55 protein-coding genes and 1 pseudogene (1 of these 56 running past the window's edge) are annotated in these 57,671 nt (G+C 59.7%); 16 read left to right on the top strand and 40 right to left on the bottom strand.

The genetic code is table 11. From position 1 onward, the window contains the following. The 12 genes from IE038_RS13115 to IE038_RS13060 all read right to left on the bottom strand — a co-directional run. A protein-coding gene (locus tag IE038_RS13115) for a hypothetical protein (protein WP_189395748.1) crosses the window boundary here: on the bottom strand, positions 1–80 show its 5' end (the start). 466 nt of this gene lie to the left of the window's left edge; 80 of the gene's 546 nt are visible here — the first part of the coding sequence; the start codon lies at positions 78–80; the stop codon falls past the left edge of the window. Positions 81–107: 27 nt separating this feature from the next. Further along, positions 108–812, bottom strand: coding sequence for a TetR/AcrR family transcriptional regulator (locus IE038_RS13110; protein ID WP_189395747.1), 705 nt, complete (start codon positions 810–812; stop codon positions 108–110). Positions 813–913: 101 nt separating this feature from the next. Further along, on the bottom strand, positions 914–2,416 hold the full coding sequence (gene lysS / locus IE038_RS13105; RefSeq protein ID WP_163934293.1) for a lysine--tRNA ligase: 1,503 nt from the start codon (positions 2,414–2,416) through the stop codon (positions 914–916). Between the two features lie 74 nt (positions 2,417–2,490). Then, a protein-coding gene (prfB, locus tag IE038_RS13100) for a peptide chain release factor 2 (protein WP_099773686.1) occupies positions 2,491–3,586 on the bottom strand; the annotation gives its coding sequence in 2 pieces (ribosomal slippage) (positions 2,491–3,513 and positions 3,515–3,586; 1,095 coding nt in all). Between the two features lie 102 nt (positions 3,587–3,688). Further along, positions 3,689–4,693, bottom strand: a complete 1,005-nt coding sequence (locus tag IE038_RS13095; protein WP_189395746.1) for a response regulator — start codon at positions 4,691–4,693, stop codon at positions 3,689–3,691. A 51-nt stretch (positions 4,694–4,744) separates the two neighbouring features. After that, positions 4,745–5,755: a chemotaxis response regulator protein-glutamate methylesterase gene (locus IE038_RS13090; RefSeq protein ID WP_163934296.1), complete on the bottom strand. Its 1,011-nt coding sequence runs from the start codon at positions 5,753–5,755 to the stop codon at positions 4,745–4,747. Further along, on the bottom strand, positions 5,752–8,067 hold the full coding sequence (locus IE038_RS13085) for a hybrid sensor histidine kinase/response regulator (RefSeq protein WP_163934300.1): 2,316 nt from the start codon (positions 8,065–8,067) through the stop codon (positions 5,752–5,754). The genes IE038_RS13090 and IE038_RS13085 overlap by 4 nt, the downstream gene beginning before the upstream one ends. Further along, complete coding sequence (locus IE038_RS13080; protein WP_189395745.1) at positions 8,064–8,732, bottom strand: chemotaxis protein CheW; 669 nt, start codon at positions 8,730–8,732, stop codon at positions 8,064–8,066. Before IE038_RS13080 ends, IE038_RS13085 begins: the two co-directional genes overlap by 4 nt. Next, positions 8,729–9,979, bottom strand: coding sequence for a CheR family methyltransferase (locus IE038_RS13075; RefSeq protein WP_163934302.1), 1,251 nt, complete (start codon positions 9,977–9,979; stop codon positions 8,729–8,731). Before IE038_RS13075 ends, IE038_RS13080 begins: the two co-directional genes overlap by 4 nt. Next, positions 9,976–10,503: a chemotaxis protein CheW gene (locus tag IE038_RS13070; RefSeq protein ID WP_163934305.1), complete on the bottom strand. Its 528-nt coding sequence runs from the start codon at positions 10,501–10,503 to the stop codon at positions 9,976–9,978. Before IE038_RS13070 ends, IE038_RS13075 begins: the two co-directional genes overlap by 4 nt. Positions 10,504–10,510: 7 nt before the next feature. Continuing rightward, entirely contained in the window at positions 10,511–12,133 is a 1,623-nt protein-coding gene (locus IE038_RS13065) for a methyl-accepting chemotaxis protein (RefSeq protein ID WP_163934308.1), read from the bottom strand. A gap of 135 nt (positions 12,134–12,268) precedes the next feature. Next, complete coding sequence (locus IE038_RS13060; RefSeq protein WP_163934312.1) at positions 12,269–12,952, bottom strand: tellurite resistance TerB family protein; 684 nt, start codon at positions 12,950–12,952, stop codon at positions 12,269–12,271. 166 nt (positions 12,953–13,118) lie between these two features. Here IE038_RS13060 and IE038_RS13055 point away from each other — a divergent pair, with 166 nt between their 5' ends. The 7 genes from IE038_RS13055 (at position 13,119) to IE038_RS13025 (ending at position 21,241) form a co-directional block, all read left to right on the top strand. Continuing rightward, positions 13,119–14,030 carry a LysR family transcriptional regulator gene (locus IE038_RS13055; protein WP_163934315.1) on the top strand — a complete coding sequence of 304 codons (912 nt, stop codon included), beginning with the start codon at positions 13,119–13,121 and terminating at the stop codon, positions 14,028–14,030. Positions 14,031–14,161: 131 nt separating this feature from the next. After that, positions 14,162–15,625, top strand: a complete 1,464-nt coding sequence (locus tag IE038_RS13050) for a gamma-aminobutyraldehyde dehydrogenase (RefSeq protein WP_163934318.1) — start codon at positions 14,162–14,164, stop codon at positions 15,623–15,625. A gap of 89 nt (positions 15,626–15,714) precedes the next feature. Continuing rightward, positions 15,715–16,866 carry a putative ABC transporter substrate-binding protein YdcS gene (gene ydcS / locus IE038_RS13045; RefSeq protein WP_163934321.1) on the top strand — a complete coding sequence of 384 codons (1,152 nt, stop codon included), beginning with the start codon at positions 15,715–15,717 and terminating at the stop codon, positions 16,864–16,866. A 143-nt stretch (positions 16,867–17,009) separates the two neighbouring features. Beyond that, on the top strand, positions 17,010–18,050 hold the full coding sequence (locus IE038_RS13040) for an ABC transporter ATP-binding protein (protein ID WP_163934324.1): 1,041 nt from the start codon (positions 17,010–17,012) through the stop codon (positions 18,048–18,050). A gap of 1 nt (position 18,051) precedes the next feature. Continuing rightward, positions 18,052–19,002, top strand: coding sequence for an ABC transporter permease (locus IE038_RS13035; RefSeq protein WP_189395744.1), 951 nt, complete (start codon positions 18,052–18,054; stop codon positions 19,000–19,002). Then, a complete protein-coding gene (locus tag IE038_RS13030; RefSeq protein ID WP_189395743.1) occupies positions 18,992–19,798 on the top strand; it encodes an ABC transporter permease in 807 nt (268 codons plus the stop codon). The genes IE038_RS13035 and IE038_RS13030 overlap by 11 nt, the downstream gene beginning before the upstream one ends. Before the next feature lie 18 nt (positions 19,799–19,816). Further along, complete coding sequence (locus IE038_RS13025; protein ID WP_189395742.1) at positions 19,817–21,241, top strand: gamma-aminobutyraldehyde dehydrogenase; 1,425 nt, start codon at positions 19,817–19,819, stop codon at positions 21,239–21,241. Positions 21,242–21,323: 82 nt separating this feature from the next. Here IE038_RS13025 and IE038_RS13020 read toward each other — a convergent pair whose 3' ends face one another. From IE038_RS13020 to IE038_RS13010, 3 genes are all read right to left on the bottom strand, one after another. Then, complete coding sequence (locus IE038_RS13020) at positions 21,324–22,430, bottom strand: NADH:flavin oxidoreductase/NADH oxidase (protein ID WP_163934330.1); 1,107 nt, start codon at positions 22,428–22,430, stop codon at positions 21,324–21,326. Positions 22,431–22,555: 125 nt separating this feature from the next. Further along, the gene (gene recJ / locus IE038_RS13015; protein ID WP_163934333.1) at positions 22,556–24,265 is read right to left on the bottom strand and encodes a single-stranded-DNA-specific exonuclease RecJ; all 1,710 of its coding nucleotides are present in this window, start codon (positions 24,263–24,265) and stop codon (positions 22,556–22,558) included. Positions 24,266–24,310: 45 nt separating this feature from the next. Continuing rightward, the gene (locus IE038_RS13010) at positions 24,311–24,853 is read right to left on the bottom strand and encodes a YaeQ family protein (protein ID WP_163934337.1); all 543 of its coding nucleotides are present in this window, start codon (positions 24,851–24,853) and stop codon (positions 24,311–24,313) included. Between the two features lie 143 nt (positions 24,854–24,996). On the opposite strand from IE038_RS13010, the gene IE038_RS13005 reads away from it, so the two are divergent. Beyond that, a complete protein-coding gene (locus IE038_RS13005; RefSeq protein WP_163934340.1) occupies positions 24,997–26,196 on the top strand; it encodes a CaiB/BaiF CoA transferase family protein in 1,200 nt (399 codons plus the stop codon). Between the two features lie 20 nt (positions 26,197–26,216). After that, positions 26,217–27,095 (top strand): TIGR02285 family protein, encoded by an 879-nt coding sequence (locus IE038_RS13000; RefSeq protein ID WP_163934343.1) that lies wholly within the window; start codon positions 26,217–26,219, stop codon positions 27,093–27,095. On the opposite strand, the gene IE038_RS12995 is transcribed toward IE038_RS13000, so the two are convergent. From IE038_RS12995 to ffh, 11 genes are all read right to left on the bottom strand, one after another. Then, positions 27,059–27,520: a response regulator gene (locus IE038_RS12995; RefSeq protein WP_163934346.1), complete on the bottom strand. Its 462-nt coding sequence runs from the start codon at positions 27,518–27,520 to the stop codon at positions 27,059–27,061. The genes IE038_RS13000 and IE038_RS12995 overlap by 37 nt on opposite strands. Before the next feature lie 180 nt (positions 27,521–27,700). Then, positions 27,701–29,110, bottom strand: coding sequence for a threonine synthase (gene thrC, locus IE038_RS12990; RefSeq protein WP_163934348.1), 1,410 nt, complete (start codon positions 29,108–29,110; stop codon positions 27,701–27,703). Positions 29,111–29,137: 27 nt separating this feature from the next. Continuing rightward, on the bottom strand, positions 29,138–30,442 hold the full coding sequence (locus tag IE038_RS12985) for a homoserine dehydrogenase (RefSeq protein WP_189395741.1): 1,305 nt from the start codon (positions 30,440–30,442) through the stop codon (positions 29,138–29,140). Between the two features lie 79 nt (positions 30,443–30,521). After that, a complete protein-coding gene (gene dsbC / locus IE038_RS12980; RefSeq protein ID WP_189395740.1) occupies positions 30,522–31,253 on the bottom strand; it encodes a bifunctional protein-disulfide isomerase/oxidoreductase DsbC in 732 nt (243 codons plus the stop codon). A gap of 137 nt (positions 31,254–31,390) precedes the next feature. Beyond that, complete coding sequence (xerD, locus tag IE038_RS12975; protein ID WP_189395739.1) at positions 31,391–32,287, bottom strand: site-specific tyrosine recombinase XerD; 897 nt, start codon at positions 32,285–32,287, stop codon at positions 31,391–31,393. Positions 32,288–32,414: 127 nt separating this feature from the next. Then, positions 32,415–32,822 carry an acyl-CoA thioesterase gene (locus tag IE038_RS12970; protein ID WP_163934354.1) on the bottom strand — a complete coding sequence of 136 codons (408 nt, stop codon included), beginning with the start codon at positions 32,820–32,822 and terminating at the stop codon, positions 32,415–32,417. 94 nt (positions 32,823–32,916) lie between these two features. Beyond that, a complete protein-coding gene (rplS, locus tag IE038_RS12965) occupies positions 32,917–33,267 on the bottom strand; it encodes a 50S ribosomal protein L19 (RefSeq protein ID WP_065759961.1) in 351 nt (116 codons plus the stop codon). Positions 33,268–33,309: 42 nt separating this feature from the next. Next, on the bottom strand, positions 33,310–34,062 hold the full coding sequence (gene trmD / locus IE038_RS12960) for a tRNA (guanosine(37)-N1)-methyltransferase TrmD (protein ID WP_163934356.1): 753 nt from the start codon (positions 34,060–34,062) through the stop codon (positions 33,310–33,312). A 3-nt stretch (positions 34,063–34,065) separates the two neighbouring features. Next, entirely contained in the window at positions 34,066–34,602 is a 537-nt protein-coding gene (rimM, locus tag IE038_RS12955) for a ribosome maturation factor RimM (protein WP_099773676.1), read from the bottom strand. Between the two features lie 5 nt (positions 34,603–34,607). Continuing rightward, positions 34,608–34,859, bottom strand: a complete 252-nt coding sequence (rpsP, locus tag IE038_RS12950; RefSeq protein WP_065759964.1) for a 30S ribosomal protein S16 — start codon at positions 34,857–34,859, stop codon at positions 34,608–34,610. A gap of 244 nt (positions 34,860–35,103) precedes the next feature. Continuing rightward, the gene (gene ffh, locus IE038_RS12945) at positions 35,104–36,480 is read right to left on the bottom strand and encodes a signal recognition particle protein (protein WP_065759965.1); all 1,377 of its coding nucleotides are present in this window, start codon (positions 36,478–36,480) and stop codon (positions 35,104–35,106) included. A 196-nt stretch (positions 36,481–36,676) separates the two neighbouring features. Between ffh and IE038_RS12940 the strand changes: the two genes are divergently transcribed. Together IE038_RS12940 and IE038_RS12935 are read left to right on the top strand one after the other, a co-directional pair. Continuing rightward, complete coding sequence (locus tag IE038_RS12940) at positions 36,677–37,489, top strand: cytochrome C assembly family protein (protein ID WP_163934373.1); 813 nt, start codon at positions 36,677–36,679, stop codon at positions 37,487–37,489. Between the two features lie 13 nt (positions 37,490–37,502). Then, positions 37,503–38,723: a transporter associated domain-containing protein gene (locus IE038_RS12935; RefSeq protein ID WP_189395738.1), complete on the top strand. Its 1,221-nt coding sequence runs from the start codon at positions 37,503–37,505 to the stop codon at positions 38,721–38,723. 170 nt (positions 38,724–38,893) lie between these two features. On the opposite strand, the gene purT is transcribed toward IE038_RS12935, so the two are convergent. The 5 genes from purT to IE038_RS12910 form a co-directional block, all read right to left on the bottom strand. Further along, the gene (purT, locus tag IE038_RS12930) at positions 38,894–40,075 is read right to left on the bottom strand and encodes a formate-dependent phosphoribosylglycinamide formyltransferase (RefSeq protein ID WP_163935693.1); all 1,182 of its coding nucleotides are present in this window, start codon (positions 40,073–40,075) and stop codon (positions 38,894–38,896) included. Between the two features lie 95 nt (positions 40,076–40,170). Then, positions 40,171–40,638: a VUT family protein gene (locus tag IE038_RS12925; protein ID WP_163935689.1), complete on the bottom strand. Its 468-nt coding sequence runs from the start codon at positions 40,636–40,638 to the stop codon at positions 40,171–40,173. 52 nt (positions 40,639–40,690) lie between these two features. Further along, positions 40,691–40,903 (bottom strand): DUF1289 domain-containing protein, encoded by a 213-nt coding sequence (locus IE038_RS12920; RefSeq protein WP_163935698.1) that lies wholly within the window; start codon positions 40,901–40,903, stop codon positions 40,691–40,693. After that, positions 40,903–41,427 (bottom strand): gamma carbonic anhydrase family protein, encoded by a 525-nt coding sequence (locus tag IE038_RS12915; protein WP_189395737.1) that lies wholly within the window; start codon positions 41,425–41,427, stop codon positions 40,903–40,905. The genes IE038_RS12920 and IE038_RS12915 overlap by 1 nt, the downstream gene beginning before the upstream one ends. A 40-nt stretch (positions 41,428–41,467) precedes the next feature. Further along, entirely contained in the window at positions 41,468–42,067 is a 600-nt protein-coding gene (locus IE038_RS12910) for a CoA pyrophosphatase (RefSeq protein WP_102052823.1), read from the bottom strand. Positions 42,068–42,202: 135 nt separating this feature from the next. Here IE038_RS12910 and IE038_RS12905 point away from each other — a divergent pair, with 135 nt between their 5' ends. Together IE038_RS12905 and IE038_RS12900 are read left to right on the top strand one after the other, a co-directional pair. Continuing rightward, entirely contained in the window at positions 42,203–42,757 is a 555-nt protein-coding gene (locus tag IE038_RS12905; RefSeq protein ID WP_163935686.1) for an NUDIX hydrolase, read from the top strand. Positions 42,758–42,786: 29 nt separating this feature from the next. Further along, positions 42,787–43,308 (top strand): L,D-transpeptidase family protein, encoded by a 522-nt coding sequence (locus IE038_RS12900; RefSeq protein WP_163935683.1) that lies wholly within the window; start codon positions 42,787–42,789, stop codon positions 43,306–43,308. 77 nt (positions 43,309–43,385) lie between these two features. Here the strand turns inward: IE038_RS12900 and IE038_RS12895 are convergent, their stop codons facing one another. Together IE038_RS12895 and purL are read right to left on the bottom strand one after the other, a co-directional pair. After that, positions 43,386–43,697, bottom strand: coding sequence for a YqfO family protein (locus IE038_RS12895; RefSeq protein WP_189395736.1), 312 nt, complete (start codon positions 43,695–43,697; stop codon positions 43,386–43,388). A 5-nt stretch (positions 43,698–43,702) separates the two neighbouring features. Beyond that, a complete protein-coding gene (gene purL / locus IE038_RS12890) occupies positions 43,703–47,602 on the bottom strand; it encodes a phosphoribosylformylglycinamidine synthase (RefSeq protein WP_189395735.1) in 3,900 nt (1,299 codons plus the stop codon). A gap of 259 nt (positions 47,603–47,861) precedes the next feature. Between purL and mltF the strand changes: the two genes are divergently transcribed. Then, a complete protein-coding gene (gene mltF / locus IE038_RS12885; RefSeq protein ID WP_189395777.1) occupies positions 47,862–49,322 on the top strand; it encodes a membrane-bound lytic murein transglycosylase MltF in 1,461 nt (486 codons plus the stop codon). A 39-nt stretch (positions 49,323–49,361) separates the two neighbouring features. Here mltF and tadA read toward each other — a convergent pair whose 3' ends face one another. Together tadA and IE038_RS12875 are read right to left on the bottom strand one after the other, a co-directional pair. Beyond that, on the bottom strand, positions 49,362–49,844 hold the full coding sequence (gene tadA / locus IE038_RS12880; RefSeq protein WP_189395776.1) for a tRNA adenosine(34) deaminase TadA: 483 nt from the start codon (positions 49,842–49,844) through the stop codon (positions 49,362–49,364). Beyond that, a complete protein-coding gene (locus tag IE038_RS12875; protein WP_189395734.1) occupies positions 49,844–51,217 on the bottom strand; it encodes a multicopper oxidase family protein in 1,374 nt (457 codons plus the stop codon). The genes tadA and IE038_RS12875 overlap by 1 nt, the downstream gene beginning before the upstream one ends. A gap of 213 nt (positions 51,218–51,430) precedes the next feature. On the opposite strand from IE038_RS12875, the gene IE038_RS12870 reads away from it, so the two are divergent. After that, complete coding sequence (locus IE038_RS12870) at positions 51,431–51,802, top strand: PH domain-containing protein (protein ID WP_189395733.1); 372 nt, start codon at positions 51,431–51,433, stop codon at positions 51,800–51,802. 173 nt (positions 51,803–51,975) lie between these two features. On the opposite strand, the gene guaA is transcribed toward IE038_RS12870, so the two are convergent. The 4 genes from guaA to IE038_RS12850 form a co-directional block, all read right to left on the bottom strand. Beyond that, on the bottom strand, positions 51,976–53,553 hold the full coding sequence (gene guaA / locus IE038_RS12865; protein WP_163939821.1) for a glutamine-hydrolyzing GMP synthase: 1,578 nt from the start codon (positions 53,551–53,553) through the stop codon (positions 51,976–51,978). A gap of 79 nt (positions 53,554–53,632) precedes the next feature. Further along, positions 53,633–55,102 carry an IMP dehydrogenase gene (guaB, locus tag IE038_RS12860; RefSeq protein WP_189395732.1) on the bottom strand — a complete coding sequence of 490 codons (1,470 nt, stop codon included), beginning with the start codon at positions 55,100–55,102 and terminating at the stop codon, positions 53,633–53,635. 85 nt (positions 55,103–55,187) lie between these two features. Continuing rightward, the gene (locus IE038_RS12855; protein ID WP_163939820.1) at positions 55,188–55,745 is read right to left on the bottom strand and encodes a sugar ABC transporter ATPase; all 558 of its coding nucleotides are present in this window, start codon (positions 55,743–55,745) and stop codon (positions 55,188–55,190) included. Positions 55,746–55,788: 43 nt separating this feature from the next. Beyond that, positions 55,789–56,559 (bottom strand): sulfite exporter TauE/SafE family protein, encoded by a 771-nt coding sequence (locus IE038_RS12850; RefSeq protein ID WP_163939819.1) that lies wholly within the window; start codon positions 56,557–56,559, stop codon positions 55,789–55,791. 102 nt (positions 56,560–56,661) lie between these two features. Between IE038_RS12850 and IE038_RS12845 the strand changes: the two genes are divergently transcribed. Next, the gene (locus IE038_RS12845; protein ID WP_163939818.1) at positions 56,662–57,549 is read left to right on the top strand and encodes a LysR family transcriptional regulator; all 888 of its coding nucleotides are present in this window, start codon (positions 56,662–56,664) and stop codon (positions 57,547–57,549) included. Between the two features lie 40 nt (positions 57,550–57,589). Here the strand turns inward: IE038_RS12845 and IE038_RS25295 are convergent. Further along, positions 57,590–57,671: pseudogene (locus IE038_RS25295) on the bottom strand (RHS repeat-associated core domain-containing protein); the annotation flags it as partial.

Genomic DNA, 57,671 nt, shown 5'->3' with positions numbered 1-57,671 from the left:
GGGATGGGTTCATTGAAGGTCACCAGACAACCGCCAAGCAGTAAAAACGACAAGGCCAACAGCACACGCCAGGCTTTCATCAGGTTCTCCTTGAAATGGATCGTGCCTCAGGCCGCAGCCAACACCAGATGCAGGTATCGCGTAAGAATAGCGAGCATCTGCGCTTCGGCGTGCGGTTGTTCAGCATCGAGCAGGCCCTGATATTCCATCTGCTCGATTATCGCCGTCAACACCAAGGCATCCTGCTGAGGTTCACGCGATCCCACAACCTGAAGCATCTGGCCGGCGCCACGCAGTAAAATCTGCTCGTGCGACTTGACCAGTTCAGCCAGCTTCGGACACAGCAGCGCTTCCTGGCGGAAGGCCTGCTCAGCCATCAGGAAATTGCGGCGGTTATGCAATTGGCGTTGCACATACTCGCTCATCATCTTCGCCACTTCGTCGGCCAATCGCGCCCGCGATTGCGGGCTGCCGTCGCCCTGAGACAACAATTGGCGCAACACCACTTCCGTGTGCTCCCAGAGCTTGGCCATGTAGGCCGCACTACGCTCCACGTACTGGGCGAAGCTGTCGATAAGCAGGTCTTCGATGTCCTTGAAGTAATAGGTAGTGGCCGACAAGGGCACCCCAGCCTCCGCGGCTACCGCCCGGTGCCGCACACCCCGCACGCCATCACGGACAACGATGCGCATCGCTGCGTCGAGAATCTCCTGACGCCGCTGTTCACTGCCACGACGGCTAGCCTTGCGCCCCTGATACTGCACACTTTCCGCCACCGCTGTGGCCACGCCAGCAGCACCTTGTTGAGCCATTGCAGGAGTCACTACAGGTCTACCTCTATGAATACTGTCGGTTCGATCAACTTATTGCGGGCAAGAAAAAGCCGCCCCGGAAGGCGGCTTTTTCAGAACACTCAGGCCTGTGGGCGCATGTGCGGGAACAGGATCACGTCGCGGATCGACGGTGAATCGGTCAGCAGCATGACCAGACGGTCGATGCCGATGCCCTCACCCGCCGTTGGCGGCATGCCGTACTCCAGGGCACGTACGAAGTCGGCATCGTAGTGCATGGCTTCGTCGTCACCGGCGTCCTTGTCGGCCACCTGCGCCATGAAGCGTTCGGCCTGGTCCTCGGCATCGTTGAGCTCGGAATAGGCGTTGGCGATTTCGCGGCCACCGATGAACAGCTCGAAACGGTCGGTGACGTTCGGGTTCTTGTTGTTGCGACGTGCCAGTGGCGACACTTCGAACGGGTATTCGGTAATGAAGGTTGGTTGCTCGAGTTTATGCTCGACCAGCTCTTCGAAAATCATGGTCTGCAGCTTGCCCAGGCCCTCGAAACCTTTGACGTCGGCACCCGACTTCTTGGCCAGGGCGCGCGCCTTGTCGATGTCCTGCAGGTCGGCAGCGGTGATTTCCGGGTTGTACTTGAGGATCGAATCGAACACCGAAATACGCTGGAACGGCTCGCCGAAATGGAACACCTTGCCTTGGTACGGCACGTCGGTGCTGCCCAGAACCAACTGAGCCAGTTCACGGAACAGCTCTTCGGTGAGGTCCATGTTGTCTTCGTAATCGGCGTACGCCTGGTAGAACTCCAGCATGGTGAACTCGGGGTTGTGACGAGTCGACACACCTTCGTTACGGAAGTTGCGGTTGATCTCGAACACACGCTCGAAACCACCAACCACCAGGCGCTTGAGGTACAGCTCCGGGGCAATACGCAGGAACATTGGCAGGTCCAGCGCGTTGTGGTGGGTTTCAAACGGCTTGGCCGCGGCACCGCCAGGGATGGTCTGCAGCATCGGCGTTTCGACTTCGAGGAAGTCACGCTTGGCCAGGAAGCTACGAATGTGGCTGATGACCTGCGAGCGAACGCGGAAGGTCTGACGGGTGTCTTCGTTGACGATCAGGTCAACGTAGCGCTGACGGTAGCGGGTTTCAGTGTCGGTCAGACCGTGGTGCTTGTCTGGCAGCGGGCGCAGCGACTTGGTCAGCAGGCGCACGTTGGTCATTTCCACGTACAGGTCGCCCTTGCCGGAGCGAGCCAGGGTGCCTTCAGCGGCAATGATGTCGCCCAAGTCCCAGGTCTTGACCGTAGCCAGGGTTTCTTCCGGCAATGTCTTGCGGTTGACATAGACCTGGATACGGCCGGTCATGTCCTGAATCACCATGAACGAACCACGGTTGAGCATGATGCGGCCGGCAACCTTGACCGGGATCGCTGCAGCTTCCAGCTCTTCCTTGGTCTTGTCGACATACTGTTTCTGCAGGTCGTTGCAGTAGCTGTCACGGCGGAAGTCGTTGGGGAAGGCCTGACCCTGTTCGCGCACAGCGGCAAGCTTTTCCTTGCGCAGGGCGATCAGGTTGTTTTCTTCCTGTTGCAGGTCTTGCGGATCGAGTTGTAGGTCGCTCATGTCTTCACATTTTCCATCACGGGTTCGTTGCCCTCGCCCGTCGGGCGAGGGACTTGTGGCAGGTCTCCGAGGGGTTATAGCCCCTGCTTGAGACTGGCCTCCAGGTATTCGTCGAGGTCGCCGTCGAGCACCTTGTCACAGTCACTGCGTTCAATGCCGGTACGCAGGTCCTTGATCCGCGACGCATCAAGCACGTAGGAACGGATCTGGTGGCCCCAGCCAATATCGGACTTGCTGTCCTCAAGTGCCTGGGAGGCGGCATTACGCTTCTGCATTTCCTGCTCGTACAACTTGGCCCGCAGCATTTTCATGGCGGTGTCCTTGTTGGCGTGCTGGGAGCGTTCGTTCTGGCAGCTGACCACGGTGTTGGTCGGTACGTGGGTAATCCGCACTGCCGAATCGGTGGTGTTTACGTGCTGACCACCGGCACCGGACGAACGATAGGTATCGATACGCAGGTCGGACGGGTTGATATCGATTTCGACCTTGTCATCGATCTCCGGCGAGACGAACACCGCCGAGAACGAGGTATGACGACGGTTGCCGGAGTCGAACGGGCTCTTGCGTACCAGGCGATGAACACCGATCTCGGTGCGCAGCCAGCCAAAGGCGTACTCGCCCTTGATATGCAGGGTGGCACCCTTGATACCGGCCACTTCGCCTTCGGACAGTTCCATGATCGTGGTATCGAAACCGCGCTTGTCTGCCCAACGCAGGTACATGCGCAGCAGAATGTTGGCCCAATCCTGAGCTTCGGTACCACCGGAGCCGGCCTGGATATCCAGGTAAGCGTTGTTCATGTCCATCTCGCCGCTGAACATGCGACGGAACTCGAGCTTCTCCAGCGCGACGCGCAGGCGGTCAAGTTCACTGACGACGTCCTCGACAGCGGCTTCGTCATCTTCTTCAACAGCCATGTCCAGCAGGTCACGGCAATCGGCCAGGCCACCGGACATCTCGTCCAGGGTCTCGACGATCTGCGCCAGCATGGCGCGCTCGCGGCCCAGTTCCTGGGCGTATTCGGGCTTGTTCCAGACGTTCGGGTCTTCAAGCTCGCGATTGACTTCGATCAGGCGCTCATGCTTTTGATCGTAGTCAAAGATACCCCCGAATAGTCTCGGAGCGCTCGGTCAGGTCCTTGATGGTGTTCAGGATCGGGTTGATTTCCATGGGCGGGCAGCTCTCGTGCGTAATCTGTCAAAAGCCGGAGAGTATAACGCACTCAAATGCCTGCGGCAGCCCGCCCGACGGCCTGCCGCAAGAAAACTCGCCTCAGGCCACCCCGACCTGGTTACGCCCGCCGTTCTTGGCCAGGTACAGGCCTTTGTCCGCCGCCGAAATCAGCTGCCGACAATGGCTGCCGATAGCCGGGATCTGCGTCGCCAAGCCAATACTCACCGTCAGGCTTGAGCCTGACACGGGCAGGGTATGGGCAATGAGCAGCGTTTCAACGGTCTGACGCAGTTTCTCGGCCACCAGGCGGGCACCGCCCGGCGAGGTGTTAGGCAGCACCAACGCAAATTCCTCACCGCCATAGCGCGCCGGCAGGTCGCTGGGCCGGCTGCAGGAGCTGCGAATGGCCTCTGCAACCTTGCGCAAGGCCTCGTCGCCCGCCAGGTGGCCGAAGGTGTCGTTGAACGGCTTGAAGTAGTCGACATCAATCATCAGCAGCGACAGCTGCGTCTGCTCGCGCATTGCCCGGCGCCACTCCAGTTCGAGGTACTCATCGAAATGACGGCGATTGGACAGCCCGGTCAGGCCATCGGAGTTCATCAGCCGCTGCAGCACCAGGTTGGTGTCGAGCAATTGTTGCTGGCTGACCCGCAAGGCCCGGTAAGCTTCGTCGCGCTGAAGCAGGGTCAGGTAGGAGCGCGAGTGGTAACGAATGCGCGCCACCAACTCGATGTTATCCGGCAGCTTGACCAGGTAATCGTTGGCCCCGGCGGCAAACGCAGCACTCTTGACCAGCGGATCCTCCTTGGTAGACAGGACGATGATCGGAATGTCCTGGGTCGCCGGATTGCTGCGGTATTCCCGGACCAGCGTCAGCCCATCAAGACCGGGCATGATCAAATCCTGAAGGATCACGGTTGGCTTGATACGGATCGCCTGGGCCACGGCCTGATGAGGATCGGCACAAAAATGAAAATCGATGTTTTCTTCCTGAGCCAGACCGCGCCGTACTGCCTCGCCGATCATTGCCTGGTCGTCCACCAGCAGAACCATCGCTGAATTCTCGTTGGTGGTCGGAAAACCACTGATCGGTAAATCATTCATGCGTTCTCACCTGGCCTCTGCCGGCCAAACGGCCCGCGTCAATAAATAGTGTCATTTTGAAAAAAGTTCCAGCAGTCGGGGAGCAATGCGCTCCAGCGAACGAATCTCCACCGCCGCATCAATGGCCGCAGCAGCCTTGGGCATGCCGTATACGGCACTACTTTGCTGATCCTGGGCAATCGTCAGAAAACCTTGCTGGCGCATCAGCTTCAACCCCTGGGCACCATCACGTCCCATACCGGTCAGCAACACACCGACCGCATCACCACGCCAGAACCGTGCCACACTCTCGAAGAACACATCGATCGAGGGGCGATAGATCTCGTTCACTGGCTCAGCGGTATATCCAAGGGTGCCATTGCTCAGTAGCCGAATATGGTGGTTGGTTCCTGCCAACAGTACCTGGCCGGGCTGGGGGGGCTCGCCCTCGAGTGCCAGGCGTACGTTCAACCCCGACGCACTCGCCAGCCATTCAGCCATGCCAGCCGCAAACACCTGATCGACATGCTGAACCAAAACGATCGCGGCGGAAAAGTTGCGAGGCAGGCCCTTGAGTAACACCTCCAGCGCAGCCGGACCACCCGCCGAAGAACCGATTGCAACCAGCCTCTGACGTTGCACCGCATCGCGCAAGGGAGCATTCAGCGGCTGCAAGGCGGCATTACGCTGGCCGATCAACCAACTGATGTTGAGGATTTTGCGTAGCAGCGGTGCCGCGGCCTCCCTGGGATCGCTACCGCCCAAGGCTGGCGTATCGACCACATCAAGGGCGCCATACCCCATCGCCTCAAAGACCCGATGCACATTCTGTTTGCGGTCGACCGTGACGATGACGATGGCGCAGGGTGTCTCGGCCATGATCCGCCGCGTGGCCTCGACACCGTCCATCACCGGCATGATCAGGTCCATCAGGATCAGGTCCGGGAGCAGTTCAGTGCAGCGCTGTACCGCCTCGGCACCGTTACTGGCCACCCAGACAACCTGATGCGAAGGCTCGAACGCCAGGGCTCGGCGCAAGGCCTCAACTGCCAGCGGCATATCGTTGACAATGGCGATTTTCATCCCTGTGCTCCCCCGATCAGTTCCACCACGGCATCGATCAAGGCATCATCGTGAAAGCTGGCCTTTGCCAAATAGTAGTCGGCGCCAGCATCAAGTCCACGGCGGCGATCCTCTTCACGGTCCTTATAGGACACCACCATCACGGGCAGGGACTGCAATCGATTGTCACGGCGCAGCAGGGTAACCAGCTCGATACCGTCCATGCGCGGCATGTCGATATCGGTGATGAGCAAATCGAAGTCCTCGCTGCGCAGCGCGTTCCAGCCGTCCATGCCATCCACCGCCACAGCAACTTCATAGCCTTGATTGCTCAGTAGCTTGCGCTGTAGCTCACGCACGGTCAGCGAGTCATCGACCACCAGAACGCGCTTGCGCACGCTGTTGCTGACAACCCCCCGACCACGCTCAATACGCTCCAGGCTGCCGGTACTGAGCAGCTTTTCAACCGAGCGCAGCAGGTCCTCCACATCAATGATCAGTACCACCGATCCATCATCCAGCAACGCACCGGCGGAGATGTCCTGAACCTTGCCCAAGCGGGCATCGAGCGGCATCACCACCAAAACCCGCTCACCGACAAGACGCTCGACCGCAACCCCATAGAGCGTTTCACGCTCACGGATCACCACCACCTTGATGCATTCCCCATCGGCAGGGCTGGTTGGGCGATTAAGCAGCTGGCTGGCCGCAACCAGGCCAATATGCCGTCCCTCATGCCAGAAGTGCTGACGCCCGTCGATCTGCACGACCGACTCCGTTGGCAACTCCAGCGTACGTTCGATGTGGGCCAGGGGGAAGGCGTAGGCCTCCCCTCCCACTTCAACCACAAGGCTGCGCACCACGGACAAGGTCAGTGGAACCTCAAGATGGAAACAACTGCCCTGGCCGCTGACCTGGGTCAACTCAATTGATCCGCGCAGTTGGCGGACCATGTGTTGCACGGCATCAAGCCCCACCCCACGGCCAGAGATTTCAGTGACGGTATCGCGCAAACTGAAGCTCGGTAGAAAGAGGAAGGTCAGCAGTTCGGATTCGCTCATCTGCGCCACTGTCTCCGCGGGGGACAATTGCCGCTCGACAATCGAATGACGCAAGTGCTCCAGGTCCACCCCGGCGCCATCGTCACGCAGTTCCAGCACCAACAATCCCGCCTGATGCGAAGCACGAAGACGGATTCGGCCTTCCATCGGCTTACCTGCCAACAGGCGCTGCTCAGGCGTTTCGATACCGTGGTCAACGGCGTTGCGCAACAGGTGCGTCAGTGGCGCCTCGAGCCGCTCGAGGACATCGCGGTCAACCTGTGTCTTTTCGCCTTCGATCTCTAACCGCACCTGCTTGTTCAGCGAGCGCCCGAGATCACGCACCATGCGGCTCTGCCCCGTCAGCACGTCGGCGAAAGGACGCATGCGGCAAGCCAACGCCGTATCGTAAAGCAGCTGTGCACGCTGGCTGGCCTGCCAGCCAAATTCGTCGAGGTCGGTTGCCTGTTGCAGGAGAATCTGCTGAGTTTCACCCAGCAGGCGTTGAGCCAACGTCAGCGCTTCTTGCACTTCAGGGCTCTGACCGCTGGCTTCCAACTGATGCTTCAGGCCATCAAGGGCTCGAATACTCTGACTCTGCATGCGCTTGAGGCGCTGTAGTGTGGCCAGGTAGGGCTTGAGCCGCTGAGTCTCGACCAACGACTTGCTGGAGAGGTCCAGCAAGCTGTTCAGGCGCTCGGCCGTTACCCGCAAGACGCGCTCCGTGCCTTCACTGCTGCGCTTGCTCCGCCGCGTGCTGACCGGCACGGCAATAACGGGCTCTTCCAGTGCTATCAATGCCTCGGGCACCTGTTCAGGCGGGCTCGGCGGCACAACCGGCAACGGCGCCGGTATGCTGACAACAGGGGCGCTGGGCTCAGAAGACACGGGAGCTGTGGCTGTGGCCGGATCAAGCAGAACCGCCATCTGCACCAGAAACGCCTGAACCGCAGCCTCAACCGAAACATCGCCGGGCGTGGCGATACGCATCAACAGGTCAGTACCCTGCAGCAAGGCGTCGATATGCTTCGGGCGCAGAAACAAGCGCCCTTCCTGAGCACCGACCAGGCAATCCTCCATGACATGGGCAACACTGACACCGGCATCGACCCCAACGATGCGCGCAGCACCCTTGAGCGAGTGCGCCGCACGCATGCAGGCTTCCAGTTGATCCGCCTGCCGGGGATTACGCTCCAGTGCCAGCAACCCGGCACTGAGCACCTGGGTCTGCGCTTCAGCCTCAAGGCTGAACAGTTCGAGCAACGACGCATCACGCATTTGCTCTGGGGTCATGAGAGGCTCCGGCTCACAGCAGACAGCAATTGTTTTTCATCCAATACCCGCACCGTCCGCCCACGCCATTGCAGAACGGCCTCGGTAAAGCGTTCCTCGGCCGAGCTGCCCTCAGTCAACCGGGACAGCTCAAGCGCGTGAATGCCCTCTACCTCATCGACCGGCGCCACGACGGAGCCGCCTTCAGCCGCGAGGATCAACATACGTGGCACCACACGCGATGAAGTAGAAGCCGGCGTCTCGCCTTCAAGCCCAAGCAAATGGCCCAACGACAGACATGGCACCAATGCACCTCGCACATTGGCAACACCTTGCAATACCCGGGAACGCTGGTGCGGCAGGGAATGTACTGATTGCAGCGGGGCGACCTCGACCAGGCAGCGCGATGCCAAGGCCAGCCACTCATCACCCAGTCGAAACAGCAGCAAGGAACGCGTCGGGCCACTGTTCTGGACAACCTCCGCCTGCCGATGCATTTCCTGGGAAAGGGCATAACGGTCAAGCAAAAGCGTTGCAGCATCCGCATAAACCGCGCAATTACGGCAATGAACATGTTCGGCCAGCAGCGAACACTGCTTGTCGCCATGAACACCTATGCGATTCCAACAATCGTCGATACTTGGCTGGTCGCTGGCAATCACATCCCATGCGTTACCCTGGCTCATCGTTCAGGCTCCCGTTCCAACCTCACCGCTCGTGCCTGTAACCGACGCGCACCGACAAGATCACCTTGGGAGGCCAACAACGCCGCCAGGTGAGCCAGCGCTTCAGGGTGCTGCGGCTCCAGATAAAGCGCCTTACGGTAGTGCCGTACGGCGTCGGCGCTATCGCCCGCAGTATCGCCAAGCAGACCCAGCCAATAGAACACCTGAGCGCAAGGCTCATGCTCGCGCAAGTAACGCTCACACGCGGCACGCGCCTGCACACTGCTGCCACTGTTGGCCAACTGGGCAATCTGCTCCAGCAGTTGCGCAGCAGTTCCAGTATTGGCAGAGGGCTGTGGCTTGGACTGAAACGCCGTAAAAGGCCGCCGCACAGGCTCCTGCACCGGACGCGGCGCAACCGGGGGTATCGGTTTCAACACCACCACAGGTTTGCTGACTGGCGCTTCCACTGGCTCCTGACGGACATAGGCAAATGATTGAGGAATACCCAAGGGGCGCATCCCCAGGCGCGCCAGCAGGCTGCCCTCGGCGGGTCCGATAAACAACACACCCTCGTCATGGGTCAGGCTTTTCAGCACTTCAAAAACCCGTTGCTGCGTGGGCACATCAAAGTAGATCAACAAATTACGGCAGAAAACGAAGTCGTAGGCGCCTTCACGCGTGCGCAGCATGGGGTCCAGCACGTTACCAACCTGCAAATTGACCTGCTGGCGCACGCGCTCGTCCAGTCGCTGCCCTTCGGCGCACTCACTGAAATGCACCTGACGAAACGCCTGCTGCAGGCCACGAAACGAATTTCGGCCATAAACCGCATGCTTGGCCCTGGCAATAGAGCCGCTACTGATGTCGATGCCATCAACACGAAACGCCGCCCCAGAGACACCGGCATCCAGCAATGCCATGGCGATGGAGTACGGTTCCTCGCCGGTAGAACACGGCAAACTGAGAATTCGCAGCGGTCGGCTACCCGCCAGCACGGCCAATCGCTTGAGCGCCAGGCTGACCAACGCGGCAAACGATTCCGGGTAGCGAAAGAACCAGGTTTCCGGAACGATCACCGCCTCGATCAGCGCCTGTTGTTCCTGGCTCGACTGCTGCATTTGCAGCCAATAGTCGTCCAGATCACGCGCCGAAACGGCAGCACAACGCTGATGCAACGCGCGCTCGACCATTGGCGCCCCTACCGAGGCGACATCCAGGCCAATACGCTCCTGGAGAAAGCGGAAGAACCGTTGCTCGCTGCTCATGCCAGCTCCCCGCCCGAATCGGCTGCCACCGGGAACAGCAACTGCCGAACTTCATCGCTCAACAACGCCTGAACCCCGATCCATTGCAGCAAGCCCTGCGCATCCTCGCGCACAGGCCCCAGGTAAGGCGCCTCAGTGTTATCCAGGCCATAAGGGAGGAATTCTTCAGGGGCGCAACGCAAGGTGTTACTGGCCTGCTCCAGAATCAGCCCCAACAACAGATCTGGCCGCTCGGGGTCGACACGGTAATGCACCAACACCAGCCGGGTACTGGTACGCGTCGCGGCAGGTTGGCCGAAGCTCAGCGCGCCAACATCAATCACCGGAACCAGATCGCCACGATGGGCCAGCACCCCGGCGACCCACTGTGGTGCCTGCGCAATAGGCTTGAGTGGCAAACGTGGCAACACCTCAACCACGTCATGAGTGTCGAGGGCAAAGCGCTGATCGCCAATGCGAAACAAGAGAAAAAGTTTGCCCTTGTTGGCCGCATCCATGCTGCTGTGTGGCGGAAGGTCGTTCATTGGCGTGTCAGACTTTGAACCGTGAAACGCCGCCACGCAGTCCGCTCGCGACCAGACTCAGTTCATCAATGGCAAAACTGGCCTGGCGCAGCGACTCCACCGTCTGGCTGCTGGCATCACCCAACTGAACCAACGCATGATTGATCTGCTCGGCGCCGGTGGCCTGGGCCTGCATGCCTTCATTGACCATCAATACACGCGGTGCAAGGGCTTGAACCTGCTGAATGATCTGAGTGAGTTGCTCGCCTACCTGCTGCACTTCGAACATGCCGCGGCGCACTTCCTCGGAGAATTTGTCCATGCCCATGACGCCCGCCGAAACCGCCGACTGGATTTCCCGCACCATCTGCTCGATATCGTAAGTTGCCACGGCGGTCTGATCTGCCAGGCGGCGGACCTCCGTAGCCACCACCGAAAAGCCCCGGCCATACTCACCAGCCTTCTCGGCTTCGATCGCCGCATTGAGCGACAGCAGGTTGGTCTGGTCGGCCACTTTGACGATGGTCACGACCACCTGATTGATATTGCTGGCCTTCTCATTGAGGATCGACAGCTTGTTGTTCACCAGATCGGCAGCGCCCATGACCTGATGCATGGTCTCTTCCATACGGGCCAGGCCCTGTTGCCCAGAACCCGCCAGAACGGAGGCTTGGTCAGCCGCGCTGCTCACCTCGGTCATGGTCCGAACCAGATCACGCGAGGTTGCTGCGATTTCCCGTGAGGTAGCACCAATTTCAGTGGTGGTCGCTGCGGTTTCCGTAGCGGTTGCCTGCTGCTGCTTGGAGGTGGCGGCAATTTCAGTGACCGAGGTGGTCACCTGCACCGAAGAACGTTGCGCCTGGGAAACCAGATTGGTCAGCTCACCCATCATGTCGTTGAAACCGGTTTCCACTGCGCCGAACTCATCCTTGCGGTGCAGGTTCAGCCGCACACTGAGGTCACCAGTGCGCAACATATCCAAAGCCCGAACAATCAGTTGCATCGGCGTACTGATCGCACGCATCAGTACCAGACCGCAGACGATGGCAGCCACAATCGCCATCAACAACGAGATGATCATGCTGATCTTGGCGCTTGCCACAGCATTGACGATCGACGAGGTCGCATCTTCGGCCATGTGACGGTTGTTATCGATCAAGGCGCTCAGGCTTGTCCGACCATTCATCCAGGCAGGCGTCAGCTCTTGCTCCAATAGCCGCTGGGCTTCCGGGTAGTTTTTACTGCGGTAAGCTTCAAGCACCTTGTCCAGTGCCTGTCGATACACTTGCTCAAGGCCCATGAATGCCTCAAAGCTGGCCTTGTCCTCGGCGTCCTTGATGGTCGTCTGGTAATTGGCCATTTGTTGCTTCACGCGCTCATCGAAGCTCTTGTAAAGCGCCATGTCAGCACTGCTCAATTCACGGTTTGCGCTCAATCCAACCAACTGCTGGGTCGTCACATAGCTATCGACCCAGGCGCTTCGAATCATTGAGCTGTAATAGATACCGGGAATGCTATTGGTACGCACATCCTCCTCACCAGACTCGATCGTGACCAAGCGTGAATAGGCAGCAACCACCATCAGCGACATGATGGCGATAATCACGGCGAAACTCGCCAGGATCCGTTGGCGCAGCGTCCAATTCTTCACAGTCAGCCCTCAAGTGTTCTACGCGAGCGGAAAAATGGGCGGATTATAGCCCGCCCCTCGTCGCTTTGCGGCTGACATAGCGCATGGAATGCGCTGAAAACCATAAATAATGGCAATTAGCCCATATTTTTGACTTCAGGCCTGGCGAACCTGTGCCTCCAATGCCTGTTTCAATGCCGGGTCCAGGCGTAATTGCCTGGCCAACTCATCCAGATAGGCACGCTCCATGAAATGCGCCTCATCCACCAGCATGACACTGGCAATGTACATTTCAGCAGCCATTTCCGGGGTACTGGCTGAACGCGCGACATCGGCCGGATCAAGGGGCTTGTTCAGCTCGGCATGCAACCAGTGCTGCAGCTCCTGATCGGACGTCAGTTTGACGAACTCGCCCTCGATCAATGCGCGTTCGCGTTCGTCGACATGCCCATCGGCCTTGGCCGCCGCCACCAACGCCTTGAGAATGGCCTGACTGTGCTGCTCAACCTGTACAGGGGGCAAACGGTCCAGGGTCTGCGGCTCGCCCTGCGGCGCCGACGCCTGGCTGGCCTGCCAGTTACCATAGGCTTTATAGGCCAGCACGCCCAATGCAGCCAAACCGCCATAGGTCAGGGCCTTGCCACCATACTTGCGAGCCTTCTTGTTACCCAGTAGCAAACCCATGGCACCGGCCGCCAGCGCCCCACCCCCGGCCCCCGAAAGCAAGCTGCCCAGCCCACCGCCCTTCGCGGCCTTTCCGGCAGCGGCATTACCAGCCTGGTTCTGCAACAGGTCCTTGCCGGACTTGAGGAGTTGATCAAGCAAGCCACGGGTATCCATTTACAACCTCCACGGGGGTAAAAAACTGCCATCCAGATTAAGCCGATGGGCTTCCCCGCACAGGGACGTATTTGCTTCCAGATGTTGCTCCCGCGACAACACCTTCCCATTGATAAAAACGATATAGACTCAAAGCACCCACAAAAAACTCATAAAAGCCCACACCATGATGACCTTGCGCCAGATCCGCCATTTCATCGCTGTTGCTGAAACCGGGTCCATTTCCGCCGCGGCTCAAACCGCGTTCATTTCTCAATCGACCCTGACACTGGCGATCCAGCAGTTGGAGCAGGACATTGGGGTCAGCCTGTTCAATCGACATGCCAAAGGGATGACGCTGACCCACCAGGGGCATCAGTTCCTGCGCCAGGCCCACTTGATCCTCGCCACTGTCGACAATGCCAAGCGCAGCCTGCAGCAAAGTACCGATCAGGTTGCCGGGCAACTGACCATTGGCGTAACCAGCCTGGTCGCCGGCTACTACCTGGCCGACCTGCTGACGCGCTTCCAGCGGGCCTATCCGAATGTCGATATCCGAGTCACCGAGGACGAGCGTCCCTACATCGAGCACCTGCTGGTCAGCGGTGAAATTGATGTCGGAGTATTGATCCTGTCCAACCTCGAAGACCGCCTGGCGTTGCAGACTGAAGTCCTCACTCACTCGCCTCACAGGCTCTGGTTACCGGCACGTCACCCCCTGCTCGAGCACGACAGCATCAGCCTGGCCGACGTCGCCTGCGAACCACTGATCCAGCTCAACGTCGATGAAATGGAACGTAATGCCCAGCGTATCTGGGCAGGTGCCGGCCTGCAGGCCAACATCAGTCTTCGCACGGCGTCCACCGAAGCGGTACGTAGCCTGGTGGCCGCAGGCCTGGGGGTTTCGATACAGCCAGACATGACCTATCGCCCTTGGTCACTGGAGGGCGACATTATCGAGGCCCGCCCCTTGGCCGACCTCAACCAGACCCTTGACGTTGGACTGGCGTGGCGCCGAGGTACGGCAAGGCCAGCCCTGGTCGACCCCTTCCTCACCGTGGCACGCGAACAACCCTCCGGACGCAAGCCATCTATTTAATCGAACGCAGCCTTCAGTATTTAGAATTTGTCGACCTAGCTCATGGCCACTAGTCTCTCTCTCGACGAGCACAAAGAACCATGGCTTCCCTGAGGAGCACTTGGCATCGCTAGAAAAAGAGAACTCGCAACATGGCTGGCACGCACCCGACTCAACTGCTCACTCATCTGCTGATTGACGGCGAACTGGTGGCTGGCCTTGGCCGGGAAGAAGCCATCATCAACCCTGCCACCGGCGAGGTGCTGACCCGGGTTGCCGACGCCAGTACCGAACAGGTCGAACACGCCATTCAGGCCGCTCAACGTGCCTTTGCAGGCTGGGCCCGCACAACGCCACAACAACGTGCCAGTGCCCTGCTCTCGATTGCTGATGCCATCGAAGCACAGGCAGACCTGCTGGCGCGCCTCGAAGCCTTGAACTGCGGAAAACCCCTGTATTTGGCTCGCCAGGATGACCTGACGGCCGCCATTGATGTGTTTCGTTTCTTTGCCGGGGCCGTACGCTGCCAGACCGGTCAACTGGCCGGTGAGTACCTGCCCGGCTATACCAGCATGGTGCGCCGCGACCCTCTGGGCGTGGTCGCCTCCATTGCACCGTGGAACTACCCGATCATGATGGCCGCCTGGAAGATCGCGCCTGCGCTGGCGGCCGGTAACACCCTGGTGTTCAAACCCTCCGAGCACACCCCCTTGTCGATTCTGGCACTGGCGCCGGCCTTGGCCGAGCGGCTGCCGCGTGGGGTGCTGAACATTGTCTGTGGTGGCGGCGAAGGGGTTGGCAGCCACTTGGTCAGCCACCCGGCAGTACGCATGGTGTCGTTGACTGGCGATATCGTCACCGGCCAGAAAATCCTCCAGAGCGCCGCCAAGACACTGAAACGCACACACCTGGAACTGGGCGGCAAGGCGCCGGTGATCGTCTGCAACGATGCCGACCTCAAGGCTGTCGTCGAGGGTGTCCGCACTTACGGCTACTACAACGCAGGCCAGGACTGCACCGCAGCCTGTCGCATCTATGCGCAAGCCGGAATCCATGATCGGCTCGTCGCCGAACTCGGCAGCGCCGTGTCCAGTGTCCGCTTTGCGGGCAAGCGCGATGCAGACAACGAGATCGGTCCACTGATCACTACCCGCCAGCGCGACCGGGTAGCGAGCTTCGTCGAGCGCGCCCTGAGCCAGCCCCATATCGAACGAGTCACCGGTGCTGCGGTGCATTCCGGGCCAGGCTTCTATTACCAACCGACCCTGCTGGCCGGCTGCAAGCAAACCGACGAAATTGTCCAGCGTGAAGTTTTTGGTCCGGTGGTGACCGTCACCCGTTTCGACGAGCTGTCCCAGGCCGTGGACTGGGCCAACGACTCCGAATACGGCCTGGCCTCCTCGGTATGGACACAGAACCTGGATAAAGCCCTGCACGTCGCGGCACGGCTGCAGTATGGCTGCACCTGGATCAACAGCCACTTCATGCTGGTCAGTGAAATGCCTCACGGCGGCCTCAAGCGCTCCGGTTACGGCAAGGACTTGTCCAGCGACTCACTGCAGGACTACAGCGTGGTCCGGCACATCATGGCCCGTCACCGCGAACCATGGGGTTAGACACGCATAACCGCACTACGCTTATAAGAAGTAGATCAGATAGCGCCTTCACTACTGCCCCGACCATAACTTAAAGAAGAGGGATAACCATGTTCGTGAACAAGACCGCAGTGTTCAGTTCCTTGGCTACCGCGCTGCTGGCCAGCGCCAGCCTGCAAGCGGCAGAACCGCTCAAGGCTGTTGGCGCAGGTGAAGGCCAACTGGATATCGTCGCCTGGCCCGGTTACATCGAGCGCGGGGAAAGCGACAAGAACTACGACTGGGTAACCGGCTTCGAGAAAGAGACCGGATGCAAAGTCAGCGTGAAAACTGCCGCGACCTCCGACGAGATGGTCAGCCTGATGGCCAAAGGCGGTTACGACCTGGTCACCGCGTCAGGCGATGCCTCACTGCGCCTGATCGTTGGCAAACGCGTGCAGCCGATCAATACCGCACTGATCCCCAACTGGAAGAACCTCGATCCGCGCCTGAAGGATGGCCCGTGGTATGTGGTCAACAAGCAGGTTTATGGCACACCGTATCAATGGGGTCCGAACGTGCTGATGTACAACACCAATGTGTTCAAGCAGGCCCCGACCAGTTGGAGCGTGGTGTTCGAGCCACAGAACCTGCCAGACGGCAAACCCAACAAGGGCCGCGTCCAGGCCTACGACGGCCCGATCTACATTGCCGACGCAGCGCTCTACCTGAAATCGGCCAAACCGGAACTGGGCATTCAGAACCCGTACGAACTTACCGAAACCCAGTACAAGGCTGTGCTCGACCTGCTGCGCCAGCAACAACCGTTGATTCACCGCTATTGGCATGACGCAACAGTACAGATGAGCGACGTGAAGAACGAAGGCGTGGCCGCCTCCAGCTCTTGGGGGTATATGGTCAATGGCCTGAAAGCCGAGAAACAACCGGTGTCTTCGGTCATTCCCAAAGAAGGTGCCACGGGCTGGGCCGATACCACCATGCTGCATGCCGAGGCCAAGCACCCTAACTGCGCCTACAAGTGGATGGACTGGTCATTGCAACCGAAGGTCCAGGGCGATGTCGCCGCCTGGTTCGGCTCGCTGCCTGCTGTGCCGGCAGCGTGCAAGGCCAGCGAACTGCTGGGCGCAGAAGGTTGTGCGACCAACGGTTTCGACCAGTTCGACAAGATCGCTTTCTGGAAGACCCCACAGGCCGAGGGTGGCAAGTTCGTACCTTACAGCCGCTGGACTCAAGACTACATCGCGATCATGGGCGGTCGCTGACGCCCTCGGGAACCGACACTGCCGACGCAGCTGACATGCTGCTGTCGGCAAGGCCGGTTCCCTGAGAGACACCTTACATCGATTTCAGCAGTCCAGGCGTTGGGCGCGCTGCGCGCCCCTACGCCTATTCGGAGCACCGCACCATGACGCTTGCAGTCCAGTTCACCCACGTTTCCCGTCTGTTCGGTGAGGTGAAGGCCGTAGACCGGGTTTCCATTGATATTCAGGACGGCGAGTTTTTCTCCATGCTGGGCCCGTCCGGCTCAGGCAAGACCACATGCTTGCGGCTGATCGCCGGTTTCGAACAACCCAGTGCCGGCTCGATTCGCATACACGGCGTCGAAGCTGCGGGCCTGCCGCCCTACCAGCGTGACGTCAACACCGTGTTTCAAGACTATGCCCTGTTCCCGCACATGAACGTGCTCGATAACGTTGCCTACGGTTTGAAGGTCAAGGGCGTCTCCAAAACCGAGCGCCACGCCCGCGCAGAAGAAGCCTTGGCCATGGTCGCCCTGAGCGGCTACGGTGCACGCAAGCCGGTGCAACTGTCAGGCGGTCAGCGCCAGCGCGTGGCCCTGGCCCGCGCCCTGGTGAACCGACCACGGGTGCTGTTGCTCGACGAACCCTTGGGCGCCCTCGACCTGAAGCTGCGTGAACAAATGCAGAGTGAGCTGAAGAAGCTCCAGCGTCAGTTGGGCATTACCTTCATCTTCGTCACCCATGACCAGACCGAAGCACTGTCAATGTCTGATCGCGTCGCCGTGTTCAATCGTGGGCGCATCGAACAGGTCGATACCCCACGCAATCTCTACATGCAGCCAGCCACCACATTCGTTGCCGAGTTCGTCGGCACGTCCAACGTGGTCCGTGGCGAACTGGCCCAACAGCTCAATGGCAGTAGCCTGCCGTTCTCGATTCGCCCCGAACATATCCGCTTCGGCGATGGCCCTTTGGCGGGCCATGAGGTGCAGGTCAGCGGGCTGCTCCATGACATTCAGTATCAGGGCAGCGCCACCCGTTACGAGTTGATGCTGGACAGCGGTCAAACCTTGGCCGTGAGCCAGGCCAACAACCAGTGGCAAACCCAAGCACTGACCTATCAGCCAGGCCAGCGCCTGACCGCTCGCTGGGCGCGCGAGGCCATGACCGCCCTGCAGGAAACCGCGTTGCATGAGGGGCAGTAACATGAGCCTGACCCTGGACAAACAGGCGCCCGCACAGAGCGACTCCGTGCTTCGCCGCTTCTCCAACCTGCTTTACCGGCGCCCGAACCTGTATCTGGCATTACTGCTGGTACCGCCACTGATCTGGTTCGGGGCAATCTATCTGGGTTCACTGCTGACGTTGCTCTGGCAAGGGTTCTACACCTTTGACGACTTCACCATGGCAGTCACCCCGGAGCTGACCCTGGCGAACTTCGCCGCCCTGTTCAACCCATCCAACTTCGACATCATCCTGCGCACACTGGGCATGGCCATTACGGTTTCACTGGCCAGCGCGGTCGTGGCGTTCCCTATCGCCTACTACATGGCACGCTACACCAGCGGCAAGACCAAGGCGTTTTTCTACATTGCCGTGATGATGCCCATGTGGGCCAGCTACATCGTCAAGGCCTATGCCTGGACACTGCTGCTGGCCAAGGGCGGGGTTGCCCAATGGTTTGTTCAACAACTGAACCTGGAGCCGGTGCTGCATGTCATTCTCGGTATTCCCGGCATTGGCGGCAGCACCCTGTCGACCTCGCATCTGGGCCGTTTCCTGGTGTTTGTGTACATCTGGCTACCGTTCATGATCCTGCCGATCCAGGCATCACTGGAGCGCCTGCCCCCCTCATTGCTGCAGGCCTCGGCGGATCTGGGTGCCAAGCCTCGCCAAACCTTCATGCAGGTCATCCTGCCACTGTCGGTGCCGGGCATTGCCGCCGGTTCGATCTTCACCTTCTCGCTGACCCTGGGCGACTTCATCGTGCCGCAACTGATCGGCCCACCCGGTTACTTCATTGGCAGCATGGTGTATGCCCAGCAGGGCGCTATCGGCAACATGCCGATGGCCGCAGCCTTTACCCTGGTGCCCATCGTGCTGATTGCTATCTACCTGTCCATCGTCAAACGACTGGGGGCCTTCGATGCACTCTGATAAAGCGTCCCTGGGCCTGCGTCTGGCCGCCTGGGGCGGGCTAGTGTTCCTGCACTTCCCGATCCTGATCATCTTTATCTACGCCTTCAACACTGAAGACGCTGCCTTCAGCTTTCCACCGCAGGGCTTCACCCTGAAGTGGATCAGCGTGGCGTTCTCCCGCCCTGACGTGCTGGAGTCGATCAAGCTCTCGTTGCAGGTCGCCTGCATGGCGACGCTGATTGCCTTGGTACTGGGCACGCTGGCTTCGGCAGCCCTGTACCGACGCAGCTTCTTTGGCAAGGAAAGCATCTCGCTGATGCTGATCCTGCCGATTGCCCTGCCCGGGATCATCACCGGCATCGCCCTGCTCTCCGCCTTCAAGCGCCTGGGTATCGAACCGGGTGTGTTCACCATTGTCGTAGGCCACGCCACCTTCTGCGTGGTGATCGTCTACAACAACGTCATCGCGCGCCTGCGTCGAACCTCACAGAGCTTGATCGAAGCGTCCATGGACCTGGGTGCCGATGGCTGGCAGACCTTCCGTTTCATCGTCCTGCCGAACCTGGGCTCGGCCCTGCTGGCTGGCGGCATGCTGGCCTTTGCCCTGTCGTTCGATGAAATCATCGTCACCACCTTCACCGCCGGCCATGAGCGCACGCTGCCGATCTGGTTGCTCAATCAGCTCAGTCGGCCCCGCGATGTACCTGTTACCAACGTGGTGGCGATGCTGGTAATGCTGGTGACCATGCTGCCGATCCTTGGCGCCTACTACCTGACCCGCGGCGGCGAAAGCGTTGCCGGCAGCGGCAAATAACTCCTGGAGGACTCGAACATGCAAACCAAACTGCTGATCAACGGCCAACTGGTCGCAGGCGAAGGTAGCGCCTACCCGGTCATTAACCCGGCACAGGGCAGCGTGCTGGTAGAAATCAATGAAGCCAGCGAAGCTCAAGTCGACAGTGCTGTACAGGCTGCCGACCACGCGTTTCAAAGCTGGTCGCAAACCTCCCCAAAAGAGCGCTCACAGCTGTTGTTGCAACTGGCCGACGCCATCGAAGCACAGGGTGGCGAACTGGCAAAGCTGGAGTCGGACAACTGCGGCAAGCCCTACCATGCGGCACTGAATGACGAGATCCCGGCCATCGCCGATGTGTTCCGTTTTTTCGCCGGGGCCAGTCGCTGCCTGAGTGGTTCGGCGGCGGGTGAATACCTGCCGGGGCATACGTCGATGATCCGTCGCGACCCCATCGGGGTTGTCGCATCCATCGCGCCCTGGAACTACCCACTGATGATGGTCGCCTGGAAAATCGCCCCCGCCTTGGCCGCCGGCAATACCGTAGTACTCAAGCCCTCGGAGCAGACACCACTGACCGCCCTGCGTCTGGCTGAGCTGGCCGCACCGATCTTCCCGGCAGGGGTCATCAATATCCTGTTTGGCCGTGGCCCGAGTGTCGGCACGCCGCTGGTGACCCACCCGAAAGTGCGCATGGTCTCGCTGACCGGCTCCATCGCTACTGGCGCCAACATCATTTCCAGCACCTCCGACAGCGTGAAGCGCATGCATATGGAGTTGGGCGGCAAAGCGCCGGTCATCATCTTTGACGATGCCGACATCGATGCCGCCGTCGAAGGCATCCGCACCTTCGGCTTCTACAACGCCGGCCAGGATTGCACTGCCGCCTGCCGCATCTATGCCCAAAGCGGCATCTATGAGCGTTTTGTCGAGAAACTCGGCCAAGCGGTGTCCACCATCAAATACGGCAAGCAAGGCGACCCCAGTACCGAACTCGGCCCACTGATCACTGCCCAGCACCGTGAACGCGTTGCCGGCTTCGTCGAGCGCGCCATCGCCCAACCACATATCCGTCTGATCACGGGCGGAAAATCAGTGCCAGGCCATGGTTTCTTCTTCGAACCGACCGTACTGGCCGACGCCCAGCAGGACGATGAAATCGTCCGCCGCGAGGTCTTCGGCCCAGTCGTTTCGGTGACCCGTTTCGAGGATGAAGCGCAAGTAGTGGCTTGGGCCAACGACTCCGACTACGGCCTGGCGTCCTCGCTCTGGACCGCTGACGTGGGCCGTGCACACCGTATCTCGGCACGCCTGCAATACGGCTGCACCTGGGTGAATACTCACTTCATGTTGGTCAGCGAAATGCCCCATGGTGGGCAGAAGCTGTCCGGGTACGGCAAAGACATGTCGATGTATGGGCTAGAGGACTACACCTGCATTCGCCATGTGATGTTCAAGCACTGATAGCTCAATAGCCGATGAGGGTGGCTCCGGTCTTTACCGGAGCCACCCTACTGATACCTTCACAAGCAACGCCATCGTCCCCTCAATCGCGCAGATCCGACTCGTGAATCGGCTGTTCACGGCTGGTGGCACGCTGGTATTGGGCCGGCCAGACCGCCTTGTTGCCCCCCAGGTCATCATCGGCATGCAAAGGCCAATAAGGATCGCGCAGCAGCTCCCGAGCCAGCAGGATGATGTCGGCCTGACCGGTGCGCAGGATATGTTCGGCCTGGGCCGGCTCGGTAATCATGCCGACAGTACCGGTGGCAATTTCCGACTCCTTGCGTACCCGCTCGGCGAAACGGGTCTGGTAGCCCGGCCCGACCGGAATTTCGGCATGCACGGAAGTACCGCCGGAAGACACATCGATCAAATCGACCCCCAGGGCCTTCAAACGTCTGGCCAGCTCAACGGTTTCATCCGGGTTCCAGCCATCCTCGACCCAGTCAGTGGCCGAAACCCGAACGAATACCGGCAGCTCTTTGGGCCATACCTCGCGGACAGCTTCGGTGACCTGCAACGTCAAGCGAATTCGGTTTTCAAAGCAGCTGCCGTATTCATCACGGCGCTGATTGCTCAAGGGCGACAGGAATTGGTGCAGCAGATAACCGTGGGCGGCATGCACCTCGACCACTTTGAAGCCGGCCGTCAAGGCACGCTTGGCCGCGCTGACAAAGGCCTGAATCACCTCGCGAATCTGCGCCAGGCTTAACTCACTGGGTGCCGTGTGCTCGGGATCAAAGGCAATTCTAGACGGCCCCACCGGTACCCAACCGCCGTCCTCCGGCTTGACGCTGCCACGCTTGCCAAGCCATGGGCGATGGGTACTGGCCTTGCGCCCGGCGTGCGCCAGCTGAATGCCGGGTATCGCGCCCTGGGCGGTAATGAACCGGGTAATACGCTGCAAAGGAGCGACCTGTGCATCGTTCCACAGGCCAAGATCCTGAGCGGTGATGCGGCCTTCGGCGGTGACCGCCGTCGCTTCGGTAAAGACCAACCCGGCTCCACCTACTGCACGGCTGCCAAGGTGTACAAGATGCCAGTCGTTGGCCAGCCCATCGGCGGCCGAGTACTGGCACATGGGTGATACGGCGATACGGTTGGGCAGGGTCAATTGGCGCAGGGTATAAGGCTCAAGCAGCAAGCTCATGGGGCACCTCTCAAATTAAGTGGTAAGGCTCCAGAGGCATTGATCGGCCGACCACAGAATCTTCCCCGCAGGCTCTTCGACCCGATCAACCCTTTCTAGAGCCTAGACCACTTTGCTCCCTGCAATCAGCGCGGCTCCATATGGACGATCATCAATTGCACGGTTTCCTGCCCTCGAAACTCGTTAAGGTCGAGTTTGTAGGCTAGTTCCACCCAACGCACAGTAGGGTTGGGCCAGATATCCCGATCAATGCCAAAGGCAATGCCGTCGAGCTTGACCGAGCCGCACTCACTCTTGAGCACCACTTTCAGATGACGTTCACCCACCACCCGCTGCTCGACCAGTTGAAACACCCCGTGAAACAACGGCTCGGGGAAGTGTTGTCCCCAGGGCCCGGCATGGCGCAACGCCCGCGCCAGTTCCAGGTGAAATTCCTCCGCCGAAAGGCTGCCGTCGGACAACAACCGGCCGGTCAGGTCTTCTTCACGCAATTGCCGACGTACTTCCTCGTCAAAGGCCTGAGCAAACGCCGGAAAGTGCTCTGCCGGTAGCGACAAACCCGCCGCCATCGCATGGCCGCCGAACTTGCTGATCAACTGTGGATAGCGAGCAGCCACCGCGTCCAGTGCATCGCGGATATGGAACCCCGGCACCGAGCGGGCCGAGCCCTTGAGCATGCCCTCACCGGCATCGGCAAAAGCGATGGTCGGGCGGTGGTAACGCTCTTTCATTCGCGAAGCGAGAATACCGATAACCCCCTGGTGCCAGTCGGGCTCGAACAGGCACAGGCCGAACGGCATAGACTCCAGCGGCAAATCCTTGAGTTGGGCCAGCGCCTCACGCTGCATTCCCTGCTCGATGGATTTGCGGTCCTGGTTCAACTCGTCAAGCTGGGCCGCCATGTCCTGCGCCAGGCCTGCATCGTCGCTGAGCAGACACTCGATCCCCAGGCTCATGTCATCCAGGCGTCCGGCCGCATTGAGCCGTGGCCCGAGAATGAACCCAAGGTCAGTCGAGGTAATACGCCGATGATCACGTCGCGCCACCTCCAGAATGGCCTTGAGCCCAGGCCGGGCACGCCCGGCACGGATACGCTCCAGGCCCTGATGCACCAGAATACGGTTGTTGGCATCCAGCGGCACGACGTCGGCGACACTGCCCAGGGCCACCAGGTCAAGCAGTTCGCCGATGTTCGGTTGTGGCTGAGTGGCATAGCGCCCAAGGCTGCGTAGCCGCGCACGCAGCGCCATCAGCACATAGAAAATCACCCCGACCCCGGCCAACGCCTTGCTCGGGAAGGTGCAACCAGGTTGGTTCGGGTTGACGATGGCGTCCGCTGCTGGCAGTTCGTTGCCGGGCAAATGGTGATCGGTCACCAGCACCTTGAGCCCGGCTGCCTTGGCTGCCGCCACACCTTCAACACTGGAAATACCGTTGTCCACGGTGATCAGCAACTGGGGCTGACGCTCCAGGGCTACTGCAACGATTTCCGGGGTCAGGCCATAACCGAACTCAAACCGGTTAGGCACCAGGTAGTCGACGTGGGCCGCCCCCAGCAAACGCAAACCGAGCATGCCAACCGTGCTGGCAGTCGCCCCGTCCGCATCGAAGTCACCGACAATCAGGATCCGCTGGCGCTGCTCCAAGGCCTCGACCAGCAGGTCCACCGCGGCATCAATACCTTTGAGTTGCTGGTACGGCAACAGGCGCGCCAGGCTTTTATCCAGTTCAGCTTCGGACTGCACGCCACGCGCGGCGTACAAACGGGTCAGCAGGGGTGGCAGATCGCCTAGGAAAGGCAACGTGGTCGGCAAGGGCCGCGGTTCGATACGCATGGGGCTACAAGGGCTTCTCTGGCAATCGGGAAACGGAGGGTGGACTCAGACGCGCTCGCCGAGCAGCCACTCCAGCTGGACTTCATGCTGACCGCGATCATCGGTGACAAAAATAGTCCCCTCACTGATCATCACGTCCCACTTGATTGCCCGAGGCATATCCGTTGCCAGGGTTTCCAGCACCTCTTGGGGCACTGCCGCGATGTTGACGTTCTTCAGCCCCTTGACCGCATCGACGACCTTGGTTTGCCAGACACGCAAGCTGCCATAAGCCAACAAGCTGGTGCGCTCTGTACGCCGCGAACACCAGGTCAGGCGATCGGCATCTGGCTGGCCGACTTCGATCCAGTGCAGAACGCGGTCATCCAGGCTTTTCTCCCAGAGTGCCGGCTCGTCGACGTCCGACAAACCGCGGCCAAACGCCAACTGCTCGTTGTACCAGAAGGCATAGGCCAGCAGGCGTACGGCCATGCGCTCTTCGGTTTCCGAAGGATGGCGGGCGATGGTCTGCTTGACGCTTTCATACACACCGCGATCAAGGTCTGTGAGATTCAGTTCAAACTTGTAGGTAGTGGACGGCTGGGCCATGAACGGGCTTCTTGCGAAAAAAGAAAGTCGCCCAGTCTAACCGATCTCGACACCCAGTCCCTTACAAACCTGCGCCAGAGCAGTATCTGTCGCCGCGCAGCTGTGATAAAAACAGCGCTCTGCCCAGTTGCAACGGATGCCTAATGTCTACGCCCAGCAAACCACTCGCCGGCTTGAAAGTCATCGAACTTGGTACCCTGATCGCCGGCCCCTTTGCGTCGCGTATCTGCGCCGAATTCGGCGCCGAGGTGATCAAGGTCGAGTCCCCAGATGGCGGCGATCCGTTACGCAAATGGCGCAAGCTCTATGAAGGCACCTCGCTGTGGTGGTTCGTGCAGGCGCGCAACAAGAAGTCGCTGACGCTGAACCTCAAGCACCCCGACGGTCTGAACATCCTCAAGCAATTGCTCAGCGACGCAGACATCCTGATCGAGAACTTCCGACCCGGCGTTCTGGAAAAACTCGGGCTGGGCTGGGACACCCTGCATGCGCTGAACCCAAAGCTGGTCATGGTTCGGCTTTCCGGCTTCGGTCAGACCGGCCCGATGAAAGACCAGCCTGGCTTTGGTGCCGTCGGCGAGTCCATGGGCGGGCTGCGCTACATCACCGGTTTCGAAGACCGCCCCCCCGTGCGCACCGGCATCTCCATCGGCGACTCCATCGCGGCCTTGTGGGGTGTGATTGGCGCGCTGATGGCCCTGCGTCATCGCGAAGTCAATGGCGGTCAGGGCCAGGTGGTGGATGTAGCACTGTATGAGGCCATCTTTGCCATGATGGAAAGCATGGTCCCGGAATTCGACGTATTCGGTTTCATTCGGGAACGTACAGGCAACATCATGCCTGGCATCACCCCGTCATCGATTCATACCAGCGCCGACGGCAAACACGTGCAGATCGGCGCCAATGGCGATGCCATCTTCAAGCGTTTCATGCATGCGATAGGGCGCGACGACCTGGCCGATGACCCGACACTGGCCAGCAACGATGGCCGTGACCTGCGCCGCGACGAACTCTATGGGGTCATCGACCGCTGGTCCCGGAGCCTGCCACTCGATGCGCTGATGCAGACCCTGAACGATGCGCAGGTACCCGCCAGCCGCATCTACTCTGCTGAAGACATGCTCAGCGACCCTCAGTTCCTCGCTCGGGAGATGTTCCTCCAGGCCAAACTGCCCGATGGCAAACCCTTCAAGATGCCTGGCATCGTGCCCAAACTGTCCGAGACACCCGGCTCAAGCGAGTGGGTTGGCCCCGAACTGGGTGCCCATACCGATGCCCTGCTGAATGACCTGGGCTATGACCAACAGGCGGTCGCCCGCCTGCGCGAGCAGGGCGCGGTCTGAACAGGGCACGCAAGCGGAACATGCTCGGCGTGGTGCTGGGCATGATGCTCGGCATTACTCTGCCGGCGTCCGCCTGGGCCAAGGAGACACTGATTTGGTTACTGCGCGATCTCCCACCCCTGACGATCTTTGAAGGACCACAGAAAGGCCAGGGTGTCGTCGACCAGTTACTCACAGAGCTGATCGCCAACATGCCCGAATACGATCACAGCATTGTCAGGGTCAACCGTGCGCGGGCGCTGCAAATGCTGCAGTCCCCCTCCTTCACCTGCGACCCGACGCTGATCTGGACGCCTGAACGCGACCGCTATGTGACGTATTCAATCCCGAACCTCGGCGCACTGAGTAACGGGCTGGTGGTACGCAAGCAAGATACCTCGCTGATCGCACCGTTCCTCAAGGATGGCAAGGTTGATCTGGAGGCACTGCTGGCCAGTCGCCTGCTCAAGCTCGGCATCGTCGCCGAACGCAGTTACGGCCCGGCTGTCGACGAAATGTTGAAAGCCGCCCCCCAGGAAACCCTGAATCGCCACTACGGCAACGATGCCGTGACCAACCTGCTGCAGATGCAGCACCTGGGCCGTCTGCACCTGTTACTGGGCTATCTTCCGGAAATTCGCTACCTGAGCAAACAGCAGCAACTGAGTGCAGACCATCTGACGGTGTACCCGCTAAAAGGCATCCCGCGCTATCAGTTCACCCACGTTGGCTGTTCGGATACCCCGCAAGGTAACGAGGCTATCAAGCACATCGATCAGTTGCTGCAATCACTGCGCCGCGACCTGATGCCAACCGCATATGCCCGCTGGCTGGACCCGGAACTGCGCGATAGCTACCTGAATGACGCCCGACACTTCTTCGATCAGCGGGCAGCAGATGCTGCGGTACAGGCGCCTTGAGTCAACATCAGCGATTGGGACCGTGCGCTGCCACATGAATACCCTTCACGGTAGCGGCGCAACTGCTGGTCCAGCGCCGGCACCGTAACAGGCCATGGCAGGCAACCCAACACCCATACCCCTTGCGCGCGCGCTCTGGTGCAAAGGCTGTTGGGTGACGTGGCATCTACCGCACCGACAACGAGCATTGCCCTGACGCCCGGATGATCGAGCAAGTGCGCCAGTAACGCCTCACACTCCGGCTCTGCCATGGCCTCATCGCAGATCAACAGGTCGACCCGGTTGCAACGCGTGAGTACATCCATGGCCGACGCCAGGGTATCGGCGGTCAGCACATTAAACACCCCGTTTGCGTTGAGCATTTGATGCAATGCCATCAACTGAAAGGGCCGCTCTTGAAGCACCAGGACATTAAGGGTTTGCATAAGGGGTTTCCTGTAGCTGACGTGATCGGTCACGCACGCAGGTACACTCTAGAAAACCCCTTTCGCAGATCCCATAGGACAAATCCGAAACGCTGCCGGGATAAGTCCACATTGAACGGCAATAAACACAATCGAAAAAAAACCCGTCAAATGACGGGTTTTCTTTTTCAGATCAGCCGATCACAGCGGCTTGCCGCGATTGCCATGCTGGCTGACAAAGGCTTGTACAGCCTTGAGGTCATTCGCCAATACCGTGCATTTTTCTTCACGGCTGAACAGATCGGCCAGGTGAGCCGGCAGCTCAAGCGCCTTGCCAACACCGGCTTTCTCTACCGCTTCCGGGAACTTGACGGGATGCGCAGTACCCAGAATCACCATTGGGGTGTCCAGGCTACGACGGCACTCACGAGCGGCCTTGACCCCGATCGCAGTGTGCGGATCGAGTACTTCACCGGTCTGTGCAAAGACGTCTGCAATGGTCTCGCAGGTTTGCGCGTCATCCACTGCCAACGAATCGAACAGCTTGCGAGCTTCGGTCCAGCGATCTTGCTCGACGCTGAAACCGCCACCCTGCTTGAAGTTGTCCATCAGCTCAGCGATAGCCGCACCGTTACGCCCGTGCAGGTCGAACAGCAGGCGCTCGAAGTTCGACGAGACCATGATGTCCATCGACGGCGACAGGGTCGCGTGCAGGGTTTCCTTGACGTACTGGTTGCCGCTCATGAAGCGGTGCAGGATGTCGTTGCGGTTGGTCGCGACGATCAGCTGGCTGATCGGCAAGCCCATATTACGCGCCAGGTAGCCTGCGAAGATGTCACCGAAGTTGCCGGTTGGCACCGAGAAAGCGACCGAACGCGCCGGGCCACCCAACTGCAGGGCCGCATGGAAGTAGTAGACGATCTGGGCCATGATCCGCGCCCAGTTGATCGAGTTCACTGCCACTAGGCGCGTACCCTTGAGGAAGCCCTGGTCGGCGAAGCTGGCCTTGACCATTTCCTGGCAGTCATCGAAGTTACCTTCGATCGCGATGTTGTGGATGTTCTCACCGAAGATGGTTGTCATCTGGCGGCGCTGAACTTCGGAAACTCGCTGGTGCGGGTGCAGGATGAAGATATCGACGTTGTCGCAACGGCGGCAGCCTTCGATGGCAGCCGAACCGGTGTCACCACTGGTAGCGCCGATAATCACCACGCGCTCGCCGCGCTTGACCAGAACGTGGTCCAGCAGGCGACCCAGCAGTTGCAGGGCGAAATCCTTGAACGCCAGGGTCGGGCCGTGGAACAGCTCAAGCACCCACTCGTTGCTGTTCAACTGACGCAGTGGGGCAACGGCAGCGTGGGCGAACTCACCGTAGGTTTCTTCGAGAATTTTCTTGAAATCGGCATCGGCAATGCTGCCGGTGACGAACGGACGCATCACTCGGAACGCCAACTCGTGGTACGGCAGACCAGCCCAGGAAGCGATCTCTTCCTGGGTGAAGCGTGGCAGGTTCTCAGGCACGTACAGGCCGCCATCGCTGGCGAGACCTGCCAGCAACACGTCTTCGAAATTCAGGGCCGGTGCCTGGCCGCGGGTACTGATGTAACGCATGACCTATTCCTCTAACGCAAAGACTGCTCAGTTCAGTTGTTCGACGCGAATACGCACCACATTGCCCACGACATCCTGCAGGGCTTCCAGTGCGGTGATGGCATCGTTCATACGCTGTTCGAGCACTCGGTGAGTCAGCAGGATCATTGGCACCAGGCCGTCATGCTCCTCGACTTCCTTCTGCATGATCGATTCGATATTGATACCACGCTCCGAGAGGATGCTCGCCACCTGAGCCAGTACGCCCGGATGATCCTTGGCCTGGATACGCAGGTAGTAAGCACTCTCACAGGCTTCGATCGGCAGGATCGGGTGAGCGGACAGTGAGTCAGGCTGGAACGCCAGGTGTGGAACACGGTTTTCCGGGTCCGAGGTCATGGCACGAACCACGTCCACCAGGTCGGCAACAACCGAAGAGGCCGTCGGTTCCATACCGGCGCCCGCGCCGTAGAACAAGGTCGAACCCGCCGCATCGCCATTGACCATCACAGCGTTCATCACGCCATTTACATTGGCAATCAGGCGGTCAGCCGGGATCAGCGTCGGATGGACGCGCAGCTCGATACCGTTGACGGTGCTACGAGCCACACCCAGGTGCTTGATGCGATAGCCCAGCGCCTCGGCGTAGTTGACGTCGGCCGTGGTCAACTTGGTGATGCCTTCGGTATAGGCCTTGTCGAACTGCAGCGGAATACCAAAGGCAATGGATGCCAGGATGGTCAGTTTGTGCGCGGCATCGATACCTTCGACGTCGAAGGTCGGATCGGCTTCGGCGTAGCCCAATGCCTGGGCTTCGGCCAGCACATCGGGGAAAGCACGGCCTTTCTCACGCATTTCGGTGAGGATGAAGTTACCGGTGCCGTTGATGATCCCGGCGACCCAGTTGATGCGGTTGGCAGAGAGACCTTCACGAATGGCCTTGATCACCGGAATGCCGCCTGCAACCGCCGCTTCGAAGGCGACGATAACGCCCTTCTCGCGGGCCTTGGCGAAAATTTCGTTGCCATGCACAGCGATCAGCGCCTTGTTCGCAGTGACCACGTGCTTGCCATTCTCGATGGCTTTGAGCACCAGGTCGCGGGCGATGGTGTAACCACCGATCAACTCGATGACGATATCAATCTCAGGGTTGCTCGCGACCTCGAACACGTCAGCGGTAATGGGGGTACCGGTAATCTGGCAATTCGGGTTTTGCGAACGCATGGCAATTTGTGCCACTTCGATTCCACGCCCGGCGCGGCGGGCAATCTCCTCGGCGTTACGCTGAAGTACATTGAAGGTACCGCCACCGACGGTCCCCAACCCACAGATGCCTACTTTGACCGGTTTCACTGTGAACTCCCCATTAAACGACCGGCATGAGACCGGTCGTGAAAACAGCCACGACCTCAGGTCGCGGCTCGCGATTGAATTACTTGTCGGCCAGCGCCAGCTTGGCCACCTGCGCAGCAGGTTGGTAACCTGGAATCACCTGACCGTTCTCCAGCACAATGGCTGGTGTACCGTTGACGCCAATCGACTGACCCAGCTGGAACTGCTTACTGACTGGGTTGGCACACTTGGCCGCCTTGATTTCCTTGCCGTCGATCATCTTGTCCAATGCGCCCTTGCGGTCGCTGGAACACCAGACCGCCTGCAACTGCTCGTCACCTGGTGAGCCGAGGCCCTGACGCGGGAAGGCGACATAACGCACTTCAATGCCCCGCTTGTTCAACTCAGGCACTTCAGCGTGCAGCTTGTGGCAGTAGGGGCAGGTGGTGTCGGTAAAAACGGTAATGTGCGACTTGGCTTGGCCAACCGCAGGATAAACCACCATTTCTCCGGCTGGAATGCCGTTGATGGTCTTGGCGATTGCCTGGCGCTCGGCTTTTTCGGTCAGGTTGACTGGCTTGCCATCCTGGATCTGAAACAGGTAGCCCTGCATGACAAACTGGCCATCGGCACTGGCATAGAGCACGCGCCCGCCCTTGAGTTTGACCTCATACAGGCCATTGAGCGGGCTGGCCGCAACGCTCTCCACTGGCACATCCAGCTGAAGCGACTGCAGGGTCTTGCGAATGGTCTGCTCGGCATCATCGGCAGCCGCGGCAAAGGTACTGACCAACGCCAGTGCGGCGGCGGCAAAAATCTGGGTCACGCGCATGGGAACTCCTGAAGGCGGACAAGGGCTGTGGACGGCCAGGCCGTGCCGGAAACACGCGGGGTCCATCGCCTGAAAAGCTAAACCGTCCAAGCCTACCACAGAAGCCGCGCCACTCCGACTGTGTACGACATATGCCGTCAACCCCGGGGGTGATGCTGTGCATGCAGTTCCTGCAGGCGAGCCCTGGCCACGTGGGTATAGATTTGCGTGGTCGACAGGTCACTATGCCCCAGCAGCATCTGCACCACGCGCAGGTCGGCACCGTGATTGAGCAGATGCGTGGCAAATGCATGACGCAAGGTATGCGGTGACAACGCCTTGTCGATCCCGGCAACCAGCGCCTGGTGCTTGATCCGATGCCAGAACGTCTGCCGAGTCATCTGTTCACCGCGCTGGCTCGGAAACAGCACATCGCTCGGGCGCTCCCCAAGCAACTCATTGCGGCCGTTACGCAAAAACCGCTCGACCCACACCACGGCCTCCTCCCCCATGGGCACCAGGCGCTCCTTGCTGCCCTTGCCCATCACCCGCAATACACCTTGGCGCAGGTTGACCTGATCAAGCGTCAGGCTGACCAGCTCGGTCACCCGCAACCCGCAGGCATAGAGTACTTCGAGCATGGCACGGTCACGCTGACCGATAGGCTGGCTGAGGTCGGGGGCCTTTAACAGGGCCTCGACATCAGCCTCCGATAGCGACTTGGGCAGCGGCCTGCCCAATTGCGGCATCTCCACCAGCAACGTCGGGTCGGTGGCAATCAGCTTCTCCCGCAACAGGTAACGATAGAAGCCACGCAAGCCCGATAGAAAACGCGCCGTCGAACGCGGCTTGTAAGCCTGATCGAGGCGCCAGGCCAGATGATCGAGAATCAACTCTCGGCCGGCGTCAGGCAACGCAATGCCTTTTTCTTGAAGCCAGCAGTTAAACAAAGCCAGGTCGCTTCGATAAGACTCACGGGTATTGTCGGCCAAGCCCTTTTCCAACCACAGGGCATCGAGGAACTGGTCAATCAGCGGGTGTTCTAGGGCGGGCATGTGGACTCGATGACAGGCAAACGAAACGGCGTAATGCCCCTAGTCTTCCACAACACCGTCGGCATAGGGAACCCGAATGCACAAACGCCGCACGAGCATACCTGGAAAGCTATCGTCCGGGTTTCGACTAGAACCCAGGTAGCACGGGAACCGGGCGCTTTTCCTCGTCTATTGCGACAAAACTGAACAAACCGTGAATGGCTTTATCTCGGCCGTCACACGTCATGCTCTCGACAAACACCTCAACCTCAACCTTGAGGCTGGTGTTACCAACCTTGACCACACGCCCTACCAACTCAACAATCGAACCCGCCGCGATCGGGTGCTTGAAGTCGATACGGTCAGTGGAGACGGTAACCAGTGGCAACCGACAAAAGCGCGTAGCTGCGATAAATGACACTTCATCCATCCAGGCCAGCGCGGTGCCACCAAACAAGGTGTTGTGGTGGTTGGTGGTCGACGGAAATACTGCCTTGGTTACACGGGTCACCGACAACTCGGTACGACGCTCGATTTCTTGCTCTCTGCTACTCATTAACATCACATCTTGGACAAATTTCGGGCAACAAAAAAGCAGCCCGAAGGCTGCTTTTTTCGCATGGCGGCCGCAGCCGCCGGTCAAACTGGACTTAAGCCAGTTTTTCCTTGATGCGAGCGGCTTTACCGGACAGGTCGCGCAGGTAGTACAGCTTGGCTTTACGCACGTCACCACGACGTTTCACGGCCAGGCTGTCGATTTGCGGGCTGTAGGTCTGGAAAGTACGCTCAACGCCAACACCGTTGGAGATCTTGCGAACAGTGAAAGCACTGTTCAGACCACGGTTACGCTTGGCGATAACAACGCCTTCGAAAGCCTGCAGACGAGCGCGATCACCTTCCTTCACTTTCACCTGAACCACGATGGTGTCGCCCGGGGCAAAGGTCGGGATCTCTTTGGTCATCTGCTCAGCTTCGATCTGCTGAATGATTTTGTTGGTCATGCTGTGCTCCTAAGGTAAATCGTCGGATCTACCATCGATACGTTAACTATCGTCCCGCCCGCGGAGATACTCCTCGAGCAGCTTCTTCTCTTCTCCAGAAAGTGAGCGACTTTCCAGAAGATCGGCGCGTCGTTCATAGGTCCGCCCAAGGGACTGCTGTAAACGCCATCGCCGGATGTGTGCATGGTTGCCACTTAGCAACACGTCGGGAACACGCTGATCCGCATACACCTCCGGACGGGTGTAATGCGGGCAATCAAGCAGACCATCAGTGAAGGAATCTTCCTCCGCCGAGTCCGCATGCCCTAAAGCTCCGGGCAGCAGCCGCGTAACCGCATCGATCAGTACCATCGCCGGCAGCTCGCCACCGGACAGGACATAGTCACCAATCGACCACTCTTCATCGACATGAGCTTCAATAAAACGCTCGTCAATGCCTTCATAACGACCGGCAATCAGAATCAACGACTCAGACGTGGCCAGGTCTTTAACCGCCGACTGAGTCAGCCTGCGGCCTTGTGGCGACAGGTAAATGACCTTCGCCGCCCCTCCAGTTGCTTGCCTGGCATTCACCAAGGCATCTTCCAGAGGCTTGATCTTCATTACCATGCCCGGACCACCGCCAAACGGCCGATCATCCACCGTATGGTGACGATCTGTGGTGTAGTCCCGCGGGTTCCAGCAGGTCAGTTGCAACAACCCCTGTTTCACCGCGCGGCTGGTAATGCCGTACTCACTGATGGCCGAGAACATCTCGGGGAACAACGTGATGACTTCTACGCGCAGGCTCGCCATTGCTTAGAAATCCGCGTCCCAATCCACCCTCATTTCACCTGCACCCAGGTCGATTGCCAGCACGCATTGCTCCGTATAGGGCAACAACCGCTCGCGATCATCCAGGCTGCCAGCACAGGGCTTGACCACCATTACATCGTTCGCGCCGGTCTCCAACAGGTGATCGATCTTCCCGAACAGTTGCCCGAGTTGGTCGATGACTTTCAGACCCACCAGCTGGTACCAGTAGTACTCGCCGTTGGTCAGGTTGGGCAAAAGGCTACGCGAGATGCAAATCTCATAACCGCTCAGAAGACGCGCTTCATCACGATCATCGAGCCCTTTGAGCTTGGCGACCAGATCCTTTTGAGTGGAACGGCCACTGACCAGCTCTACCTGTTTTACCGAACCATCACGACGAAGCGTCCAGTTACGGTACGACAACAGGTTTTCAATCGGATCGGTAAAGGAATAAACCTTCACCTCGCCGCGAACGCCGTGAACCGAAAAAATCTTGCCAACAACGATCAGGTCATCAGCACTTTCTGGCGTCGCGTTCATACTGCTCAGGCAGCAGCCTTGGCAGCGTCCTTCAGCAGCTGAGCAACACGCTCAGACGGCTGTGCACCTTGGCTCAGCCAGTAGGTGGCGCGCTCTTGGTTCACGGACAGACGAACTTCACCACCGGCAGCAACCGGGTTGAAGAAGCCAATACGCTCAACGAAACGACCGTCGCGCGCATTGCGGCTGTTGGTCACGGTGAGGTGGTAGAACGGGCGCTTTTTGGAGCCGCCACGGGCAAGACGGATGGTTACCATGTGAACATCATTCCTGTAGTCGGTGCTGCAAATCTGTAATGCACAGCGGGCACGGGTGCCCGAAAGGCCGCATATTCTCAAGGAATATACGGACTTTTGCAAATGCCTTTTTCCGGCGACCCTGAAGGCGCCTTGCAGATTTGCCAGTTGTGCCGCTGCTGACAGCGGCGTTTTATCCGCCAATGGCGGAACCCAGTGCGCTGGCACAAACCCCGAAGGCCCGGCCAACGCCTTGAATTTGAGGTTACAGCTTCGGCATGCCGCCGCCTGGCATCATGCCACCCAGGCCGCGCATCATTTTTGCCATACCGCCCTTGGCGGAGAATTTCTTCATCATTTTCTGCATTTGCTTGTGCTGCTTGATCAAGCGACCGATGTCCTGCACCTGGGTACCGGAACCGATGGCGATGCGGCGCTTGCGCGAACCACTGATCATCTCGGGATCACGACGCTCGGCCGGGGTCATCGAGTTGATGATCGCTTCCATCTGCTTGAACTGCTTCTCGGCAGCGCCCTGGGCGCTACCCATCTGCGCCAGGTTGACTCCGCCGATGCTTGGCAGCTTGTCCATCAGACCGCCGAGGCCGCCCATGTTCTTCATTTGTTGCAGCTGGTCACGGAAGTCTTCGAGATCGAAGCCCTTGCCCTTCTTCAGCTTCTTGGCCAGCTTGTCGGCCTTTTCCTTGTCGAGGGTCTGCTCGGCCTGTTCAATCAGGCTAAGCACGTCACCCATGCCAAGGATTCGCGAAGCAATACGGTCTGGGTGGAACGGCTCCAGGGCTTCGGTCTTCTCGCCCATACCGATGAACTTGATCGGCTTGCCGGTAATCGCACGCACCGACAGTGCAGCACCACCACGGGCGTCGCCATCGACCTTGGTCAGTACCACACCGGTCAGTGGCAGCGCATCGCCGAAGGCCTTGGCTGTATTCGCCGCATCCTGGCCGGTCATGGCGTCGACCACGAACAGGGTCTCGATCGGCTTGACCGCAGCATGCAGCTGCTTGATCTCAGCCATCATCTCGGCGTCGACGTGCAGGCGACCGGCGGTATCGACGATCACTACATCGATGAATTTCAGCTTGGCTTCGCGGATTGCAGCTTCAGCAATGGCCACTGGCTTCTGGCTGATATCCGACGGAAAGAAGGTCACGCCAATATCGTTGGCCAGGGTTTCCAGCTGTTTGATTGCCGCAGGACGGTAGACGTCGGCAGACACCACCATCACGGTCTTTTTCTTGCGCTCTTTAAGGAAGCGCGCCAGCTTGCCGGCGGTGGTGGTCTTACCCGCACCTTGCAAGCCGGCCATCAATACTACCGCGGGCGGAGCGGCGTTGAGCGCCAGGTCTTCGTTGGCAGCCCCCATCAGGCCTTCAAGCTCGGCCTGGACGATCTTCACGAACGCCTGGCCTGGCGTCAGGCTGCGCGACACCTCGGTGCCGACGGCACGTTCCTTGACCTTATTGACGAAATCCTTGACCACCGGCAGGGCGACGTCGGCCTCGAGCAACGCCATGCGCACTTCACGCAGGGTGTCTTTGATGTTGTCTTCGGTCAGCTTGGCTTTGCCGGTGACATGGCGCAGCGTCTGTGACAGACGGTCGGTCAAGTTTTCAAACATGGGGATCCTTTCAGGCTCTGTTGAACCGAGGTTTATCAGCTGCCTCTGGCGCGCTCGGCCAGCCTTGGGCGAAGGCAGGCCGACGATTATAACGAAGACTGAGCACTAAGCACACCTGGCCGTCGGCTTGCAGTCTTCCTTGGTGCACGCGTTCTATGCCAAACTCAGTCTCTTTCGGGCTTGCCTAACAGGATTTATGCTCCCCTTGTCACCCAGTCTGCTACCCAACTTGATCGCCGCCTGCCTCTACGCCGCCGCGACTCTCTATCACGGTACACGCCTCGCACAGGGCACCAGGGCCAACAAGCGCCTGCTCAGCCTGCTTGGCTCATTTGCCGTTGCCGCTCAAGGCACCGCACTGTACTGCCAACTGCTGACCCCACTGGGCCTGAGCCTGGATTTTTTCAGCGCCGCCAGCCTGATCGCTACGGCAGTGATCACCTTGACGCTGGTCGCCTGCCTGCGCATCCCGGTGGAAAACCTGCTGGTACTGCTGTTTCCACTGGGGCTGATCACCGCCCTGAGTGCGCAGTTCGCCCCCGCTGGCACGCCGCCGCTGATCAATGAAGAACCCGGCATCCTTGCACATATCCTGCTGTCGATCCTGGCCTACGGCATGTTCACCATCGCTGTATTCCAGGCGCTGCTGTTGCTACTGCAGGACCACCAACTCAAGCACAAGCACCCTTCAGGCCTGATCAAGAACTTCCCACCGCTGCAGACCATGGAAAGCCTGCTGTTCGGCTTTCTATGGGCGGGCTGGGGACTATTGTCGCTCTCGCTGATCTCCGGCTGGCTGTTCGTCGAAAACCTCTTTGCCCAGCACCTGGTGCATAAAACGCTACTGGCCTGCCTGGCGTGGATCGTGTTCAGTGTGCTGCTCTGGGGCCGTAACCGCCTCGGCTGGCGCGGACACAAGGCAATCCGCTGGACACTGGCCGGTTTCTGCCTACTGATGCTGGCCTACTTCGGCAGCAAACTGGTACGCGAATTCATCCTGCACATCTGACAGGCCGCCACGTATGGACAACCTGCCATTAGCCCCACTGCTCGGCGCACTGGCGCTGGCGCTGATATGGTCGGCACTGTTCGCCGCAGTGGACGCGGCGCGGCAACACCTGTTGCAGCGGCGTAACGGCCAACAGGGGGAGCGGATCACACTGGAACTCCCTCCTTCCGCCTTGATCCTCTGCGCCAGTCTCGGCAAGTTGCTGGTACTCGCCCTGGCCATCCAGATTGGCCTGCATTGCCTGGGTGAAGCCGGCCTTTGGATTGGCGCAAGCGCTGCAGCCCTGATACTACTGATATTTGCCGAGTACATGCCCCGTCGACTGGCGCAACGCTATCCGGAAGCCATCGTCGGTCTCGGCAACAGCCTGCTCAAGTACCCACTGCTGGTCATTCAACCACTGGCCAGCCTGCTCGATGGCATTGCCCGGCTGCTGCTACGCCCCTTTGCCGCCAGAGCCAACACAGTCAGCCTGCACGACAACAGCGAGCCCGGTGCGCATGCGGAACAGGACACCGCAGAGGAACACAGCCATCACAAGGCCCCGCTGCTCCATAGCCTGCAGACCCTGGAGAAGGTGACGGTCAACGACATACTGGTGCCGCGCAACGAAGTGGACGGCATCAATCTGGATGATTCGATCGAAACAATCATCGAGCAGTTGATCATCAGCCGTCATACCCGCCTGCCGGTATTCCACAGCGATATCAACCAGGTTGAAGCGGTACTCAACACCCGCCAGATCAGCCACTTGCTGCCCAAGGGTGAACTGACCAAGGACATCCTGCTGGCGACCTGCTACGAACCATACTTCGTCCCCGAAAGCACGCCCCTGCAGCTTCAACTGCTGAACTTCCACAAGCAGCAGCGGCGCCTCGGTGTGGTGGTCGACGAATACGGTGAAGTGTTGGGCATCGTCACCCTGGAGGACATCCTCGAAGAGATCGTCGGCGAGTTCGAGGATGAGCACAGCCTGGACAACCCGCATATCCATCCACAGGCCGACGGTCGCTTTGTCATCGAAGGCACAGCCTCACTGCGCGAACTGAACCGTTGCCTCGGCTGGCACCTGCCCAGCGATGGGCCCAAAACGCTCAACGGGCTGGTCACCGAGGCCCTGGAAAGCATCCCTGAAAGCGCTGTATGCCTGAAAATAGGCCGATATCGCATGGAAATCCTCGAAACCGAGGACAATTGCGCCAGTCGCGTGCTGATCTGGACGGTAACCCGCTAGCCATACTCGATGCGCGCTTTACCGACAGCGGCTCAAACCCCAGCGCCTGCGAACACTCGCCTTGCCTTGCGCACATTCGCCGGTCTATGGAGCAAGCGCTGCACGCCAGCTCATCGGCGGCAAGCCGGACTCCAGCAGGAACCAGGCTTGCTACCGATGGCGCTTAAACCTTACAACTCAACCTTGACCGCTTGCGAAGCACGGGTCGCCTTGGCTCGGGCAGCCTCAATCGACTCGTCACGCGCCAGGCACACGCCCATACGGCGCTGACCATTCACTTCCGGCTTGCCAAACAGACGCAGTGCGGTATCCGGCTCGCTCAGCGCGGCGCCCAGGTTGGCAAATGCGGTCTGCTGCGACTGACCCTCAACCAGAATGACCGCCGACGCCGACGGGCCAAACTGACGAATCAACGGGATTGGCAGGCCAAGAATGGCGCGGGCATGCAGGGCGAACTGCGACAGATCCTGGGAGATCAGGGTCACCAGGCCAGTATCATGCGGGCGCGGCGATACTTCGCTGAACCACACTTGATCGCCTTTGACGAACAGTTCGACACCGAACAGGCCACGACCGCCCAGGGCCTCAGTGACGGCCTTGGCTACACGCTCGGACTCAGCCAGAGCAACCGGGCTCATGGCCTGCGGCTGCCAGGACTCCTGATAGTCACCCTTCTCTTGGCGATGACCGACAGGTGCGCAGAACGTCGTGCCACCAATGTGTCGCACGGTCAGCAAGGTGATCTCGTAGTCGAAGTCAATGAAACCCTCGATGATCACTCGCCCCTTGCCGGCTCGACCGCCCTCTTGAGCGTAGTCCCAGGCCTTCTGCAGGTCATCGACACTCTTGAGCAGGCTTTGCCCCTTGCCCGAGGAGCTCATCACCGGCTTGACCACACACGGGAAGCCCAGGTCTTCAACGGCTTTGCGGTAGTCCTCGAAGGTGTCGGCAAAATGATACGGCGAGGTCGGCAGATCCAGCTCTTCGGCGGCCAGACGACGGATACCTTCGCGGTTCATGGTCAGTTGCGCTGCACGAGCGGTCGGCACTACGGTAAAGCCTTCAGCTTCCAGCTCGACCAGGGTCGCGGTGGCAATGGCTTCAATTTCCGGAACGATGTAGTGCGGCTTCTCGGCCTCGATCACAGCACGCAGGGCGACACCATCAAGCATGTTGATCACATGGCTGCGGTGCGCCACTTGCATGGCCGGTGCATCGGCGTAACGGTCCACGGCAATCACTTCAACACCCAGGCGCTGCAGCTCGATTACCACTTCCTTGCCCAACTCGCCGCAGCCACACAGCAGTACGCGGGTCGCGGTCGGCGACAATGGGGTTCCGATACGGGTCATCTCAGGTCCTCAAAAGGAAGGAGTCCAGGGCCGCCCCGCGCTCGGTGCAACCCGGTAATAGGGGGCACATTTTACATGAACCAGGCATCTAAGCCTCAGCTGGCGTAGGCGTTTTTCCGAGCGCGCCAGGCCATGGCCAGCCAGACCACCGTGACACCGGCAAATTTGGAGCCCAATGCGGTCCCCACGACGGCTGGCGTCAAGGCGCCGATCATGCCGAAGAAAATAAAGGTATCCAGTGGAATGCTCAGTGCCGAACTCAGCCACAGGCGGTCATGCAAAGGCCGCTTGGTGACACTGAAGACCAGCCAGTCAATGCACTCGGAGATCGCAAAAGCCGTGGCGCTGGCCAGGGCAATGGCTGGCTCGGAAGTGAGATAGGACAGCACCAGCGCCGCCAGCATGGCGATCAGTGCACCATGCCCGAAGCGTGTTTGCACCATATCGCGCAGGATGAACACCAGCCCGCCCCAGGCGGACCAGATGATGTCCAGGTGCGGAGCGCTGGAAAAAGCGTAATTGATCAGCACGACACTGCTGATGTAAGCAATCAGAAAGAACATAGGGGCAACCGAAGGGCAAGCCGCACAGAATACTTGACCGCCCCGGTAAGGCTCAAGCCGATGGCTGGGCCGTCGGCAGTATCAACCCCGCAGCCAGCGCTCGCTCATGGCACAACACCAGCACCTTGCGTCGCTCACTGTTGTCCATACGCCCCCAGTGGGTGATTTCACTGGCCGTGCGCTGACAACCGGTACAGATATCCTGCTCGTCCAGTGCGCACACGCTGACACAAGGTGACGCCACCGGGCGCTCCGGGCTGACCATCATGCCTCCTGCTCAGCCAGATCGCGGGCATAACGCTGCGCATTGTGAACGTAGTGAGCCGCATTGGCTTCGAGCATTTTCATCTGCGCCTCGGTCAACTCGCGCACGATCTTGCCCGGCGAACCCATGACCAAGGAACCATCAGGGATCTCCTTGCCTTCGGGAATCAGCGCATTGGCGCCGATGATGCAGTGCTTGCCGATACGCACGCCATTGAGGATGACCGCGTTGATGCCGATCAGGCTGTAGTCACCCACCGTACAGCCATGAAGCATGGCATTGTGGCCAATCGTCACGCCCTTGCCGATGGTCAGCGGCGACCCCATGTCGGTATGCATCACCGTACCGTCCTGAACGTTGCTGTTCTCGCCAATGTCGATCAGCTCGTTGTCACCACGCAGTACCGCACCAAACCAGACACTGGCGCCCGCCTGCAGGCGCACTTTGCCAATCAGCGTGGCGGTGGGCGCAGCCCAGCTCTGCGGATGAGCTTCGACCCGCAGGTCGCCCAGACGGTATTTCATGCGTGGTTCCTCACGATTGGATCATGGCGGGTGAGCCCGCTCAGATTGGAATGAAACGCTCTGGTGGTTTGTGCAGACTGATGCCGGCATCGTAAACCAGATTGACCAGCTCGACGATCATGATCGCCGACAATCCCCAGATCTTGTATTCGCCGAATCGGTAACTGGGCACATACCAACTGCGGCCCTGATAGTCGATACGGTGGGTATGGTCGCGCGGGTCTTGGCGAAAGAACGCCAGTGGCACGGTGAACACCGCTGCGATCTCCGCATCGTTGGCGCGGTACTCGACATAGTCGGGAATCACCCCGACAAAGGGTGTGACGCGCAAGCCGTGCAGAGAAATCAGCGGGCTTAACGGGCCAATGACCTCCACCAAACCCGGTGGCAGACCAATCTCCTCCTCGGCCTCGCGCAAGGCGGTAAAGATCAGGTCAGGGTCTTCCGGGTCACGGCGCCCCCCCGGGAAGGCCACTTCACCACCGTGGGTGGACAGCCCCTTGGCACGCAGGGTGAGGACCAGCTCAGGCTCGTCGCTGCGCGTGATGGGCAATAACACGGCGGCCTCGGGAAAACGTCGATCCGTCTCCAGGGTACTTGGTGTATGACTACTCACTCGGCGAAGTAACTCGTCCAGCATGGTCTCTCTCAATTCAAGGACTCCCCTGCATCATGCACCAATTGCACCGCCCTGCCCAACCCCCTGCGGCAAACCCGCTTGCAGGCCTAGCGACGCTGGCGCGAAGATAGCCCTAACCATCAGGATAATCCGATCATGAATTTCTGCAGCGCCTGCGGCAAACCGGTCACTCAGCGCATACCTGCGGGCGACAGTCGCCTGCGTTATGTGTGCGAGCATTGCCAGACCGTGCACTACCAGAATCCGAACATCGTCGCCGGCGTTCTGCCCATCTGGGGCAGCCAGGTATTACTGTGCCGCCGCGCCATCGAACCACGACGCGGGTACTGGACCCTGCCGGCAGGCTTCATGGAGAACGGCGAAACCCTCGAACAGGCCGCGCGCCGTGAAACCGTCGAAGAAGCCTGTGCGCGGCTTGGCCCGATGAGCCTGTACCAACTGTTCGACCTGCCGCACATCAATCAAGTGCATGTGTTCTTCCGCGCCGAACTGGCCGACCTGGATTTCGCCATTGGCGAGGAAAGCCTGGAGGTACGGTTGTTCGAAAAAAGCGAAATACCTTGGGATGAGCTGGCTTTCCGCACTATCAGCCGTACCCTAGAATGCTATTATCGCGACCTCGTCGAACAGCGCTTCCCGGTCGGTAACGAATGCCTGCCACCCCTGTTCGGCCTGTCATTCACGACCTAGATCTGGCTACTTATCAGGGATAATGTTTCATGCGTTGGTTGCTTGCCCTCTTCTGCCTCACAGTGGCCTCGGTATCCCAGGCGGCCTTCACCGAAACCATTGTGACCAAGTCGGTCCCCCAGCAACGCTCGGTCGAGAAAGTGCTGGTCATCAAGTCTGCTCGTCAGCTGCAACTGATCAGTGCCGGCGAGCCGTTCAAGAGCTACCGCATCTCCCTGGGCAAACAGCCCAATGGCCCAAAACAGCGCGAAGGCGATAAACGCACCCCGGAAGGCCTGTACTGGCTTGACTGGCGCAAGGTCAGCGATCGCTACAACCTGGCCATGCATGTTTCCTACCCAAACGTCAGCGATGCTGCTCGTGCGCGCCGCGAAGGTGTCGAGCCTGGCGGCATGATCATGATCCACGGTACGCCGCTCAATGAAGAGTACCCCGAGTGGTACTTCCATACCCTGGACTGGACCGAAGGCTGTATCGCCATGAAGAACGCTGACATGCGCGAAGTCTGGAGCCTGGTGAAAGATGGCACCCTGATCGAGATCCGCCCCTGAGGCACCAGGGCAGCAAACTGGACCCATAAAAAAACGCCGCGATCGATACCGATCGCGGCGTTTTTCATTACCCCCCCTTAAAAGTTGGCGAGCTGCCAGACTTCATAGGCCGGGGTTTCATACGGATGACTCTGCTTCAGAGCGGTGACGACCGATTCAATCAACGTATCGGCCACCACCAACTCTACCCGCCACTCTTCAACCTGCTCAACCACACCCGTCTGCCCAATGAACGGCTGACTGCCATCCAGTGGACGAAACTGGCCCTGACCAAGCACCTGCCAGGCGCAGCAATCATAGTCACCGATTCGACCGCCACCGGCGGCGAATACGGCGGCCTTGACCGCCTCAAGATGGCTAGGCGGTACGAAGAAGGCGAGCTTGTACATCGGGCTTAGTTCACCCACACGCGGGCGTTGCGGAACATCCGCATCCACGCACCGTCTTCGTTCCACTCGTCCGGCTTCCAGGAGTTCTGTACGGCACGGAAGACCCGCTCAGGGTGCGGCATCATGATAGTGACGCGACCATCGCGGCTGGTCAGACCGGTAATACCCCGTGGCGAACCGTTAGGGTTGGCTGGGTAAGCCTCGGTGACCTTGCCATGGTTGTCGACAAAACGCAGCGCCACGCAGCCGGACAGGTCGGCTTCAAGCAGTGCCTCAGGGCTCTGGAACTCGGCATGACCTTCACCGTGAGCGATGGCGATCGGCATGCGCGAACCCGCCATACCCTGCAGGAAGATCGAGTTCGACTCCTGCACCTGAACCATGGCTACACGCGCCTCGAACTGCTCGGAGCGGTTACGCACGAAATGCGGCCAGAGCTCGCTGCCCGGAATCAGTTCGTGCAGGTTGGAAAGCATCTGGCAACCGTTGCAAACACCCAGGGTGAAGCTGTCGTTACGCTCAAAGAAGCCCTGGAAGGCGTCACGGGCACGGCTGTTGAACAGGGCCGACTTGGCCCAGCCTTCACCAGCACCCAGCACGTCACCATAAGAGAAGCCACCGCAGGCGACCAGTCCCTTGAAATCGTTCAGGTCGACACGCCCGGCGAGGATATCGCTCATGTGCACGTCGATGGCATTGAAGCCTGCGCGGTCGAACGCAGCAGCCATTTCTACCTGGCCGTTGACACCCTGCTCACGCAGGACTGCCACTTGCGGGCGAATACCTTTCTTGATGTACGGCGCGGCGACATCCTGGTTGACGTCAAAACCAAGCTTGGCGTTCAAGCCTGGGTTGTCTTCTTCCAGCAGGGCGTTGAACTCCTGATCGGCACAGTCGGCGTTATCACGCAGACGCTGGATCTGGTAGCTGGTTTCCGCCCACGTACGCTGCAGCGAACGACGCTCACCGTCGAACAGCACCTCGCCGTTCAGGCTGATTTGCACCTGGGCACTGTTGACCGGCTGGCCGATCACGGCAACACAGTCTTCGCCAAGACCTGCGGCGCTGAACTGTGCCAGCACCTCAGCCGTAGCGTCCTGACGCACCTGGATCACCGCACCCAGCTCTTCGTTGAACAGCACCGCAGCGACCTTCTCACGCTTGCTGGTCAGGGTGTCGAGCTCCAGGCTCAGGCCACAGTGACCGGCAAAGGCCATTTCCAGCGCACTGACCAGCAGACCGCCATCGGAACGGTCGTGGTAGGCCAACAGGTGACCGTCAGCATTCAGGCCCTGGATCACGGCAAAGAAGGCCTTCAGGTCTTCGGCATCATCGACGTCCGGCGCCTGGCTACCCAATTTTCCGTGGGTTTGCGCCAGGATCGAAGCGCCCATGCGGTTCTGGCCACGGCCGAGGTCGATCAGGATCAGATCGGTCTCGCCCTTGTCCATGCGCAGCTCTGGAGTGAGGGTCTTGCGAATATCGGTCACAGGTGCGAAACCGGTGACAACCAGCGACAGCGGCGAGGTAACGCTCTTCTCGTTGCCCTCTTCGCTCCAGCGGGTCTTCATGGACATGGAGTCCTTGCCCACCGGAATGGTCAGGCCCAGCTCTGGGCACAGCTCCATGCCAACGGCCTTGACGGTGTCATACAGACGCGCATCTTCACCCGGGTGACCTGCAGCGGACATCCAGTTGGCCGACAGCTTGATATCGGACAACTTGCCGATCCGCGAGGCGGCCATGTTGGTGAGGGTCTCGCCAATCGCCATGCGACCGGACGCCGGGGCATCGAGCAAGGCCAGCGGAGTGCGCTCACCCATGGCCATCGCTTCACCGGTGTAGACGTCAAAACTGGTGGCGGTGACAGCGACATCCGCCACGGGCACTTGCCAAGGGCCGACCATCTGGTCACGAGCAACCAGACCGGTGATGGTGCGGTCGCCAATCGTGATCAGGAAGCTCTTGCTGGCCACCGTAGGGTGACGCAACACGCGATCGATAGAGTCATCCAGCGCCAGCGCGCTTGGGTCGAAATCATCGCCCAACTCCGCTTCACGGGTTACAGAGCGGTGCATTTTTGGCGGTTTGCCCAGCAGCACGTCCAGTGGCATATCTACCGGATTGTTGCCGAAATGGCTGTCGGTAACGGTCAGATGCGGTTCGGCAGTAGCCTCACCCACCACCGCGAACGGGCAGCGCTCACGCTCACAGATGGCCTTGAAACGCTCGAAATCGGCAGCATCGACCGAGAGCACGTAACGCTCTTGGGATTCATTGCTCCAGATTTCCAGCGGCGCCATGCCTGGTTCGTCGTTCGGTACGTTGCGCAGCTCGAAACGGCCACCGCGACCGCCGTCGTTCACCAATTCAGGGAAAGCGTTGGACAGACCGCCCGCACCGACGTCGTGAATGAACTTGATCGGGTTGTTGTCACCCAGCTGCCAGCAACGGTCGATCACTTCCTGGCAACGGCGCTCCATTTCCGGGTTTTCCCGCTGAACGGAAGCGAAGTCCAGGTCAGCCGAGCTGGAGCCGGTCGCCATCGACGAGGCAGCACCGCCACCCAGGCCGATCAACATGGCTGGGCCGCCCAGTACGATCAGCTTGCCGCCGACGCTGATTTCGCCCTTCTGCACGTGTTCTTCACGGATGTTGCCCATACCACCGGCCAGCATGATCGGCTTGTGGTAACCACGGACTTCATCACCGTGAGGGGTAGTGATCGACTGCTCGAAGGTACGGAAGTAGCCGGTCAGGGCTGGACGACCGAATTCGTTGTTGAACGCCGCACCACCCAGTGGGCCTTCAATCATGATGTCCAGCGCATTGACGATGCGCTCAGGCTTGCCGTAAGGCTTCTCCCAAGGCTGTTCGAAGCCAGGGATCCGCAGGTTGGATACGGTGAAACCCGTCAGGCCGGCTTTCGGCTTGGCACCACGGCCGGTAGCGCCTTCGTCGCGGATCTCGCCACCGGAACCGGTAGATGCACCCGGGAACGGAGCGATAGCGGTCGGGTGGTTATGGGTCTCGACCTTCATCAGGATGTGGACCGGCTCCTGCACCGCGCCATACTGGCGGGTTTCAGGGTTCGGGAAAAAACGACCGGCCACGGAACCAACGATCACCGAGGCGTTGTCCTTGTAAGCAGACAACACGCCTTCGCTGTGCAGTTGGTAGGTGTTCTTGATCATGCCGAACAGGCTTTTTTCCTGGCTTTCGCCATCGATATCCCAGCTGGCATTGAAGATCTTGTGTCGGCAATGCTCGGAGTTGGCCTGGGCGAACATCATCAGTTCGATGTCGTGCGGATTGCGCTTCAAGCCCAGGAAGGCATTGACCAGGTAATCGATCTCGTCGTCGGCCAGGGCCAGGCCCAACTCGACGTTGGCCTTTTCCAATGCGGCGCGGCCACCGCCCAGTACATCGACCGCCGTCAGCGGCTTGGGTTGTGCATGGCTGAACAGACCGGCGGCATCTTCCAGCTTGCTCAGCACCAGCTGAGTCATGCGGTCGTGCAGCACGTCGGCAACGGCAACGACATCCGCCTCGCTCAGCTCGCCGCTGACATAGAAGGCGATGCCCCGCTCCAGGCGCTGGATATTACTCAGGCCGCAGTTGTGGGCGATGTCGCTGGCCTTGCTCGACCAGGGCGAAATGGTACCGAAACGTGGCACTACCAGAAACAGGCGGCCAGTGGGCTCCTGGACCGGTACGCTAGGGCCGTACTTGAGCAGACGTGCAAGCACCTGCTGTTGGTCGGCGGTCAGATCACCGTCAACCTCGGCGAAATGAGCGAATTCAGCATACAAACCACTAACAGCGGGGACTTTCTGGCTCAGTTGCTCGATTAACTTACCGTGGCGAAAGGCAGAAAGGGCAGGAGCGCCGCGCAGGATCAACATCGTCGGGACAGCCTCAGGAAGGGGGTGTGCTTAGAGGCCGTGCATTGTAGCCTAAACCGGCGCGTCAGGCACTCGAAACGCTGCATCCAGCCCTGGCCGAATATCGGTATCTTCTGGCTGCCTACAACAGAGGCACCTCTTTAATTGAAAAAGACGGTAAAGGCCCTACTTTTTCGCGTACATTTTTGCCCAGTGCTAACAGACAAGCCACCCATTGTCGAGATATGGCTGGACCTGACCTTTGCGTATACTGCACGTTATGTTTGCCCAGACTGCTTTGCGCCAGCGTTGCGCCAAATGGCTCATCGCAACCGGACTCTTCCTGCTGCTCGGTGCCTGTGTTGAAAAACCCAGCACACTCGAGCGGGTCAAAGAGGATGGCGTGCTGCGCGTGGTTACCCGCAACAGCCCGGCCACCTACTTCCAGGACCGCAACGGCGACACCGGCTTCGAATACGAACTGGTCAAGCGCTTCGCCGACGATCTGGGCGTAGAGCTGAAGATCGAAACCGCCGACAACCTTGATGACCTTTTCGGACAACTGGGCAAGCCACAGGGCCCGGTGCTGGCGGCTGCCGGCCTGGTCAGCAGCGAGCAGCGCAAACAACAGGTACGTTTTTCACACCCCTACCTGGAAGTCACCCCCCAGATCATTTATCGCAACGGTCGCTCCCGCCCCACCGACGCCACCGACCTGGTCGGCAAGCGCATCATGGTGCTCAAGGGCAGCTCCCACGCCGAGCAGTTGGCTGAACTGAAGAAGCAGTATCCCAAGCTCAACTACGAAGAGTCCGATGCGGTCGAGGTCGTCGACCTGCTACGCATGGTCGATGAAGGCCAGATCGACCTGACCCTGGTCGACTCCAACGAACTGGCAATGAACCAGGTGTACTTCCCCAACGTACGGGTGGCGTTTGATCTGGGTGACGCCCGCGACCAGCGCTGGGCAGTGGCCGCTGGCGACGACAACAGCCTGCTCAACGAAATCAACGCCTTCCTCGACAAGGCTCAAAAGAATGGCACCCTGCAGCGCCTGAAAGACCGTTACTACGGCCATGTCGATGTGCTTGGCTACGTCGGCGCGTACACCTTCGCCCAGCACCTGCAGCAACGCTTGCCACGCTTCGAAAAGCATTTCCAGGCCACAGCCAAGAAAGAGAAAGTTGATTGGCGCTTGCTGGCGGCCATCGGCTACCAAGAGTCCATGTGGCAGGCCGAGGTCACCTCCAAGACCGGCGTTCGCGGGCTGATGATGTTGACCCAACGCACCGCACAGGCCATGGGCGTCTCCAATCGACTGGACCCCAAGCAGAGCATCAGCGGCGGCGCCAAGTACTTCATACACGTCAAGAACGAACTGGACGACAAAATCGAAGAGCCAGACCGTACGTGGTTCGCACTGGCAGCCTACAACATCGGCAGCGGCCACCTGGACGACGCACGCAAGCTGGCGGCCCGAGAAGGCCTGAACCCGAACAAGTGGCTGGACGTAAAGAAAATGCTGCCACGACTGTCGCAAAAACAGTGGTACAGCAAAACCCGATACGGCTACGCCCGCGGGGGCGAACCCGTGCACTTCGTGGCCAACATTCGTCGCTACTACGACATCCTGACCTGGGTAACGCAGCCACAACTTGAAGGCAATCAGGTGGCGGAAGGCAGCCTGCACGTGCCGGGAGTCAACAAGACCAAACCGCCTGAGCAGCCATCGTCCCTCTGACCCCCTCGCTAGCACTCAACGCCTTTGCAGCGGGCCCGCTCAGGATCGCGCACGACGCGCCTTGAAGAATTCACTGAGAATGCTGCCGCACGCCTCGGCCAGCACCCCACCTTCAAACAACACGCGGTGATTGAGGAAACCCTGGGTAAAAAACTGCCCCTGGCTCTGCACCACACCGGCTTTAGGTTCCAGCGCTCCGTAGACCACCCGGGCAATACGCGAGTGGACGATCAGCCCCGCGCACATGCTGCACGGCTCCAGCGTCACGTAGAGCGTACTGCCCGGCAAGCGGTAGTTACTGGCAGCCTGTGCTGCTGCACGAATGGCGACCATCTCGGCATGGGCACTGGGGTCGCTGCCACTGATCGGGCAATTGAACCCCCGGCCAATGACCTCACCATGCTGCACCAGCACCGCCCCCACCGGTACCTCACCCAGGGCCGCGCCCTGAGCCGCCAGGTCCAGGGCCATCTGCATGAAAGCCTGATCGCGACTGCGGTCAATGATCTGGGGCTGGCGCATCATGCCACCTCGATTGCAGCCATCAGGCCGGTTTCCATGTGATCGATGACATGACAGTGGAACATCCAGGTTCCCGGGTTATCTGCGACCAAGGCGACCTGGGCACGTTCGTTCTTGCCCAACAGGTAGGTGTCAGTGAAATACGGCTCGATCTTGCGTCGATTCGACCCAATCACCTTGAATGACATGCCATGCAGGTGAACCGGGTGCTGGTACTGGGTCATGTTCTTCAGCTCGAAGATGTAACTCTTGCCCTTCTTCAGGGTAGCAATTGGCCGATCAGAGCAGGTTTTATCGGTGATATCCCAGGCAATACCATTGATTTGCCACAAACTCGGCGGTCGATTTTCGGTATTCACCGACACTGAACCGGCCCACTCAAAATTGAAGTTGAGCTTCTCGGCATTGGCCAGATCAGGCTCGGCCACCGGGTTGGCCGGCAGCGCTGGCGGCCAGTCACTCGGCGCGTCATTGCTGGCAACCGAGCGCAAGGTTCCCAGGCGTACCGGACCATCACGCAGGGAGATTTCCTCACCGGCTGGCGGCACCTTGATCGCCAGGCAAATACGCATACCCGGGCCCAACCAGTAATCCTTGCCCAGCGGACGCGGCGTGATCGGGTTGCCATCCAGCGCATAAATACGCGCCTCGGCATTCCCGCGCAGGTTGATCCGATAGGTCAGCGTGCTGTCCAGGTTGAGCAAGCGCACACGGACAATCTGCCCGGCCGGCAGATCAACAACGGCATTGGGCTCACCATTGATGGTGAGCAAGCGCCCCGCCGTACCACCCCGGGCAGCCTCCCGAGGCACGCTGAAAGCTACGAAGGCGCCCTGCTCGTCCACATGCCAGCTCTTAAGGCTCAAGGTCCGCTCATGCTTGAACCCGGTGGGCTCTCGCTCTTCGACAATCAGCGGCCCTACCAACCCGCGCCCCAGCTCTTCACTGCTGCTCACATGCGGGTGATACCAGTAGCTACCGGCATCCGGCACACGGAATTTGTAGTCGAAGTATTCGCCGGGCAACACCGGCAGTTGCGAAACGTAGGGTACGCCATCCATTTCCAGCGGCAGGCGAATACCGTGCCAGTGAATGGTCGTGGGCACTGGCAGGTGATTGATGAAGCGGACACGCAGCCATTCGCCCTGACGCACGCGCAACTCCGTGCCTGGTGCAGAAGGCCCGAACGCCCAGGCCGGCGTCTTGTAGCCCGATACCAGTTCCACATCCAAGGGTGCGGCAATCAGCTCGTAATCATGGCCAGCATTCGGGTCGGTCCTGCCCAGCCAGTAGCGCGCAGCGCCCCCCGCCCCCAAGCCAACCGCCACCAAGCCAGTAAGGCCACCGAGAATTTGTCGCCGGGTAAAGGACATCGGAGCAAGCACCTCGCACTACAGACTCAACAGGCTGGCGCACTGTGCCAGCGATGAAGGGCGAATACGATACACCTGCATTTGAGAAAGATTAAGTGAAGACTTTGTCGCACCTGCCTTGTGATATCCACCCCGTCTGCACCAGAATCCCCGCGAGCAGCTCCTGCCATTGAAAAATCTGGACTGCAGCTCACCTCATAGGGATATCCACGCATGATCGACTTCAACAACAAAGGCTTCTTCAAGCTCAAGCAAAACGACGAGTACGCCGAACGCGTAACTGCCCTGCTGCTAGACGGCGAGCACGTCATCGACGCCTACAAATCCATGCGCGACGGCGTGGTGTTCACCAACAAGCGCATCATCGCAGTGAACGTGCAAGGCATCACCGGCAGCAAAAAGGATTTCACCTCCCTGCCCTACAAAAACATCGTGGCCTACTCGGTTGAAACGTCCGGCACGTTCGACCTGGACTCCGAGCTGGAAATTTACTTTTCATCCCTGGGCAAAGTGAAGTTCGAGTTCACCGGAAAGACCGCGATCGTCGAAATTTCCAAGCTGATCTCTGCACATATTTTTGCCTGACCTCTGCGGCAGGCGTGCCTGCGATGGCATCGGCGGGATGTTAACGCTTGTGTGACGCCTGCATCGTTGGCAAACCCACTCCGCACAGGCGTCTGCGCCAGAATGCCTTCGGCTAAAAAAACAAACCCCCGCTAAAAGCGGGGGCTTGTCAGTAGCCTATGCCGAACGCGGGATCATTCCCACTCGATGGTTGCCGGCGGCTTGCTCGACACATCGTAGGTCACCCGCGAGATACCATCGATCTCGTTGATGATACGGCCACTGACGGTTTCCAGCAGCTCGTACGGCAGGTGCGCCCAACGAGCGGTCATGAAGTCGATGGTTTCCACCGCACGCAGGGCAACAACCCAGGCGTAACGACGGCCATCACCGACCACACCCACGGATTTGACTGGCTGGAACACCACGAACGCCTGGCTGACCTTGTGGTACCAGTCGGCCTTGCGCAGCTCTTCGATGAAGATGTGGTCGGCACGACGCAGCAGGTCGGCGTAGTCTTTCTTCACTTCACCAAGGATCCGCACGCCCAGGCCCGGGCCCGGGAACGGGTGACGGTAGACCATGTCGTAAGGCAGGCCCAGTTCCAGACCGATACGGCGGACTTCGTCCTTGAACAGCTCGCGCAGCGGCTCGACCAGCTTGAGGTTCATTTCCTCTGGCAGGCCACCGACGTTGTGGTGCGACTTGATCACGTGGGCCTTGCCGCTCTTGGCACCGGCAGACTCGATCACGTCTGGGTAGATGGTGCCCTGGGCCAGGAACTGGATGTTCTCCAGCTTGCTCGCCTCAGCATCGAACACGTCGATGAAGGTGCGACCGATGATCTTGCGCTTCTTCTCTGGGTCGGCTTCGCCGGCCAGATTGGACAGGAACTGCTCCTCGGCGTTGGCACGGATCACCTTGACGCCCATGTTCTCGGCGAACATGGCCATCACTTGCTCACCTTCGTGCAGGCGCAGCAGGCCGTTGTCGACGAAGACGCAGGTCAGCTGATCGCCAATGGCACGGTGCAGCAGCGCAGCAACCACCGAGGAATCGACACCGCCAGACAGACCCAGCAGTACGTTGGCCGAACCCACCTGCTCACGCACCTGGGCAATGGCGTCTTCAACGATGTTCGACGCGGTCCACAGTGCTTCGCAGCCGCAGATGTCGAGGATGAAGCGCGAGAGGATGCGACCGCCCTGCTTGGTGTGGGTCACTTCCGGGTGGAACTGCACGCCGTAGTAGCCACGGGTGTCGTCAGCCATACCCGCGATCGGGCAGCTAGGGGTGCTGGCCAGAATATGGAAGCCTGCTGGAATCTCGGTAACCTTGTCACCGTGGCTCATCCAGACATCGAGGCCGAACACGCCATCGTCGTCTACATGGTCTTCGATGCCGTCCAGCACGCGGCTCTTGCCGACGATATCGACACGGGCGTAACCAAATTCGCGCAGGTCGGAACCTTCAACCTTACCGCCCAGTTGCTCGGCCATGGTCTGCATGCCGTAGCAGATACCGAACACCGGAACACCCAGGTCCCAGACGGCCTGCGGGGCACGTGGGCTGTTGGCTTCGTGGACCGACTCGGGGCCGCCTGCGAGGATGATGCCACGCGGGGCGAATTCGCGAATCGCTTCATCGTCCATGTCGAACGGGTGCAGCTCGCAGTACACACCGATTTCGCGAACGCGGCGAGCGATCAGTTGGGTGTACTGGGAACCGAAATCGAGGATCAGGATGCGGTGAGCGTGAATGTCGAGGGCCATGACTCAATCTCGTCAGTGGTAATCGGAAACGACACGGGGCTGTCGATAACAGCCCCGCTTGCTAGTACTGCCAGAAGCATCAACCTACGCGGTAGTTTGGCGCTTCTTTGGTGATCTGTACGTCATGCACGTGGGACTCGGCCATGCCGGCGCCCGTGATGCGGACAAACTCAGGCTTGGTGCGCATCTCTTCGATGGTGGCACTGCCGGTGTAACCCATCGAGGAGCGCAGACCGCCCATCAATTGGTGAATGATTGCGGCCAGGCTGCCCTTGTACGGAACGCGACCTTCGATACCTTCCGGTACCAGCTTCTCGGCACCGGCCGAGGAATCCTGGAAGTAACGATCGGAAGAACCCTGGGCCTGGGACATTGCACCCAGCGAACCCATGCCGCGGTAAGCCTTGTAGGAACGGCCCTGGAACAGCTCGATCTCGCCTGGCGCTTCTTCGGTACCCGCGAACATCGAACCCATCATCACGCAGGAAGCACCTGCAACAATGGCCTTGGACAGGTCACCCGAGAAACGGATGCCGCCGTCGGCGATCAATGGCACACCGGTGCCTTCCAGCGCAGCGGACACATTGGCGATAGCGCTGATTTGCGGCACGCCAACACCTGCAACGATACGGGTGGTGCAGATCGAGCCTGGGCCGATGCCGACCTTGACCGCGTCGGCGCCGGCTTCAACCAGTGCCTTGGCCGCAGCGCCAGTGGCGATGTTGCCGCCGATGACCTGCACTTCAGGGAAGTTTTCCTTGACCCAGCGAACGCGATCGATAACGCCCTTGGAATGACCGTGAGCGGTGTCGACCACCACCACGTCAACGCCAGCAGCAACCAGCGCTGCGACGCGCTCGCCAGTGTCCTTGCCGGTGCCGACAGCGGCGCCGACGCGCAGGCGACCCTGGTCGTCCTTGCTGGCCAGCGGGTAGGCCTTGGCCTTTTCGATGTCCTTGACGGTCATCATGCCCTTGAGGGCGAACTGCTCGTCGACGATCAGGACTTTTTCCAGGCGGTGCTTGTGCAGCAGCTCGCGGACTTCGTTCTTGTCGGCGCCTTCGCGGACAGTGACCAGACGCTCTTTCGGCGTCATCACTTCACGCACGGTGGCGTCCAGACGGTTTTCGAAGCGCACGTCACGGGAAGTCACGATACCGACCAGGTCACCCTTGTGCAGTACCGGTACACCGGAGATATTGTTCAGGCGGGTCAATTCGAACAAGTCGCGCACGGTAGCGTCAGCGTCGATGGTGATCGGGTCTTTGACCACGCCAGCCTCGAACTTCTTGACCTTGCGTACTTCGGCAGCCTGCTGCTCGATGGTCATGTTCTTGTGGATGATGCCGATGCCACCTTCCTGCGCCATTGCAATGGCCAGACGGGCTTCGGTCACGGTATCCATGGCGGCGGAGACCAACGGAATATTCAGCTCGATGCCACGGGTCAAACGGGTCTTGAGACTGACTTCATTGGGCAGTACCTCGGAATAACCAGGCACTAGGAGAATGTCGTCGAAGGTCAGGGCTTCTTGGCTGATACGCAGCATCGCGGGGGCTCCCGGGCGGGAAAAATGGAAGCGCGCCATTATACTCATACCCGGGCCTTCACTCAATGTATAGATGGCCCTTCGGTCAGTTGCCGTTCAATATTACCTGCACCACGGCCACGGGCTGGTCCAGCCAATCGGCAAATGCTTCGATAAAGGAAGGTTTGAAACCGGCGTCGGCCCAGTTGTTAAAGATAAAACCCAGGTTGGAAAACCCACACGGCTGCAAGAACAGAAAGCCGTTGATATCGTCTTCATGACCGCACTCGGGACAGGTGAAGTTATCGGTCTGCCCAGGCATCCACTCCTCCAGGCTCTCGAACAGTGCCTCGCCAACCTCACGACGGCATTCGGCACACCCCGCCTCCTCCAGAAACCCCTGCACCGGCGTATAGATGCAACGCTTGGTGACCACCTCAAGACCATTGACCGGTTGATCGAACGGCAGCAACTCTGGATGCAGCACTACCTTGCGTGCCCCCGGTGCGATGCCATAAGCCATGCGATTACCGGTACGTCCGCAGGTGCTTAGCTGTTCTTCGACAATGTTTTCGCGCACCAACCAACGCAGGATCGCCCGTGCTCTCGGCTCATGTACCGGGACCGTGGAAATTTTCGGGACGATGATGCTCTGGGTATTCATAACGACGGCCAAACCGATTCAAAGCGGCCAGTTTAACCCGTGCTCAGGCACTCAGATAGCGACCGATCAGAGCAATACCACTGGCCAGTACCAACCAGGTGACCACACGCACAAAAGCTTCGCGCGACAGGTTCAAGGCCAACCGTCGGCCAACCCACAAACCAAGCAGCATCATCGGCGCCAGGCACAGCGCCAGTACCAACAACGGCAGGTCGGCATACACACCTGCGATCAGAAACAGGCTCAAGCGCACCAGCGTACTGCAACTGATCAAGGCGCTCTGAGTGGCACGCACCTGATCCTTGGAGGGTAACCGGGCATTCAGGTAGATCGCATAAAGAAAGCCGCCACTACCGAACAGCGCACCAAACAGACCTCCGACCGTGCCCATCGGCACTACCCAGGCGGGCGCCAGGCGTGCGGGCTTGACCGTCAGCGCCAGGCTGTAGACGGCATAGGTCGTAATAAACAGCCCCATCAGCAGCAACAGCAGGTCGGACTTGAGGTTGAGCAAGAACACCACACCCAAGGTACAGCCCAGCGCCATGCACGGCAGCAGACGCATCAGCTCACCGCGAACAACGGCCTTGCGCGCCGGTAGCCAGTTACCAAACGCCGCCACGAAATCCAGCAGCACCAACAACGGGATAATCCGCGATAACGGCATGAACTGAATCATCACCGGCCCTGCGACCAGCGCCGTACCAAACCCGGCGACACCAAAAACAACATAGGCCGCACCGATACCCAGCATGATCAGCAGCCAGTCCATCGCCGAAAAGGGAAGCAGGGAAAACACCATTGCCACAGTCATAGCGAGCGACCTCTAAGGAAGACGCCGAAACTTTAGCCACTCACCAGCCATGCCGACTAATATGCAATTCATGCAGAAGGCATCTCCAAAAGGCATAGCTCAATGATCTCCACGCGACAGTTGCGCTACTTCGTTGAAATCGCCGACAGCGGCAGCTTCAGTGCCGCCGCCGAGCGCCTGTACATCGCCCAATCGGCCTTGAGCAGGCAGATCAAGGCGCTGGAAGACCTGCTCGAGACACCACTGTTCGAGCGCACCGCCCGACAACCACGCCTGACAACAGCGGGCGAGGCGTTCCTGCCACGTGCGCGCAGCCTGCTCAGCGAACTGGAAAAGGCCAGTCGCATGGCCCACGAAATCGGTAATGGCCTGCGCGGCAGCCTTCGCCTCAGTCACTCCAGCACCGTGCCGCTGACAGGGCACTTGCTCGCCCGGCTCAGCCGCTACCTGCAGGACAACCCAAAGGTCTCCATGGAGATTGCCCAGCAGTCCTCTGAAGCGCAGCTGGAAGAACTTGTCGAAGGCCGGCTGGAGCTTGGCCTGCTGCGCCTGCCCGTACTGCGTCAGCATGAAGCCTTGTGCATTGAGCCACTGTTCGAGGAACCGCTGCTGCTAGCGGTGGCCAGCGACCACCCCTTGGCCAGCACGGCCACAGCCAGCCTGGCGCAATTGCGAGAAGAAGCCTTTATCTCCATCCCCCATCGCCAACGAGGCGGCTTGAGCTACCTGTCTGCGCAGTTATGCATGCAAGCGGGGTTCTTTCCGAAGGCTGCGCGGGTGGTGTCACGCAAGACCACGCAACTGCAGTTGATTCAGGCCGGGTTTGGCGTGGCCTTGCTACCGCGCTGCATGAAAGACATCGCACCCACCGGACTAACACTCGTGCCCCTGGTCGATGAGGGCTGCACCAGCACCGTGGCCGTCGCATATCGGCGTGATGCAGGGCCGTTGGTGCAGCAGTTTGTTAAACACCTGTGTGCACAGGGCTGACTCATCTGCCAACTGGCGAGGGTTGCGATTGAACCCTCACACCAAACGGATCAATCCAGAAAACCGGATTCGGCGCATACACATACAGGTTCAGCCCACCCGCATAGCCAATCGGGTCCTTG

This window comes from Pseudomonas laurentiana, from assembly GCF_014648275.1.
GTDB classification, from domain to species: domain Bacteria; phylum Pseudomonadota; class Gammaproteobacteria; order Pseudomonadales; family Pseudomonadaceae; genus Aquipseudomonas; species Aquipseudomonas laurentiana.
Note: the sequence above shows the minus strand (reverse complement) of the source record. Positions and strands in the feature narration are given on the sequence as shown.

Coding starts and splice junctions, on each gene's coding strand:
- xerD (WP_189395739.1), bottom strand. CDS start 32,287: ATGCCCGCCCTAGAACACCCGCTGATTGACCAGTTCCTCGATGCCCTG.
- IE038_RS12875 (WP_189395734.1), bottom strand. CDS start 51,217: ATGTCCTTTACCCGGCGACAAATTCTCGGTGGCCTTACTGGCTTGGTG.
- IE038_RS12910 (WP_102052823.1), bottom strand. CDS start 42,067: ATGCTGGACGAGTTACTTCGCCGAGTGAGTAGTCATACACCAAGTACC.
- IE038_RS12900 (WP_163935683.1), top strand. CDS start 42,787: ATGCGTTGGTTGCTTGCCCTCTTCTGCCTCACAGTGGCCTCGGTATCC.
- guaA (WP_163939821.1), bottom strand. CDS start 53,553: ATGGCCCTCGACATTCACGCTCACCGCATCCTGATCCTCGATTTCGGT.
- IE038_RS12920 (WP_163935698.1), bottom strand. CDS start 40,903: ATGGTCAGCCCGGAGCGCCCGGTGGCGTCACCTTGTGTCAGCGTGTGC.
- IE038_RS13110 (WP_189395747.1), bottom strand. CDS start 812: ATGGCTCAACAAGGTGCTGCTGGCGTGGCCACAGCGGTGGCGGAAAGT.
- IE038_RS12850 (WP_163939819.1), bottom strand. CDS start 56,559: ATGACTGTGGCAATGGTGTTTTCCCTGCTTCCCTTTTCGGCGATGGAC.
- thrC (WP_163934348.1), bottom strand. CDS start 29,110: ATGCGTTACATCAGTACCCGCGGCCAGGCACCGGCCCTGAATTTCGAA.
- purL (WP_189395735.1), bottom strand. CDS start 47,602: ATGTTGATCCTGCGCGGCGCTCCTGCCCTTTCTGCCTTTCGCCACGGT.
- ffh (WP_065759965.1), bottom strand. CDS start 36,480: ATGTTTGAAAACTTGACCGACCGTCTGTCACAGACGCTGCGCCATGTC.
- IE038_RS13060 (WP_163934312.1), bottom strand. CDS start 12,952: ATGGATACCCGTGGCTTGCTTGATCAACTCCTCAAGTCCGGCAAGGAC.
- IE038_RS12915 (WP_189395737.1), bottom strand. CDS start 41,427: ATGAAATACCGTCTGGGCGACCTGCGGGTCGAAGCTCATCCGCAGAGC.
- IE038_RS13090 (WP_163934296.1), bottom strand. CDS start 5,755: ATGAAAATCGCCATTGTCAACGATATGCCGCTGGCAGTTGAGGCCTTG.
- IE038_RS13005 (WP_163934340.1), top strand. CDS start 24,997: ATGTCTACGCCCAGCAAACCACTCGCCGGCTTGAAAGTCATCGAACTT.
- IE038_RS13085 (WP_163934300.1), bottom strand. CDS start 8,067: ATGACCCCAGAGCAAATGCGTGATGCGTCGTTGCTCGAACTGTTCAGC.
- guaB (WP_189395732.1), bottom strand. CDS start 55,102: ATGCTGCGTATCAGCCAAGAAGCCCTGACCTTCGACGACATTCTCCTA.
- IE038_RS12995 (WP_163934346.1), bottom strand. CDS start 27,520: ATGCAAACCCTTAATGTCCTGGTGCTTCAAGAGCGGCCCTTTCAGTTG.
- trmD (WP_163934356.1), bottom strand. CDS start 34,062: ATGGCGAGCCTGCGCGTAGAAGTCATCACGTTGTTCCCCGAGATGTTC.
- IE038_RS12895 (WP_189395736.1), bottom strand. CDS start 43,697: ATGTACAAGCTCGCCTTCTTCGTACCGCCTAGCCATCTTGAGGCGGTC.
- IE038_RS13080 (WP_189395745.1), bottom strand. CDS start 8,732: ATGAGCCAGGGTAACGCATGGGATGTGATTGCCAGCGACCAGCCAAGT.
- IE038_RS12970 (WP_163934354.1), bottom strand. CDS start 32,822: ATGAGTAGCAGAGAGCAAGAAATCGAGCGTCGTACCGAGTTGTCGGTG.
- IE038_RS13020 (WP_163934330.1), bottom strand. CDS start 22,430: ATGAGCTTGCTGCTTGAGCCTTATACCCTGCGCCAATTGACCCTGCCC.
- IE038_RS12925 (WP_163935689.1), bottom strand. CDS start 40,638: ATGTTCTTTCTGATTGCTTACATCAGCAGTGTCGTGCTGATCAATTAC.
- IE038_RS13035 (WP_189395744.1), top strand. CDS start 18,052: ATGAGCCTGACCCTGGACAAACAGGCGCCCGCACAGAGCGACTCCGTG.
- IE038_RS13095 (WP_189395746.1), bottom strand. CDS start 4,693: ATGAATGATTTACCGATCAGTGGTTTTCCGACCACCAACGAGAATTCA.
- tadA (WP_189395776.1), bottom strand. CDS start 49,844: ATGCGCCAGCCCCAGATCATTGACCGCAGTCGCGATCAGGCTTTCATG.
- IE038_RS13040 (WP_163934324.1), top strand. CDS start 17,010: ATGACGCTTGCAGTCCAGTTCACCCACGTTTCCCGTCTGTTCGGTGAG.
- dsbC (WP_189395740.1), bottom strand. CDS start 31,253: ATGCGCGTGACCCAGATTTTTGCCGCCGCCGCACTGGCGTTGGTCAGT.
- IE038_RS13070 (WP_163934305.1), bottom strand. CDS start 10,503: ATGAACGACCTTCCGCCACACAGCAGCATGGATGCGGCCAACAAGGGC.
- IE038_RS13075 (WP_163934302.1), bottom strand. CDS start 9,979: ATGAGCAGCGAGCAACGGTTCTTCCGCTTTCTCCAGGAGCGTATTGGC.
- lysS (WP_163934293.1), bottom strand. CDS start 2,416: ATGAGCGACCTACAACTCGATCCGCAAGACCTGCAACAGGAAGAAAAC.
- IE038_RS12940 (WP_163934373.1), top strand. CDS start 36,677: ATGCTCCCCTTGTCACCCAGTCTGCTACCCAACTTGATCGCCGCCTGC.
- IE038_RS12905 (WP_163935686.1), top strand. CDS start 42,203: ATGAATTTCTGCAGCGCCTGCGGCAAACCGGTCACTCAGCGCATACCT.
- IE038_RS12845 (WP_163939818.1), top strand. CDS start 56,662: ATGATCTCCACGCGACAGTTGCGCTACTTCGTTGAAATCGCCGACAGC.
- recJ (WP_163934333.1), bottom strand. CDS start 24,265: ATGCGTATCGAACCGCGGCCCTTGCCGACCACGTTGCCTTTCCTAGGC.
- IE038_RS13050 (WP_163934318.1), top strand. CDS start 14,162: ATGGCTGGCACGCACCCGACTCAACTGCTCACTCATCTGCTGATTGAC.
- ydcS (WP_163934321.1), top strand. CDS start 15,715: ATGTTCGTGAACAAGACCGCAGTGTTCAGTTCCTTGGCTACCGCGCTG.
- IE038_RS12935 (WP_189395738.1), top strand. CDS start 37,503: ATGGACAACCTGCCATTAGCCCCACTGCTCGGCGCACTGGCGCTGGCG.
- IE038_RS12855 (WP_163939820.1), bottom strand. CDS start 55,745: ATGAATACCCAGAGCATCATCGTCCCGAAAATTTCCACGGTCCCGGTA.
- IE038_RS13025 (WP_189395742.1), top strand. CDS start 19,817: ATGCAAACCAAACTGCTGATCAACGGCCAACTGGTCGCAGGCGAAGGT.
- IE038_RS13030 (WP_189395743.1), top strand. CDS start 18,992: ATGCACTCTGATAAAGCGTCCCTGGGCCTGCGTCTGGCCGCCTGGGGC.
- rimM (WP_099773676.1), bottom strand. CDS start 34,602: ATGAACGCGACGCCAGAAAGTGCTGATGACCTGATCGTTGTTGGCAAG.
- IE038_RS13000 (WP_163934343.1), top strand. CDS start 26,217: ATGCTCGGCGTGGTGCTGGGCATGATGCTCGGCATTACTCTGCCGGCG.
- purT (WP_163935693.1), bottom strand. CDS start 40,075: ATGACCCGTATCGGAACCCCATTGTCGCCGACCGCGACCCGCGTACTG.
- IE038_RS12870 (WP_189395733.1), top strand. CDS start 51,431: ATGATCGACTTCAACAACAAAGGCTTCTTCAAGCTCAAGCAAAACGAC.
- rpsP (WP_065759964.1), bottom strand. CDS start 34,859: ATGGTAACCATCCGTCTTGCCCGTGGCGGCTCCAAAAAGCGCCCGTTC.
- IE038_RS13010 (WP_163934337.1), bottom strand. CDS start 24,853: ATGGCCCAGCCGTCCACTACCTACAAGTTTGAACTGAATCTCACAGAC.
- rplS (WP_065759961.1), bottom strand. CDS start 33,267: ATGACCAACAAAATCATTCAGCAGATCGAAGCTGAGCAGATGACCAAA.
- IE038_RS13055 (WP_163934315.1), top strand. CDS start 13,119: ATGATGACCTTGCGCCAGATCCGCCATTTCATCGCTGTTGCTGAAACC.
- mltF (WP_189395777.1), top strand. CDS start 47,862: ATGTTTGCCCAGACTGCTTTGCGCCAGCGTTGCGCCAAATGGCTCATC.